The organism is Paraburkholderia sp. BL23I1N1, from assembly GCF_003610295.1.
In the GTDB taxonomy this organism is placed as follows: domain Bacteria; phylum Pseudomonadota; class Gammaproteobacteria; order Burkholderiales; family Burkholderiaceae; genus Paraburkholderia.
Genome location: NZ_RAPV01000001.1, coordinates 6,664,849 through 6,720,171, shown reverse-complemented (window position 1 = coordinate 6,720,171; position 55,323 = coordinate 6,664,849). Strand labels below are relative to the sequence as shown.

The 55,323-nt window shown below is 60.4% G+C and carries 58 protein-coding genes and 1 pseudogene (2 of these 59 cut by a window edge); 27 read left to right on the top strand and 32 right to left on the bottom strand.

All coding sequences use genetic code 11. The features are described 5' to 3' along the window. From B0G76_RS31390 to B0G76_RS31375, 4 genes are all read right to left on the bottom strand, one after another. Positions 1 to 50, bottom strand: partial view of an SRPBCC family protein gene (locus tag B0G76_RS31390; RefSeq protein WP_120296939.1) — the 5' portion only. 397 nt of this gene lie to the left of the window's left edge; the window shows 50 of its 447 coding nt (coding positions 1-50); its start codon is at positions 48 to 50; its stop codon lies off the left edge, out of view. A 125-nt stretch (positions 51 to 175) separates the two neighbouring features. Continuing rightward, positions 176 to 1,579 carry a GGDEF domain-containing protein gene (locus B0G76_RS31385; protein ID WP_120295918.1) on the bottom strand — a complete coding sequence of 468 codons (1,404 nt, stop codon included), beginning with the start codon at positions 1,577 to 1,579 and terminating at the stop codon, positions 176 to 178. A 219-nt stretch (positions 1,580 to 1,798) separates the two neighbouring features. Beyond that, positions 1,799 to 2,368, bottom strand: coding sequence for a GNAT family N-acetyltransferase (locus B0G76_RS31380; protein ID WP_120295917.1), 570 nt, complete (start codon positions 2,366 to 2,368; stop codon positions 1,799 to 1,801). A 520-nt stretch (positions 2,369 to 2,888) separates the two neighbouring features. Continuing rightward, on the bottom strand, positions 2,889 to 3,455 hold the full coding sequence (locus B0G76_RS31375; protein WP_259460781.1) for a carbonic anhydrase: 567 nt from the start codon (positions 3,453 to 3,455) through the stop codon (positions 2,889 to 2,891). Positions 3,456 to 4,004: 549 nt separating this feature from the next. Here B0G76_RS31375 and B0G76_RS31370 point away from each other — a divergent pair. Next, positions 4,005 to 4,823 carry an SDR family oxidoreductase gene (locus B0G76_RS31370; RefSeq protein WP_183082182.1) on the top strand — a complete coding sequence of 273 codons (819 nt, stop codon included), beginning with the start codon at positions 4,005 to 4,007 and terminating at the stop codon, positions 4,821 to 4,823. Further along, the gene (locus B0G76_RS31365; protein WP_183082181.1) at positions 4,813 to 5,391 is read left to right on the top strand and encodes a TetR/AcrR family transcriptional regulator; all 579 of its coding nucleotides are present in this window, start codon (positions 4,813 to 4,815) and stop codon (positions 5,389 to 5,391) included. The genes B0G76_RS31370 and B0G76_RS31365 overlap by 11 nt, the downstream gene beginning before the upstream one ends. Here the strand turns inward: B0G76_RS31365 and B0G76_RS43080 are convergent. The 3 genes from B0G76_RS43080 to B0G76_RS31355 all read right to left on the bottom strand — a co-directional run bounded on the left by B0G76_RS43080 (position 5,381) and on the right by B0G76_RS31355 (position 9,092). Further along, a complete protein-coding gene (locus tag B0G76_RS43080; protein WP_183082180.1) occupies positions 5,381 to 5,536 on the bottom strand; it encodes a hypothetical protein in 156 nt (51 codons plus the stop codon). The genes B0G76_RS31365 and B0G76_RS43080 overlap by 11 nt on opposite strands. Further along, positions 5,523 to 6,662 (bottom strand): FAD-dependent monooxygenase, encoded by a 1,140-nt coding sequence (locus B0G76_RS31360; RefSeq protein ID WP_120295913.1) that lies wholly within the window; start codon positions 6,660 to 6,662, stop codon positions 5,523 to 5,525. The genes B0G76_RS43080 and B0G76_RS31360 overlap by 14 nt, the downstream gene beginning before the upstream one ends. 873 nt (positions 6,663 to 7,535) lie before the next feature. Next, on the bottom strand, positions 7,536 to 9,092 hold the full coding sequence (locus tag B0G76_RS31355; protein ID WP_183082179.1) for a winged helix-turn-helix domain-containing protein: 1,557 nt from the start codon (positions 9,090 to 9,092) through the stop codon (positions 7,536 to 7,538). A gap of 444 nt (positions 9,093 to 9,536) precedes the next feature. Here B0G76_RS31355 and B0G76_RS31350 point away from each other — a divergent pair, with 444 nt between their 5' ends. Continuing rightward, the gene (locus B0G76_RS31350; RefSeq protein WP_120295911.1) at positions 9,537 to 10,625 is read left to right on the top strand and encodes a hypothetical protein; all 1,089 of its coding nucleotides are present in this window, start codon (positions 9,537 to 9,539) and stop codon (positions 10,623 to 10,625) included. A gap of 108 nt (positions 10,626 to 10,733) precedes the next feature. Here B0G76_RS31350 and B0G76_RS31345 read toward each other — a convergent pair whose 3' ends face one another. Next, positions 10,734 to 11,204 carry a MarR family winged helix-turn-helix transcriptional regulator gene (locus tag B0G76_RS31345; protein ID WP_120295910.1) on the bottom strand — a complete coding sequence of 157 codons (471 nt, stop codon included), beginning with the start codon at positions 11,202 to 11,204 and terminating at the stop codon, positions 10,734 to 10,736. Between the two features lie 102 nt (positions 11,205 to 11,306). Between B0G76_RS31345 and B0G76_RS31340 the strand changes: the two genes are divergently transcribed. The 3 genes from B0G76_RS31340 (at position 11,307) to B0G76_RS31325 (ending at position 15,388) form a co-directional block, all read left to right on the top strand. Further along, positions 11,307 to 11,675 carry an antibiotic biosynthesis monooxygenase gene (locus B0G76_RS31340; RefSeq protein WP_120295909.1) on the top strand — a complete coding sequence of 123 codons (369 nt, stop codon included), beginning with the start codon at positions 11,307 to 11,309 and terminating at the stop codon, positions 11,673 to 11,675. Between the two features lie 633 nt (positions 11,676 to 12,308). Then, positions 12,309 to 13,634, top strand: coding sequence for an MFS transporter (locus B0G76_RS31330; RefSeq protein ID WP_120295907.1), 1,326 nt, complete (start codon positions 12,309 to 12,311; stop codon positions 13,632 to 13,634). Next, complete coding sequence (locus B0G76_RS31325) at positions 13,631 to 15,388, top strand: winged helix-turn-helix domain-containing protein (protein WP_120295906.1); 1,758 nt, start codon at positions 13,631 to 13,633, stop codon at positions 15,386 to 15,388. The genes B0G76_RS31330 and B0G76_RS31325 overlap by 4 nt, the downstream gene beginning before the upstream one ends. 60 nt (positions 15,389 to 15,448) lie before the next feature. Here the strand turns inward: B0G76_RS31325 and B0G76_RS31320 are convergent, their stop codons facing one another. Then, complete coding sequence (locus tag B0G76_RS31320) at positions 15,449 to 15,700, bottom strand: hypothetical protein (protein ID WP_120295905.1); 252 nt, start codon at positions 15,698 to 15,700, stop codon at positions 15,449 to 15,451. Positions 15,701 to 16,212: 512 nt separating this feature from the next. Between B0G76_RS31320 and B0G76_RS31315 the strand changes: the two genes are divergently transcribed. Continuing rightward, a complete protein-coding gene (locus B0G76_RS31315) occupies positions 16,213 to 16,749 on the top strand; it encodes a hypothetical protein (RefSeq protein WP_147394106.1) in 537 nt (178 codons plus the stop codon). A gap of 58 nt (positions 16,750 to 16,807) precedes the next feature. Here the strand turns inward: B0G76_RS31315 and B0G76_RS43075 are convergent, their stop codons facing one another. Next, positions 16,808 to 16,948 (bottom strand): hypothetical protein, encoded by a 141-nt coding sequence (locus tag B0G76_RS43075; protein WP_183082178.1) that lies wholly within the window; start codon positions 16,946 to 16,948, stop codon positions 16,808 to 16,810. Between the two features lie 100 nt (positions 16,949 to 17,048). Between B0G76_RS43075 and B0G76_RS31310 the strand changes: the two genes are divergently transcribed. The 5 genes from B0G76_RS31310 (at position 17,049) to B0G76_RS31295 (ending at position 19,301) form a co-directional block, all read left to right on the top strand. Next, positions 17,049 to 17,201, top strand: a complete 153-nt coding sequence (locus tag B0G76_RS31310; RefSeq protein ID WP_120295903.1) for a LysR family transcriptional regulator — start codon at positions 17,049 to 17,051, stop codon at positions 17,199 to 17,201. A gap of 58 nt (positions 17,202 to 17,259) precedes the next feature. Then, entirely contained in the window at positions 17,260 to 17,490 is a 231-nt protein-coding gene (locus B0G76_RS42600) for a hypothetical protein (RefSeq protein ID WP_147394105.1), read from the top strand. A gap of 188 nt (positions 17,491 to 17,678) precedes the next feature. Beyond that, positions 17,679 to 18,344: a bifunctional 2-polyprenyl-6-hydroxyphenol methylase/3-demethylubiquinol 3-O-methyltransferase UbiG gene (locus tag B0G76_RS31305; RefSeq protein ID WP_120295902.1), complete on the top strand. Its 666-nt coding sequence runs from the start codon at positions 17,679 to 17,681 to the stop codon at positions 18,342 to 18,344. A gap of 205 nt (positions 18,345 to 18,549) precedes the next feature. Then, positions 18,550 to 18,684 (top strand): entericidin A/B family lipoprotein, encoded by a 135-nt coding sequence (locus B0G76_RS31300; RefSeq protein WP_120296938.1) that lies wholly within the window; start codon positions 18,550 to 18,552, stop codon positions 18,682 to 18,684. 128 nt (positions 18,685 to 18,812) lie between these two features. Next, entirely contained in the window at positions 18,813 to 19,301 is a 489-nt protein-coding gene (locus B0G76_RS31295) for an SRPBCC family protein (protein ID WP_120295901.1), read from the top strand. 82 nt (positions 19,302 to 19,383) lie between these two features. Here the strand turns inward: B0G76_RS31295 and B0G76_RS31290 are convergent, their stop codons facing one another. The 4 genes from B0G76_RS31290 to B0G76_RS31275 form a co-directional block, all read right to left on the bottom strand. Then, positions 19,384 to 20,385: an NADP-dependent oxidoreductase gene (locus tag B0G76_RS31290; RefSeq protein WP_120296937.1), complete on the bottom strand. Its 1,002-nt coding sequence runs from the start codon at positions 20,383 to 20,385 to the stop codon at positions 19,384 to 19,386. A gap of 49 nt (positions 20,386 to 20,434) precedes the next feature. After that, positions 20,435 to 21,244 (bottom strand): oxidoreductase, encoded by an 810-nt coding sequence (locus tag B0G76_RS31285; protein ID WP_120296936.1) that lies wholly within the window; start codon positions 21,242 to 21,244, stop codon positions 20,435 to 20,437. Positions 21,245 to 21,363: 119 nt separating this feature from the next. Further along, a complete protein-coding gene (locus B0G76_RS31280) occupies positions 21,364 to 21,972 on the bottom strand; it encodes a TetR/AcrR family transcriptional regulator (RefSeq protein WP_120295900.1) in 609 nt (202 codons plus the stop codon). 195 nt (positions 21,973 to 22,167) lie between these two features. Continuing rightward, the gene (locus tag B0G76_RS31275; protein ID WP_120295899.1) at positions 22,168 to 23,379 is read right to left on the bottom strand and encodes an ROK family transcriptional regulator; all 1,212 of its coding nucleotides are present in this window, start codon (positions 23,377 to 23,379) and stop codon (positions 22,168 to 22,170) included. 203 nt (positions 23,380 to 23,582) lie between these two features. Between B0G76_RS31275 and B0G76_RS31270 the strand changes: the two genes are divergently transcribed. Together B0G76_RS31270 and B0G76_RS31265 are read left to right on the top strand one after the other, a co-directional pair. Beyond that, positions 23,583 to 25,055 (top strand): APC family permease, encoded by a 1,473-nt coding sequence (locus B0G76_RS31270; RefSeq protein ID WP_120295898.1) that lies wholly within the window; start codon positions 23,583 to 23,585, stop codon positions 25,053 to 25,055. Continuing rightward, entirely contained in the window at positions 25,045 to 26,067 is a 1,023-nt protein-coding gene (locus B0G76_RS31265) for an ROK family protein (protein ID WP_120295897.1), read from the top strand. Before B0G76_RS31270 ends, B0G76_RS31265 begins: the two co-directional genes overlap by 11 nt. Here B0G76_RS31265 and B0G76_RS31260 read toward each other — a convergent pair. Continuing rightward, positions 26,060 to 26,341, bottom strand: a complete 282-nt coding sequence (locus B0G76_RS31260) for a hypothetical protein (protein WP_120295896.1) — start codon at positions 26,339 to 26,341, stop codon at positions 26,060 to 26,062. The genes B0G76_RS31265 and B0G76_RS31260 overlap by 8 nt on opposite strands. A 13-nt stretch (positions 26,342 to 26,354) precedes the next feature. Further along, positions 26,355 to 27,260 (bottom strand): transcriptional regulator GcvA, encoded by a 906-nt coding sequence (locus B0G76_RS31255; protein ID WP_120295895.1) that lies wholly within the window; start codon positions 27,258 to 27,260, stop codon positions 26,355 to 26,357. A 98-nt stretch (positions 27,261 to 27,358) separates the two neighbouring features. On the opposite strand from B0G76_RS31255, the gene B0G76_RS31250 reads away from it, so the two are divergent. From B0G76_RS31250 to B0G76_RS31230, 5 genes are all read left to right on the top strand, one after another. Beyond that, entirely contained in the window at positions 27,359 to 27,967 is a 609-nt protein-coding gene (locus B0G76_RS31250) for a LysE family translocator (protein ID WP_120295894.1), read from the top strand. A gap of 385 nt (positions 27,968 to 28,352) precedes the next feature. After that, the gene (locus B0G76_RS31245; protein WP_120295893.1) at positions 28,353 to 29,126 is read left to right on the top strand and encodes an ABC transporter substrate-binding protein; all 774 of its coding nucleotides are present in this window, start codon (positions 28,353 to 28,355) and stop codon (positions 29,124 to 29,126) included. A gap of 65 nt (positions 29,127 to 29,191) precedes the next feature. Then, positions 29,192 to 29,881, top strand: a complete 690-nt coding sequence (locus B0G76_RS31240) for an ABC transporter permease (RefSeq protein ID WP_120295892.1) — start codon at positions 29,192 to 29,194, stop codon at positions 29,879 to 29,881. After that, entirely contained in the window at positions 29,878 to 30,591 is a 714-nt protein-coding gene (locus tag B0G76_RS31235) for an ABC transporter permease (protein WP_120295891.1), read from the top strand. The genes B0G76_RS31240 and B0G76_RS31235 overlap by 4 nt, the downstream gene beginning before the upstream one ends. A gap of 37 nt (positions 30,592 to 30,628) precedes the next feature. Continuing rightward, positions 30,629 to 31,396 carry an ABC transporter ATP-binding protein gene (locus tag B0G76_RS31230; RefSeq protein WP_120295890.1) on the top strand — a complete coding sequence of 256 codons (768 nt, stop codon included), beginning with the start codon at positions 30,629 to 30,631 and terminating at the stop codon, positions 31,394 to 31,396. Positions 31,397 to 31,532: 136 nt separating this feature from the next. Here the strand turns inward: B0G76_RS31230 and B0G76_RS31225 are convergent, their stop codons facing one another. From B0G76_RS31225 to B0G76_RS31205, 5 genes are all read right to left on the bottom strand, one after another. Then, positions 31,533 to 32,564, bottom strand: a complete 1,032-nt coding sequence (locus B0G76_RS31225) for an SGNH/GDSL hydrolase family protein (protein ID WP_120295889.1) — start codon at positions 32,562 to 32,564, stop codon at positions 31,533 to 31,535. Positions 32,565 to 32,731: 167 nt separating this feature from the next. Further along, a complete protein-coding gene (locus B0G76_RS31220; RefSeq protein WP_120295888.1) occupies positions 32,732 to 34,312 on the bottom strand; it encodes a TolC family protein in 1,581 nt (526 codons plus the stop codon). Continuing rightward, positions 34,299 to 36,344 carry an FUSC family protein gene (locus tag B0G76_RS31215; protein WP_120295887.1) on the bottom strand — a complete coding sequence of 682 codons (2,046 nt, stop codon included), beginning with the start codon at positions 36,342 to 36,344 and terminating at the stop codon, positions 34,299 to 34,301. The genes B0G76_RS31220 and B0G76_RS31215 overlap by 14 nt, the downstream gene beginning before the upstream one ends. Further along, a complete protein-coding gene (mdtN, locus tag B0G76_RS31210; protein WP_120295886.1) occupies positions 36,325 to 37,374 on the bottom strand; it encodes a multidrug transporter subunit MdtN in 1,050 nt (349 codons plus the stop codon). Before mdtN ends, B0G76_RS31215 begins: the two co-directional genes overlap by 20 nt. Continuing rightward, positions 37,371 to 37,649, bottom strand: coding sequence for a hypothetical protein (locus tag B0G76_RS31205; RefSeq protein ID WP_120296935.1), 279 nt, complete (start codon positions 37,647 to 37,649; stop codon positions 37,371 to 37,373). Before B0G76_RS31205 ends, mdtN begins: the two co-directional genes overlap by 4 nt. Before the next feature lie 433 nt (positions 37,650 to 38,082). Here B0G76_RS31205 and B0G76_RS31200 point away from each other — a divergent pair, with 433 nt between their 5' ends. After that, a complete protein-coding gene (locus tag B0G76_RS31200) occupies positions 38,083 to 38,976 on the top strand; it encodes a hypothetical protein (RefSeq protein ID WP_310793957.1) in 894 nt (297 codons plus the stop codon). Between the two features lie 57 nt (positions 38,977 to 39,033). Here B0G76_RS31200 and B0G76_RS31195 read toward each other — a convergent pair whose 3' ends face one another. From B0G76_RS31195 to B0G76_RS44290, 5 genes are all read right to left on the bottom strand, one after another. Continuing rightward, on the bottom strand, positions 39,034 to 40,494 hold the full coding sequence (locus tag B0G76_RS31195; protein WP_120295884.1) for an efflux transporter outer membrane subunit: 1,461 nt from the start codon (positions 40,492 to 40,494) through the stop codon (positions 39,034 to 39,036). A 12-nt stretch (positions 40,495 to 40,506) separates the two neighbouring features. Beyond that, entirely contained in the window at positions 40,507 to 41,649 is a 1,143-nt protein-coding gene (locus B0G76_RS31190; protein WP_120295883.1) for an ABC transporter permease, read from the bottom strand. Continuing rightward, the gene (locus tag B0G76_RS31185) at positions 41,646 to 42,590 is read right to left on the bottom strand and encodes an ABC transporter ATP-binding protein (RefSeq protein ID WP_120295882.1); all 945 of its coding nucleotides are present in this window, start codon (positions 42,588 to 42,590) and stop codon (positions 41,646 to 41,648) included. The genes B0G76_RS31190 and B0G76_RS31185 overlap by 4 nt, the downstream gene beginning before the upstream one ends. After that, on the bottom strand, positions 42,587 to 43,543 hold the full coding sequence (locus B0G76_RS31180; RefSeq protein WP_120295881.1) for an HlyD family secretion protein: 957 nt from the start codon (positions 43,541 to 43,543) through the stop codon (positions 42,587 to 42,589). The genes B0G76_RS31185 and B0G76_RS31180 overlap by 4 nt, the downstream gene beginning before the upstream one ends. Before the next feature lie 209 nt (positions 43,544 to 43,752). After that, positions 43,753 to 44,097 (bottom strand): hypothetical protein, encoded by a 345-nt coding sequence (locus tag B0G76_RS44290; protein ID WP_259460894.1) that lies wholly within the window; start codon positions 44,095 to 44,097, stop codon positions 43,753 to 43,755. Between B0G76_RS44290 and B0G76_RS31175 the strand changes: the two genes are divergently transcribed. From B0G76_RS31175 to B0G76_RS31155, 5 genes are all read left to right on the top strand, one after another. After that, positions 44,018 to 44,599 (top strand): TetR/AcrR family transcriptional regulator, encoded by a 582-nt coding sequence (locus B0G76_RS31175; RefSeq protein ID WP_259460883.1) that lies wholly within the window; start codon positions 44,018 to 44,020, stop codon positions 44,597 to 44,599. The two genes, B0G76_RS44290 and B0G76_RS31175, sit on opposite strands and share 80 nt — an antisense overlap. 107 nt (positions 44,600 to 44,706) lie before the next feature. Further along, on the top strand, positions 44,707 to 45,399 hold the full coding sequence (locus B0G76_RS31170; RefSeq protein WP_259460780.1) for a Crp/Fnr family transcriptional regulator: 693 nt from the start codon (positions 44,707 to 44,709) through the stop codon (positions 45,397 to 45,399). 271 nt (positions 45,400 to 45,670) lie between these two features. Then, the gene (locus B0G76_RS31165; RefSeq protein WP_120296933.1) at positions 45,671 to 47,320 is read left to right on the top strand and encodes a fatty acid--CoA ligase; all 1,650 of its coding nucleotides are present in this window, start codon (positions 45,671 to 45,673) and stop codon (positions 47,318 to 47,320) included. A gap of 160 nt (positions 47,321 to 47,480) precedes the next feature. Further along, positions 47,481 to 48,299 (top strand): SDR family oxidoreductase, encoded by an 819-nt coding sequence (locus B0G76_RS31160; RefSeq protein ID WP_120295879.1) that lies wholly within the window; start codon positions 47,481 to 47,483, stop codon positions 48,297 to 48,299. 6 nt (positions 48,300 to 48,305) lie between these two features. After that, entirely contained in the window at positions 48,306 to 49,118 is an 813-nt protein-coding gene (locus tag B0G76_RS31155; protein WP_120295878.1) for a crotonase/enoyl-CoA hydratase family protein, read from the top strand. Here the strand turns inward: B0G76_RS31155 and B0G76_RS31150 are convergent. Further along, entirely contained in the window at positions 49,115 to 50,158 is a 1,044-nt protein-coding gene (locus B0G76_RS31150; protein WP_120295877.1) for a 2-dehydropantoate 2-reductase, read from the bottom strand. The two genes, B0G76_RS31155 and B0G76_RS31150, sit on opposite strands and share 4 nt — an antisense overlap. Positions 50,159 to 50,273: 115 nt before the next feature. After that, entirely contained in the window at positions 50,274 to 51,041 is a 768-nt protein-coding gene (locus B0G76_RS31145) for a class II aldolase/adducin family protein (protein ID WP_120295876.1), read from the bottom strand. A gap of 98 nt (positions 51,042 to 51,139) precedes the next feature. Between B0G76_RS31145 and B0G76_RS31140 the strand changes: the two genes are divergently transcribed. Continuing rightward, a complete protein-coding gene (locus B0G76_RS31140) occupies positions 51,140 to 51,844 on the top strand; it encodes a Crp/Fnr family transcriptional regulator (RefSeq protein ID WP_120295875.1) in 705 nt (234 codons plus the stop codon). Between the two features lie 45 nt (positions 51,845 to 51,889). Here B0G76_RS31140 and B0G76_RS44285 read toward each other — a convergent pair whose 3' ends face one another. Continuing rightward, positions 51,890 to 52,438, bottom strand: a complete 549-nt coding sequence (locus tag B0G76_RS44285) for a hypothetical protein (protein ID WP_259460893.1) — start codon at positions 52,436 to 52,438, stop codon at positions 51,890 to 51,892. Here B0G76_RS44285 and B0G76_RS31130 point away from each other — a divergent pair. Next, a pseudogene (locus B0G76_RS31130) lies at positions 52,338 to 54,105 on the top strand (ABC transporter transmembrane domain-containing protein). The gene B0G76_RS44285 and the pseudogene B0G76_RS31130 overlap by 101 nt on opposite strands. A 15-nt stretch (positions 54,106 to 54,120) precedes the next feature. Here B0G76_RS31130 and B0G76_RS31125 read toward each other — a convergent pair. The 3 genes from B0G76_RS31125 to B0G76_RS31115 all read right to left on the bottom strand — a co-directional run. Beyond that, positions 54,121 to 54,564, bottom strand: coding sequence for a cupin domain-containing protein (locus B0G76_RS31125; protein WP_120295874.1), 444 nt, complete (start codon positions 54,562 to 54,564; stop codon positions 54,121 to 54,123). A gap of 70 nt (positions 54,565 to 54,634) precedes the next feature. Next, positions 54,635 to 55,033 (bottom strand): DUF305 domain-containing protein, encoded by a 399-nt coding sequence (locus tag B0G76_RS31120; RefSeq protein ID WP_120295873.1) that lies wholly within the window; start codon positions 55,031 to 55,033, stop codon positions 54,635 to 54,637. Between the two features lie 99 nt (positions 55,034 to 55,132). Then, positions 55,133 to 55,323, bottom strand: the 3' portion of a protein-coding gene (locus tag B0G76_RS31115; RefSeq protein ID WP_120295872.1) for a heavy-metal-associated domain-containing protein. Its footprint extends 7 nt past the window's final position; only the last 191 of its 198 coding nucleotides appear in the window; its start codon lies beyond the right edge, outside the window; it ends in the stop codon at positions 55,133 to 55,135.

The following is a 55,323-nucleotide window of genomic DNA, read 5'->3' as shown; positions in this document are numbered from 1 at the left end:
TCGGGAGTCGCGCGCAAGACGCGATGGAGACGAATTGTTCCGGTAGTCATGGTGTGCTCGCCTTTCACTGGAGAAGTTGAACATACCCCTACGACGATTTGGCGATGCCGGATTCGACATAGGTCGGGATCGGGGAAAACCCGTAGGCGCCGATGCGTTTCAAAGTTAACCGCTTTTATCCGGCCACCACGCGGTTGCGGCCATTGTGTTTGGCCTTGTAAAGCCGCTCATCGGCGACGCGTAAGAGGGTGTCGATCGTGTCGCCGTCCCGTCCGAACTCCGAGATGCCAACACTGACGGTAACGGCGACGGCCCGCCCGGTTCCGGTATAGAACTCCTCGGTGGCCACGGCGCCGCGGACGCGCTCCGCGATCGACCGTGCGGCTTCCAGCGCGGCTTTAGGTAACAGCACCATAAACTCTTCGCCACCAACCCGCGCCACGCCGTCATAGGGGCGAATGGCATCAAGGCATTTCTGCACGAATCGCTGCAACACCTCGTCACCCACCTGATGGCCGTAGTTGTCGTTGATTAATTTGAAGTTGTCGAGATCCAGTGCCAGCAGCGAGAACGGCGCCCCCTCACGCCTCGCGCGTGCGATTTCCGTCTCCACGAGTTGGATAAACTCGCGCCGGTTTGCAGCGCCCGTCAGCGGATCGGTCGCGGCGAGGTGCTCGAGCTTGTGATTGGTGCGTTGGAGTTCCTGCAGCGCGCTTTCCGTGCGTGCCATCGCCTCGGCGAGGCGTGCCATCAGTTCTTCCTGGCTGTAGATCGTCGAAAAGGAGCGCGTTGTGCGAAACGCCTGGACGACGCCATAACTCAGCAGGAAAAAGCCGGCGGCGAAGATCGCGTGCGCCAGCCACCACATGTGATTCCAGGGCTTGCCGAGAATGAACGCGAGAGACGAAAACGCGAAGGCAGTGATCGAGATGCCGTAGATCACCATCAGCGGCGAGCGAATGCGACGCAGCATCAGCGCCATGACGTTCAGCGTCGAGAAGATGAGCGCCCCGCCTTCCATGGAGAGTCGCACCGCGAGGTCGCCCGCAATGGGCGAGTTCGCAATGAGTCCGACGACCAGGTCGATCAGGACGAACACGACGACCCACATCAGCCACGGGCCCGCCTTCGAGCGCCGCTCGATCGCGTCCGGCGCGCGGTGATACGAGAGGAGTCCGACAAACAGCAGCACCGACATCACCAGACGCGATGCCGGGCCGTAGAGCAGGAATAGCCAGATATTATGGTGAGCCATGCCGGTGAACGCGCCGTGCAGCGCATAGACCAGTACAAAGCCCAGAAAGCCCAAAGTCAGCCAGCGCAACAGCGGTTCGCCCGACGACAGATAGCAGCGCCATGTCACATAGGTGACAAACAGCCCCTCGAGCGTCGCCGCTGCGATTGCGATTTCGTGGAACGCGTGGTTTTCGAACTTCAGGCTTGGGTCTTGAAAGAAAGCCAGATAGGCAATCAGGTAGGCGGGAATGAGCGCAAAACCAATGATCAACAAACTTGAGTAGACCTTGGTAACGATCCCGATGATGCGAGGCGGTTCTTCGATTGAGATGGTCGTGCTCATGTGCCCCTCTCCGACAATATGACTGTGGTTATTCGCATCGCCGAGCGATTGACGCGTGAATCCACCGACTCGGACTCGGCACCATACCGTGTGCAGAGCCAAGCATACCGTGCAACGGGCGCCTGAGCGACAGTGTGCGATAAAAAACGGACTGCGATGCACGTTGGCGACACATTGGTGGGGCGATCTGCTGCCAACGCAACGCGTCTTAGGCGCTTTCTATGCGCTGCGCATCGCGTTCGCACGACGATCCCTTTCGAGCAGCCCATACAACGCGCTGTCCGATACCTCGTCGCCAACTATCCAGCGCTCGCGCAGCAACCCTTCGCGCGCAAATCCGAGCCGTTCGAGAAGCCGCGCCGATGCGGCATTGCGTGGGTCGATATCCGCCTCGATCCGCCGCAGACTCAACGTGTCGAACGCGTGCTCAATCAGTGCGGAAGCCGCCTCGGTCATATACCCACTTCCCCAATGATTGCGTTGCAGACTAAAGCCTATCTCCGCTCGACGGCATTGTTCGTTCACGTTGAAGAGATCGCAATGTCCGAGAACGGCGCCAGTTGCCCGCAACTCGACTACACAGACGAGGGCCTCGCCTTCCGTTGACGTCTTCAATAAACGCGTGACACGCTCAGTGGCCTGATCTAAGCCGGTCATTGCCGGAAACGAGAAATAGCGCATCGCATCCGGGTCCGACCAGATCGCGAACAACGCCTGCACATCCTCATGACGAGGCGGCCGCAGAATGAGACGCGGGGTATTCAGCGTGACGGACTTGAAAAAAGACATGAAGGGTTGGAGGCGTGGAGGTGGACCGGGTATTTAATCACGCGAGCCACGTATCAACAATCGCGTGTTTCGAAGACTGGCAAGCAGGACTGACATAAATCCTGAGTCCCCAATGCAAGAACTCCGAACGATCACCGCCTCAACCTGCGTCTGACTCGTCCCTCGACGAATCCTTGAAAGTGAAGATCACCTATCGCGCTCGCCCAGGCGTTTACCCAGCAAGTCGCGAGCGCCCTTTCAACAGACGAATCCGCGCGCATAAGACGGGCCGTCGCGACACGCAGGCGAGCGAACGCATATTCCCTGCGCGCGCATTCCCGAAGCCGGACAGATGTGCCTTCACGCATCGCTGACAAGTGAAAGGAAGCGAAAGAAACCTGGGGAGGTAGAACGCGGTTCTCGCACCGCGGTGTCGCAAGGATAGGCCCGTGGCCGATCACGCGTCCAGGTAGGGCTTGCGCGAGGGTGGTGACGGCCGGACTTCGGTCATTCGGTCTCGCGCACGCCGCAGTCCCCCCGTTTAGACGAGTGCGACCTTGCCGGTGGCGAGGTCATACATGCCGCCAACAATGTCGATCTTCTTGTCCGCGTAGAGTTTCTGGACGATCGACGGTGTGCGCTTCAGTCGAGCCACCTGCCGTCGCACGTTCTCGGTGGCCGCGTTGTCCACCAGGTTGCCGGTCTGCGTCTCCTCGGCGGCGATGACGGCCGGTTTGATCGCGGTGATGAGTTCCGGTAAATGGCCCGGAACGACAGCCTTGGACTTTAGCACCTTGATTGCGGCGTCGACCGCACCGCATCCGGTATGGCCTAGCACCATGACGAGCGGCACGCCGAGGAACTCGGAGCCGTATTCGAGGGATGCAAGCATATCCGGGTTCACGACGTTGCCCGCGACGCGTAAAACGAAGAGATCGCCCGGCCCCTGATCGAACGCGAACTCGGGCGCCACGCGCGAATCGGCGCAGCTCAGGATCGAGGCGACCGGATACTGCCCCTGCACACGGGCGGCGCGACCCGATGAGAAGTCGCGCTCGTTCGGCGTGTTGGCGGCGTAGCGCGCGTTGCCCTCCATCAGCCGCTTCAACGCATCCGCAGGCGCGATCGAGTTTTGCGGTGGCGATACGCCTGGCGCTGGCGGGCTGGCCGCGATAGCGGCGCTCACGCTCCATGGTAGGAGCGCCGCGAGTGCGCCGGTCTTCAGGAAACATCTGCGCGATACCTGAGGCTCGTGCTGCGCGTCACCACACACATCACACATTTGAATACCTCCGACATTGCCCGGCGCATTTGGCCGCAAACAGACGTCTTGACGCATCGCAACGCAACTGGCCCACCGAACACCTGCCAGGTGCTCCTCATGATCAATTCACCTGCCTGGTTTTGAGTCTATACCGTCGTCAGGCGCACTGCCCAGAAAACCCCGCGATTGCCAGGAGCAGACCGTGGCGGCGTATGGCGGGTTGGCGCGACTGGGTCTACTGGTTACGTGCGGCTTCCCGATCAAATCTGCAGCGTCCGTTGCCGCGGCACGCGACTGTCCGGTCCAACCGCCCCCCAACGCAAGCTCGAAGAATCAGTTTGACCAAATGACCAGATTGGAATAATGTTCATTTCAGACAACGTGGAGCATCCGATGGACACCCTTCTGGGCAAAACAGCGGTCATTACAGGCGCGTCTTCCGGCATCGGTAAGGCGATTGCGCGTCGCCTCGCAGGCGAGGGCAGTCACGTCTTCATCGCCGGGCGCAGTTCAGAGCGGCTGCAGGAAGTTGCCCGGTCAATCGAAACCGCCGGCGGCAAAGCAAGTATCGGTGCTTTCGATCTGCACGATTACGACGCATTGCACGCTTTCGTCGCCGAGGCGGCCAGCCGAACCGGGCGCCTCGACATCATGGTCAATGCGGCTGGCGTTCACCATCCGGGCACCATTGCAGACGGCAAGACGTCGGACTGGCAGGCCATGTTCGAGGCGAACGTGATCGCCGTACTCGCCGGTAGTCGGTCCGCAATCCGTGTTATGCGTGAGACCGCGAGCAACGGGCATATCGTGACCATTTCTTCGTACGCGGGTGAAGGCAACGCCTATCACGTCTACGGCGCGACGAAGGCGGCGGCCAATTCGGTCTGCCGGGCATTGCGCCACGAACTCGCGGACGAACCGATACGCGTGGTAACCATCATGCCAGGCGCGGTGGCCACCAATTTCGGGCGGCACTATCCGCCTGAATTCGTCAATGGCATGTTCAAATCGTTCGGTATCGCGGCCGAGTTCAAGACCGGTGGCGTACTATCGGACGCGATGCTCGAGAAACTTCACACTCACGCTTCGTCCATCTTTGCGTCGCCCGATGACATTGCCAGCGCGGTTCTATACGCGGTTACCCAGCCTCATGATCTCAGTGTCTCCGAAATCCTCGTCGGACCTCGCAAGTCTTTCCCAAATGCAGCCTGACGCGACCCTGCCCGGTGGCGACAAGCGTGATCGGATTCTCGATTCGGCTTTAATGCTGTTCCTGCGCTATGGCGTCAAGCGAACCTCTATTGACGATATCGCGCGCGAGGTCGGTATCGCCAAAGGCACGATTTATCTTTCTTTCGATTCAAAGGCTGCGCTATTCGCTGCGATCGCCGACCGGCTTTGCGCGACCACGCTTTCGAACGCCGAGCAGATCGCGAGCGGCGTCACGCCGCCGACCGAACGGATCGTCGATGTACTCGACTGCTATATCGGCGAAACGCATCGGCTTGTTTCCCAGTCGCCGCATATTGCCGAATTGACCGCGTCACGCGAAGCGCTGGCGACGCAAGCGTTCCAGACCCTGGACAGGCAAATACGCGCGTTGCTGAACACGCTTCTCAGCGAGGCCGGCATCGATCGGGACGGGGCGGATGCGATGTTCATTGCGGCTGGGCTCGGAACGCTACAGACGGGCGACAACGCCGCGCAGCCATACCGGGCTCGACTGCGCGCAATGGTGGACACGTTGATGGCGGGGCTCGCCTGCCTCGCTAAAGTATGATGCGTTGACGCGGATGCGCCTTTAGCCAGGTGATCTTGTTTTTCCGGAACAGAAATTCGACACCACCGGTAATTTTCTCGACGATATCGTTCTTGCGGGCAATCATTATGGCCATGTCGAGAGTAACGTTTTCAACGCCGATCATCGGTGTTTCCCAACCCGAAGGACGCAGCGAGTTCCGGCCCTTTCGCAAGTAAGCGGCCGACTTCGTCGCGTCGACGCGCTGCCCATAATGCGAGTACCTGTTCGACGTGCAATTCGGAATTGCTCGATAGGGCTTCGGCCAATGCTACGGCATCATCGGCTGCTTTCGAGGTGCCAGAAGCGGTATGGGGGCGGACTGTGCAGGCGGCATCCCCAATCAACGCAACCCGTCCGACAGAGAAGCCAGGACTTAATGCGTCGAAAATTGATTGGAAGAATGGTGCCTGCGTTTCGCGTACCAGTTGCTGGAATGTAACGGGGAGATACCGGGTTGCCAGTTCGCACAACTCCGCGAAGGACTCAGTTGATAGATGGCCGGGACTAATAGATGCGTGATGCCGATGTCCATGTTTGTCCGTTAGATGTCGGTGCATCGCCGCCTCATCCGTTTCGTTTCGATACCAAAGCCAGTTGAAGCGTCGGCCGCCGGGCTCCAGTGATCCGTCGAGGCCGGGAATCAGGAATGCCATAAACATATGTCCCGGCTCACGGAACATGGTGAAGTTATTTACGAGCGCTTCAATTTCCACCGGTGAGAAGGCCGATTCGTCGACAATGCCACGCCAGGCGACGTATCCTGCGAATCTTGATTCGTAGTCTGGGAAAAGCTTCGCCCGCGCGCGAGAGCCGATTCCATCCGCGGCGACGAGAATGTCCGCGCTAACACTTTCCCCGCGGTCAAAGTCAATCTCAATCACTTCGTCATGCTCAGTAAAGTTGATTACTTCCTGTCCGTACGAGATTCTGTCTTTCGACAGCATGGCGCAGAGCGATGGATATACGGTGTCCCAGGAGGAGAACGGCAGTTTCTCAGGCTCCTCGGACAGCACATTTCCATTGATGTCGATACGCCGTCGCATGATCGTCGGCACGCTGATCATTTGCTGGGTGTAGTGGCCATGCTGTTCAAGGAATTTCATCATATGACGCAGCACGGCGACACCGCCACCTCGTCCTCGCAACGGGACCTCCGAGCGCTCGTACACGTGCACGTCGTGTCCGATACAACTGAGCGTGAGCGCACTCGAAAGTCCCGCAATTGATCCACCGGAGATGACGATTTTCATAGGTTAAAGGAGGTGAATTATGCGGCTCTCCGTCCACGGAACACCGCAGGGACGCCTACCTGTGGCATCGAACAAGATCGTCTATTCGACCAGTTCAGATTTAACCATCGGCGCAGCGCGCGTTTTTTCAAAAACGCACGGTATCAATCAAAGTCTACCGGTGCGCACGATTCCGGCTTCATCAGTGAGCAATATACGAAGGTGGTAGTGATGCATTCCTTTTCGTGCGGTGCCGATCCCCACGCATAACTATTCCGGAGACGCTATTCAGCCTATTCTGCTTGAAACACGGAACCGATGCGAAGCGGCGCGATTTATCGGAAGAGTACGCTGGAATGCGGACTCATGCGTTCGATCGCAACGTTAAGGTTACGTTAAGGTGGATTCGTTCAGAATCGGTGCAACATTCTGGTGTCAATTTCGACCATAGAGGAACTCCATGCCTGGAATTTTTCGCATCGCTGCTATTTTTGCTTTGGTGGGCGCTTCAATGGGTGCCGCGTCGGCAGCGGCGCCGCAGCCTAGTTACGTAACAACCGTCCAACTGCACGACGGCAAGCGCGTGACATGCTCTGTCAATGAGCCGGCTTCAACGTTATTGTCTTCACACGATCGGCAGGCGTTGACCGCCAGCGAACGAAACGAGGCCGAAATCGATGCTACGGCTGCCCTCCGGAGAATCCCCAGAAATCGGGGCGACGCTGACACGTCGGACGTGCAATGTTCATAAGTAGGGAGTCCGGAGCGATATCGGGTCTTGCAGTCTCAGGTGATTTGCGAGTACCGGTGGCCGATCGTTCGGGTTTCATTGCTTCAGCGCCGCCACATAAGCTGAAACAGACGCAATCTCGTCGTCGCTCAACAGAGGAATGATCAGGCTCGATGCCGCCTCCCGTTGCCCGGTGACGCGAAATGCGTGCTGGCGCGCGCCGTACTCCGGCCTTCAGCGGAACGGTCTCTATGGCGTGTCCTTTCCAATGGACCTTCGCCAATTTTTGGAGGCCGGTCGAGCTTCCGCAATGCGTATTCGCGGGTTGTTCCAAGCAGGTAGTAGTCGTCTTTCTCGCCACCGGGCGTCCTGATGACCAGGCACTTCGATACCAGGCCTGCTATGGCTTCCGTAACGTCTCCTTTCGACACCCTGTCGACGGCAGCGACAGTTTGCGCATGGTCAAGGTGGAAGTGCCCTGAAATCTTCGCGAGTTTGTGCAGCACGACTCTCTCGAGTTCGCCGAGTAGCTGGTAGCTCCAGTCGAGCATGCCCAGAAGCGTCCGCTGACGCGCGGGTGCGGTCCGACGTCCTCCTATGAGTGTCCGGAAAGGGTCATCCGCCACTTCACACGCCAGTTGTCGCATGCCAAAAACCCTCGCTCTAGACGCCGCCAATTCGAGGGCCAGGGGAAGGCCATCGAGTTGGCGGCAGACCGATCCGATCATATCGACATTCTCCGGCTCTTTCGTCAGGTCGCTGGTCCACGACGCGGCAAATGCGAGAAACGTTTCGACCGACGGGCAAGCCAGAATCTCTCTGTGAGTGGCATCGACACCGGGAGTAGCGAGTGGCGCGACCCAATGTAACGTCTCGTTGCGACTCCGGAGCGCTTCGCGGCTGGTGGCCAAAACCCGGAGATTTGCGCTTGCCTGAACCAGTCGTTCAGTCAGCCTCGCCGCCTCTTCGAGCATGTGTTCACAGTTGTCCAATACCAAAAGTATCCGGCGATCGGCAACGGCGCCGAGCAGCTTCGGCAGCAGGAGCAGTTCGTCGAAAGGTTCGATGCCGAACGCTTCCGCAGCGGCATTTAGCACCTGCTCACGGCGAAGTACGGGGGCAAGAGACAGGAAACAGACGTCGACGCGACCGTTTGCCCTCATTGATTGAGCCGCCTCGATCGCAAGGTGCGTCTTTCCTGCGCCGCCAGGTCCGAGTAGCGTCACGACCGGCGTGTCCTGCAACGCACTTGTAATCTCGCCGATTTCATTTTCGCGGCCGATTAACGGCGTATAACAAATGGGGAGTGGCTCAAACTCGATTGACGGCGACGTAGAGGGTATTGCTGAGTTCTTGCTCTGATGCACGCTAGTGTCGTCGTCCAGCGGGACTAGACGATAACCTCGCCGCGGAACGGTCTGGATTGCACGGCCGTCGGCGCCGAGTTGTTTTCTGAGCGCGGACAAATGGACGTGAATGTTGCCTTCCTCAACGACGAGGTCTGGCCACACATGCGACATTATTTGGTTTTTGGTAACGATTTTGCCTCGCGCCTGAATCAGCACCTCGAGCATGTCGAATGCACGTGCGCCGATCCGAAGGCGGTGGCCATTCTGAAAGGCCTCCCGTGTTTCAAGTGAGACGCTGGTACGGCCGATCTTTTCCATACTGAAGACACCCCAGGCAACCTGATCGAGGAACGCAACTTGCAGGAGGCTCATTAGCATTATCCGTTTCCGGGTTGCACAACGGAGTCAGGAGAACGACCGCGACACCCCCACGGTATCGCACGCACGGAATTCGCACCAGACCTACAAACAGGTGTTCGTCTTTGCCACCCGTATGGTCGGGTTATATCCAGGTATCAAAGAGAGCAAGCGCCTGGCGTTCTAGTATTGGAGTGGTCGACGGGCAGGGCGAACCGGCCAATACTCGATCGCGGTTTCCCGCACCCCGCGCAACCGGCTGGCCACCGGGAACGTTCATATCACCTCTGGCGACGAGCTTGACAGACGCCTGATGACATATCGGTCGGCGTGGTTTCATGCGCCGTCACCATTCGGTCACGCGCGCATGTTCCCATGTATTACGTTCCATTACCGGCTACCTCGCAAATGCCGGTGCCCCTGCCTTCCCGTCCCGCATATACGTTTCAGGAGACGAACATGTCAAGCATTCGACCTGCTTACGCAGTAAGCCGCATTTTCACGCGCACGGCGCTAGCGCTCACCGCACTCTGTTTCGCGACCGGGGGTGCCTACGCGCAAACCTCGGCGAAGCCAGTAGTCACGCCGGGTTTTAGCCTGAGCGTGTTCGCGGTGGGTTCCGGTGGGTTGATGAGCGCACCGGACTCACTGGCCGTGCTTGATGGTCACGTTTGGGTCGGCTACGCAAACAACGGCGCGCCGGACGGCTCGAATGGCGCGATGAGCGTGCTTGTTGAATACGCGCAAGACGGCAGTGTCATGAAAACTTTCCAGGTCGCGGGACACAACGATGGCCTGAAGGTCAATCCGTACACGCGTGAGATCTGGGCGATGCAGAATGAGGATGCGAGTCCAAACCTCGTCATCATCAATCCCGCGACCGGCCAGGCATCCAAACCGTATTCGTTCGGCAAGACGCTGCATGGCGGCGGTTACGATGACATCGTATTCAAGGACGGCCAGGCCTATTTCAGTGCGTCCAATCCCACTCTAAATGCTAGTGGCAAGAATACGGGGCCTGCGATTGTCCGCGTTCTGCACCTTGATGCGAACACATACACGGTCGACGTCACGCCGGTAATGCGCGGCTCATTGGACGCCAGCGACATTCCGTTTGGCACGGTGGCAACCCTCAGTCTGACCGATCCGGATTCGATGACGCTGACGCCGTCGGGCGATGTACTGCTCGATGATCAGGGCGATGGTCAGCTCGTTCTGTTGCGCTCCTCGGGCGATGAACCGCGAGTGCAATATCTGCCGCTTCTCGGCAACGTGCAGGTTGACGACACGGTATTTGCCACTGCACGACGGGGCTACCTGCTGGTGTCCGATACGAAGGCGAATACGGTGTACAAGATCAGTGCCAATGTCTGGCAGCGTGATGCTGCGTTCTCCGCGTCAACGGGCGTAGCCGCTTCGGGTAGCACGCCGGCGGTGCCGGGTTACGTCGGCCAACTTGATTTGCGTAGCGGAGCACTCCTTCCGTTGGTAACCAATCTGGCCAGTCCGCACGGTATGGTCTTCGTGCCGACAGACGACCAGCAGTAACGATCGTGCGTTGATTGCTGAATGATGTGGTCGCAGTAAGTACACGCTCGCGCCGACCGACTGGCCGCCGCGAGCGTGCTTACATTCAAGGCGTCCTGGTGTTCAAATCTACTCGTCAGCATTCTCCAGGCCTTCAAGTCTCCTCCGTAGTTCGGTTATGACGTTGAGGGCCGTTTGAATATCTTCAATGGGTATTCCATCTGAAAGCTTGTTGACCTGCGGGACGTACAGACGGATCGCGGCGTCGAACGTCTGCGATCCCTTGTCCGTCAACACGACGAGTTGCGCACGGCGGTGATACGGGTTGGGCTGGAATATGACGAGCCCTTCCTTCTCCAGATCGTTGACGATGCGCTGCACGTTCTGGCGGTTGGCTCCCAGGTCGCGCGCAAGCCAGGCAACCGGCTGCGGACGGTCTGCCGCCGCAATGGCCCCCAGAATCTGCCAGCGAGCGCTGGTTATCCCAAGCGGCGCGACGAGCCGGTCGCCCCACGCCAAAGTCAGGTTGTTGGCCCGAAACATGCCGAGGATAAGGTCGGTTAGCGCGACCCCGGTCGGGGTTTGCCTGGTTTTCCGCATTTTGACACCATATTTTCAATCTGAATCAATATAGCATAATTGACATCGTGATGTCAATGAGTCAAGCTTCATGCCGTCACCCACTAACGACAGGAGCCCATCATGTCACTAATGCGTCCCCTCGATCCAGCCTTCCCGATCGAACGTCAAATCGCACTCGAAGCCTCGCCCGTCGTCCTCGTGAATGTATTCACGCTAGACAAGGCTGACGAGCAGGTTTTCCTTCAGGCGTGGCAAGACGATGCCGCCATCATGAAGCAGCAGCCGGGGTTCATCTCGACCCAGTTGCATCGTGCGCTCGGCGAGAGCCCAACGTATCTCAACTACGCCGTCTGGGAATCGAACGCGCATTTCCGGGCCGCGTTTGCGCATCCGGAGTTCAGGGCAAGACTCTCGGCCTATCCATCCTCGGCGGTTGCCAGTCCGCATCTGTTTCAGAAGGTCGCAGTGCCAGGCATTTGCGTGGCGTAGTTGTGAGGTCGGCGAGCGCTTGAAGTCGTCAAGTTCCGAATCAAGCGAAAAGAGGATGCGAGCGGACCCATAAGCACCAGTGCTTTCAGGCGCGGCTCGATTGGCGGACGCCAACCCGCTGGCATCCTGGACCGTGGACTCGACACTGCAGCATGAAACGGTTGTGACTCTGCGAGAGCAGACAACGTGACGCAAGCCAGAATCACCGCAAGGATGGTGTGGCGCATCGGATCGCTGCTCCGGTCGCGGTACGGTCAGCGGAAAACGGAGCTTATCAATCTGTGCAGCGGCGGTGGCAGTGTGATCACCTAGGCCAGAATTGCCTTTACCGGATGATCCTTGAGCCGACAGAGAAACAGTGACACGGCACCCACGTCGTAGATGTCCGGGCATCTCCCTCCGATTGCCGCACCGTGTCGTTGCATAAGTCCATCAGCAGTCGGCCATCGACCTTGGCGAGCCTGAAAATGTGTTCATCGAGCTTGCGCCAATTGTTGTCCGGAATATTATGAGGAATTGCGAGCATCATCACCACAGCTTTATGTTTTGCGTAGGTTTTGACAATCGAAGACACTGTTCCAGTACGACTGTCAAACGCCGGTAATCGCGACGCTTACCGGCATCAGAGGTCGCATGATCGACGATTCGCTTACAGTCCGTAATGTGCGGTTGAGCGCCCGCCAGCGCTGGATGATTTTTGTCGCGAGCACCGGGGGCGCGCTTGAGGTATTCGATTTCGCCGTCTACGGCTTTTTCGCACAGAGCATCGGCCGCGAATTTTTCCCGGCGCGAATGGGCGTGCCGCCAGAGACATTGTCGTTCGCGGTCCTGGCCGTCGGTTACACGTCGAGGCTCGTGGGCGGCACGTTCCTCGGCCGGTTGGGTGACAAGTACGGCCGGCGCGTTGTTTTCACCTCGTCGGCAATGATCGCGGCGGTGTCGACCTTGCTCATCGGAATACTTCCATCATACGAATCGCTGGGCATTGCGGCGCCGGCGCTCCTGGTTTTGCTGCGACTCACACAGGGTTTGTGCCTGGGCGGTGAATTACCCGGAGCTGTCATCTATGCCGTTGAAACAGCGCACGCGAAACCCGGGGTCTTATGTGGCGTTGTATTTCTCGCTGTCAATATCGCGCTGATACTTGCCACTAGCATCAATCTCGGTGTGCAGGTGTTTTTCACACCAGAGCACGTTCGCGCATTCGGCTGGCGGATCGGGTTTCTGGTCGGCGGTCTGCTTGGCCTGCTGAGTTTCGCAGTGCGGCGCACGTTAGTGGAAACCGACGAATATGCCACGACAATTGGGATCCGGCATCAGGAGCCACTTACTATTCTGTTTCGCAATCATGTTGCGGCCGTTCTGACAGGCATCGCTGCGGCGTCACTGGTGGGCGCATCAAGTGGCCTCTTCGTGGCGCACATGCCAGTCTATCTTCAGACGCTTCACTATGACCCACAGAAGATTGCCCACGCCCAGACGGTGTATGTGGCCACCATCTCGGCCTGCATCCTCACCACTGCATATTTGGGCGATCTGTTGTCGCGGCGTTTCGTCTTCATGTTGGGGACCGTACTGTCAGTGCTGTTCGCCCCTTTCTTTTACGTTGCGGTGACCCGTCATCAGGCCAACTTGCCCCTGCTGTTTCTGATGGCCGGTGTCGTCGCTTCGTTTGCAAATGGCACTTACGCATGTGCGATTGCGGAAATGTTTCCCGTCGACGTGCGATTCAGCGGCCTCGCCACCGCCATGAATATCGGTCTGGCCGTGCCGATGGCAATGGCGCCGCTCGCCGCAAGCATTCTTGCATCCAGAACGCACTGGACATTTGCACCCGCGCTTGTCATGGTGCTTTGCGCGACGTTTGCGTTCGTTGCGTCATTTCAGATGAAGCGTCGCCGCCGGGAGGCCGTGGACTTCAAAATGGGCAATGAGTCGCTGTTGCAGGAGCGCAAATGAACCCTCAGGGATTCGTCAGGATTGGAGATATCGAACTCGATATCCAACGCTACGAATTGCGTCGGGCTGGACAGCAGATCCGTCTCGAGCGCCTGCCGATGGAGTTGCTGATCCTGATGGCGTCCCGCGACGGACAACTCGTGACGCGAGCAGACATCGTCAGGGCGTTATGGGGTGGCAACGCTTTTCGCGAAACGGACAACAGCATTAATACAGCAATTAGAAAAATCCGGATTGCGCTAGATGAAAATCCCGACCACCCGTTGTATCTGACTACAGTCAAGGGGAAGGGTTATCGCCTGAACGGTACGCGGACGTCCTCCGAGGAGCCTCTGCATATTCCCGCAGAAGCGGTTCGCGTGCTGGTCCTGCCTTTCGAAAACAAGACCGGCGATTCAAGCGAAGACAGTCTCTGCGACGCGCTTGCAGATGAGACCTCCGCCAACATCGGGGTGCTTAATCCCGAGCGGATCCTGGTCATTGCGAGGACAACAGCCGCCGGGTATCGGCGGGTGAATAAGAGCATCGCGGAGATCGCGCTAGAGCTGTCCGTCGACTATGTGCTGGAAGGTTCGTTGACGCAGGACGCGGGAAGGGTTCGTATCCTGGCGCACCTGATCCGCTGTGTCGATCAGGTGCAGATATGGAGCCGCGCGCACGAACCGATGACACGAGGCGCACTGGATATCCAGAAAGAGGTCGGAACCGCCCTTGCTCAGGAAGTATCGCCGGCGCTCGCGCAACAGCAGCACATGCTCGCAAGGCGTCTGCCGGTCGATCCGCTGGCGCACGATGCCTACCTGCGTGGCCGGTACTATTGGACTCGACGCGTTCATTTCGATGCGGGGTTCGCTGCACATCATGCCTTAAATGACGAGGACTTCATTCGCGCGCGGAGCTATTTCGAGCGTGCTGTCGATCGGGACCCGACCTACGCGCTCGGCTATGTCGGCTTGTCGAATATCTTCGGCTCGACCGCAACGCATGGGTTCTACGCGCCCTCGCAGGGCTACCCTAAAGCACGCGAGTCGGCACTTCGCGCTCTGGAACTCGACGCTAATCTTCCGGAGGCTCACCAGGCGCTTGCAGGCGTGCACTACTTCTACGACTGGGACTGGCGCCGTGCGGAAGCCGAGTTTCTGAAGGCATTGCGGCTCAACCCGAGCCATGCGGAAACCAGCCGCCTGTACGGACGACTTCTGCTGGTGCTCGGGCGAGAAGCGGAGGGGCGGGCGCAGTTCGAGCTCGCCGAGAGTGTGGATCCGCTGGGATTCGAAGGTTCGCGCGTATTTGGTCTCATACAGTCGGGGAGGTACGAAGAGGTGATCCGCGAGTTTCACGATACCGGGCACGGGAATAGATCGCCGCTGATTTACCAGTTGCTGGCTACTGCATTCGAAGTGCGGGGGCGGTATGAAGAGGCAATCGAAGCGACCGTCGATGCGTTGACCCGGTGCAGCGAATTTGCTCGAGCGGCGTCGATTCGAGCGATCTGGGACTCTGGTGGCTATCAGAGGGTTCTACAGTGGTATCTGCAGGATTTACACGCAAGGAGCCGAAAGCGCTATACATCACCGCTCCTGTTTGCGGAATTGCACGCACGTCTCGCGCAACCGGACGAAATGTTTCACTGGCTCGAGGCGGCGGTTGCCGAGCGCTCGCCTCGATTATGTGAACTGCGCACTAACCCGTGGTTCCAGCACTATCGGTCGATGGGACGGTTCCGAAAAGTCGAAAAGCGTATTGGTTACTGACCGGGAGGTCTTGGCAAAGCCAGAAAGTAACCAGTGTATGCGGCTCGTCGACCTGGTTCTTCATTGGCCGTGGTAGAGGTCGCTCCACATGCGGCTTTGTTCTCCGCTTTGCTGTGAGCGAACGAGGTCCTGGTAAACCTGTTGTCGCGAGAGTTTTGCTGCGGATCCCGCTTCGCCTGTCGACGAGCTGATTGTGCCGCCGACGTCTTGAGCGGCAGTTGGGGTTGCAGACTGCACCGGGTTGTCTTGCGCCCAGGCTTGTCCAAGAAAGAGGGCGACGGCGCACGTCGCCACGAGTCGAAGTGTTTTCATGTTGACTGACTCCAGCAAAGTAATGCGGACACGGTCAACAGACGGTTGGCCGCAATGGCGGTTTCGAACGACTTCGCCCGCGGCGTCCCGTTCGTAGCGCTTGCCTGATGTTGCGATCGGACCGCAGAAATCACTATCGACGCAATATGAAGAAATCGTTAACTTGCGAGCCCGCGCACACGCGAGGCGGTAAGTTCGCGGCGCACTTGCGCAGCAAATCCAGAGCACTCATGGCTGGTGGGCGAGCCCGACACGATAGTGTGGAAACAAGGTCGCGCGCCCACTGGCTGGGCGTGTCGCCGATCGCCGCCTCCCGCGGAGATCGGGCGCTGTACGGATTGAAGACTCGCGCCGCCCGAAAAAGCGCTCACATTACGCCGCAAAAAAGCCTCGCGGTGTCGCCTGGAATCTTTGTCGACCCCAACCTATAACGGATTACGCAACGCAATCGTCGAGCGTGCGTGCGAGTTCGCCTCGCCATATCGAATCGACCCGCTAACCAGGAGATGGGCATGGCCAGCAATCGTGTAACAGTGTTGTCGGCAGTATTGGTGTTGCTCTGCAGTGGCGGCACAGCCTATGCCGAGAGCGAGTGCTCAAACGCAACCTTAAGGGGAACTTACGGGTTTAGCGTGCATGGCGAGCTTCTTGGGTTGCTGGATACCCAGGGTCTACATCGCTATACGACTGCGAGCATCATCGATGGCGTCGCCCTGCAGAAATTTGATGGCGCGGGCCACTTTGCGCGTACCGATTTTCTTACCGTCAACGGCGCCCCGCGAGCGGCACAGACCGAGTTCAACCCCAATCAAACCGGCACCTACACGGTGAGCGCGGATTGCACCGGTTCAATGCACATGGTCTACGACAGCGGCGCTGTGCTCGACGCACGAATTGTCGTCGCTGACGAGGGAAAAGTTGTCAAAGGCATTCTGGATGCTGAGACCGTCCCTTCGTCTGACCCGGCCGCTGACGGCACCCAGTGTTCTGCAAATTGTGTTCTGGGTGTGCAAGTAAGCCTCGATGGCAGAAAGGTCGAAGGGCGATGACTGCCAACGTCAACCGTTCAACATCGCCACCTTCATCCTCAACAACTTCGCGCTCTGCTCAAGACTGCCGGCTGCTGCCGATGATACGCAATGTCTTCAGATTGATTGGCAACACCGGGATCGTGAGATCCATCCCGCTGACAAAGCCCACTACAAAGATCGTTCCGGCGGCGGCTGCATTGAGCTGAAATGCCCGCATAGAAAACCTCCGAAATTCCAATCGCGAGGAGGACATCCTAACAAGGCGTGGACGCTATAATTCACCGCAGAAACATAACATTGCTGCGCATGGTGCATTAATGAACAGTATCGAAGCCGACCAGACTGAAGCCTTCCTCGCGATGCTTGAAACCGGCAGTTTCTCCGCGGCCGGACGTCGCCTTGGTAGAGATGGTTCAGTTGTATCGAGACGCGTCGCTGCACTGGAAATGCACCTTGGCATTCGCCTTTAGCCCGCAAAGACGGGTGCGTTAAGCGTATCGTTATGTGTCCACCACAGGAGTGTACGAAATGCTTGTCCATATTTTTCGGGGACCCGGTCGCGTGTTCGGCTTTACGGCAGACGAAACGGCGGCGAACCTGCCGGCAAAGTTCGCTCCTTGGGTTTCATTTAGGTCAGTGGAGTTGAGCCGCGACAAACCGACCCCAGGTGTTGACCCGGGATCGTGTCTGGACGACATCGAGAATTATGGGTTTCATATCACCGATGCTCACGTTCGCATTGCTGACAAGTTGGTTTGATGTCGTCTTGTGCGTGCGAGGTACCCTCGTTTCGATCTGGATGGGACACTCAACAAACCGCAAATGAGTGTCTTCTCCTGGCAATATCGAAGGGCAGGTCAAGGTCCGGAAACGAGCCTCGGACTCCCCCCGCCAGATCGACGACAATCCGGCAGACTCCGCGAGTAGCGAAACTTCAGGCGTAATCGATGTGCATTGAGGTCAGCGGAACAGAAGGCTACGCCGAGCATGCGCAGTCGCTTGTCAAGCGATGGCAGAACATCTCGTTTGCCGACCAACACAAACCGGTCCTGCATCTGATACCCGAGGTTCCGTCGAGAATTCTCGACGTTGGTTCGGGAGTGGGGGTGGACGCGGCCGCGTTCGCGGCAATGGGGCACACCGTCGTCGCGGTTGAACCCGTCGACCCACTGCGCGCTGCCGGAATCGAGTTGCATCCGTCGTCGCGGGTTGAATGGGTCGATGACAGCCTCCCCGATCTTGCCGTCCTGCTTTCAAGGAAGGAAACATTTGACGTAGTTATGCTCACCGCCGTGTGGATGCATCTTGACGAGGAACAGCGCCGTCGGGCGATGCCGAACGTAACTTCTCTTGTGAGCGAAGGGGGCGTGGTGATCATGTCCCTTCGACATGGGCCCGTGCCACCAGGCCGGCGCATGTTTGACGTTTCGGCGGAAGAAACCATTGAGCTCGCGCGCATCGAAGGCTTGCAGCCTGTGCTCATTCTCGGCACCGATTCCATTCAGCAAGTGAACCGCAACATGGGCGTGACCTGGACGCGATTAGCTTTTCGACCGGAATCAAATCCTGGGTCCGGATTCGACGTAGTAAATAAATCGCTAATGCGAACATAGTCCGCTCTTTTTGGTGCTATAGGGCGTCGCGATTCGAACCGCAGGTCTCAGCGTAAGCCTGTTGCCACCGCTGGCCCGCATCTCGCTTACAATAATATTCATGCGAGCATGCTTGTACGCGGCGGTCCCCGATGAATCCGCGACATTCATGCCCATCTGGTATCGGCACTGCTGCCGACGTCAAGAACTCCTCGGAGAAGGCAACATGACACGACTCATTGCTTTGCTTCTAGTTGCGGGTACCACTCTTCTCGCAGGCTGTAACACGATTGCTGGAGCCGGCGAGGACATATCGAAAGGTGGCCAGGCCATCCATAACTCGGCCGAACAAGCCAAATAGATGACACCAGCGCCGCGCGCCAGCTAAGGTCTGCTGCGCCAGGCGATGCTATCCCGTTCAACTTTCATATCGCCCAAGTAATTACGACGACATCGACCATCAGGGCACTGTCAGGTAATGGAGGCCGCTTGCGGACGGTCGAATACCGCTTTTGCACCATTTGGCGCATCGATGCGCCAGTGCAGGAAGTTTGGGCGGCAATCCATGATTCGGCGCGCTGGCCCGAGTGGTGGATTAACGTCGAGCGCGTGGACCAGCTGGAGGCGGGGTCCGAGCGGGGCGTGGGCGTCGTACAACGCTATACGTGGAAAGGCTGGTTGCCCTATCGACTCGTGTTCGATATGCGGGTGACGCGCGTCGATCCGTTGGTCGCGTTGGAGGGAGAAGCCAGTGGCGACGTCGAAGGCGCCGGCCGTTGGAGTTTTTCAACCGACGGGGGCAGCCTGACCGTGGTCCGCTATGACTGGTGCGTGCATACGAACCGCACGTGGATGAATGCATTGGCGCCGTTGTTGCGACCGGTTTTCCGATGGAACCACGATGCAGTGATGCGCGAAGGTGGCGCGGCGCTGGCGCGGCGGCTGGACGCGCGGCTCCGCGCTGACAACGGAAGCTGACGTTCCACGTTGCAAGAACTTCACGTCGGGCAAGCACCAGGCGCCGTTGTCTCTGCCAGGAAACAAACAGAGATCCCTCCGTCTATCGAATCTTGATGACGACCTTACCCTTTGCACGTCCTGTTTCGATGTAAGTCATAGCCTCTCGCGTTGATTCGAACGGGAAGATCCGATCGATCACAGGCCTTATCGCAGCTGCGTCGACGAGCTTGGCGATCTGCGCAAGTTGGTCTCCATCGGCACGCATGAAGAGGAATGAATAGCCGACGTCACGACGTCTCGCCGCCTTTCGGATGCGATAGCTTAGAAACCGTACCGCTGTTTTCAGGAACCAGGAGGCACCTATCTGCCTGGCAAAATCAGGATCGGGCGGACCGGCGATCCCGATGAGCTTGCCACCTGGCTTGAGCACGCGCAGCGATTTTTCGAGCGTATTTCCGCCCTGCGTATCCAGCACCACGTCGTAGTCTTTCAATACGGCGGCAAAGTCGTCTTTCTTGTAATCGATAACGATATCCGCACCGAGCTGCTTCATCAATCCGGCATTCGCGGCGCTTGCTGTCGTAGCGACGGTCGCGCCGAGGTGCTTCGCCAGTTGAATGGCAAAGGTGCCAACCCCGCCGGAGCCGGCGTGTATGAGCACCTTTTGCCCTTTCTTCAGTTGCGCTCGTTCGACCAGTGCCTGCCACGCAGTCAAGCCCACCAACGGAATTGAAGCCGCTTCTTCCATGCTGAGCGCTTTGGGCTTCAGGGCCACTGCGTCTTCCTTGATCGCGATAAATTCCGCGAAAGTGCCGATCCGATCTTTGGGCGGTCGCGCGTACACCTCGTCGCCCGGCTTGAAGCGCCGCACATGGGATCCGACGCGGACAATGACCCCAGCCAGGTCATTACCCAAAATCAGTGGCAAACGATAGGGCAAAATAAGCTTGAACTCTCCATCCCTGATCTTTGAATCGAGCGGGTTCACGCCAGCGGCGTGAATCTGGATCAATACGTCATCCTCACGAAGTTCCGGAACCGGCATATCGCCGGCTCGTGCGCCATGCTTGCGTCCATATCGATCGACGACGAATGCCTTCATCATGATGCGTTGTTCCTTGTCTGTTTCTCGTTGTGTGAAGTAGTACCGTCTACGTTGTGAGGCGCAGATCTTTGCGAATGCCGGCGTCCACGAGGCCCACAGGCGCAAATCTGCGTAGCAATCGCAGGCGGCCGGCGAGTCCTCCCGCGGCATAGCGGAGTTTCGGGCGAGCCGCGAGAGCGGCCTGCAGCACGGTCTCGGCCACGACCTCGGGACCGTCAGCGCCCTCGACCACGTCCTTGACTCGCTTATCTACGGCCGCGCGGACCTCGCGGTACGCGTCGAGGAGGGCATCGGGTGCCATGAAGTTCGCGTCGAACGGCGTCTTGATGTAGGCAGGCTCAATGACCGATACCCGGATGCCCAGCGTACGCAACTCGTGATCGAGCGACTCCGAGTAGCCCGCAACCGCGTGCTTGGTGGCGGAATACAGCGCCATATAGGGCATGGGCAGGAAACCCAGGACAGAGCCGATGTTGATGATGCGGCCACTGCCTTGTTGCCGCATATGAGGCAGCACGGCACGCGTCATGCGGACAATCCCAAAGAAATTCGTATCGAAGATCGCACGGGCCTGTTCAAGCGAACTTTCTTCGGCAGCGGCGGGGGCAACGCCGAAGCCAGCGTTGTTCACCAGCAGGTCGATGCGGCCGTTCAGGCGCAGTACTTCCTTCACGGCTGCTTCGACTGATGCATCGCTAGTCACGTCCAGCGGCAGCATCTTGAACGTCCGCTGACCGGCTTTTGCACCGCGCCGGCTGGTGCCGTAGACCTTGTACCCGGCCTGGGTAAGGCTGTTTGCCGTGGCTTCGCCGATACCCGACGAGGCGCCCGTCACGAGGGCTATGCCGCTTTTCATCATGTTCTTCCGGTAGTGAGGAATGTCTTAACGTGGTTAGTCGCGTGTTCATTTTTGCCAAAAAATATGATGCTCGTCATATTTTAGATCCAGCAAAAACGCACACCTGGCAAGCGGATTTACTCGTCAGTGGGGGCGAGTTTTTTCAATGCGGCTTCAAGAAAACTGTCCGACAGCGTGGGGTCGTCGACGGCGCGCGCCAGCACCATGGTGCCGACCATGGTCGCAACGGTCATCAGTGCCTGTTCATGCGCGCCCGGCTGGCCCCAATCGGGCAATTGGCGCGTAACGACATCGATCATCTCCTTGATGCGGCGGGTGGCCGCGCGCCGAACGACCGGCGCCTGGCGCGGCATCTCCGAACCCAGGGCGGAGACCGGGCAGCCGGTCTCTATGGCTTCACGGTGCTCCTTCGACAAATAGGCACGCACCATCGACGGCAATGCCTGCTCCGGCGGTACCGAGGCGGCGATTTGCGCCGACAGGGCCACGGCCTGGGCACCGGCGCGGTCAGCCGCTTCGGCAAGCAACACCTCCCGCGACGGAAAGTGCGCGTAGAAGCCGCCATGTGTCAGGCCGGCCTCTTTCATGATGTCGGCCACGCCCGTTCCGTCGTAGCCGCTGCGCCGAATTGCGCGCGCGGCAACCTCGACGATGCGCTCGTGCGTGATTTCCTTACGGCTGGCGGGTTTCCGAGTGAGTGGTGACTTTTGCATGATGGTCATCATATACTACTTCGGCACAGTTTGCTGAACGGAGCGATCTCGAGTTCGACGACGGGCCGCATAGGCCTCACTCGACCCATCGCTGCGGCTGAACTTGGGTCTTCCTGATAGAGGCCGCTAACCGCGCGCCAAGGCATAGCAAAAGTTCAGGCAACCGCCAACGTCAAGCGATTCATCCACGAACGCCACGAGGCCGCATTACGAAGTCGCATACCCCAGCCGCTCAAACGCCCTAAGCCGCCCCCGTTCGACGCCTAAAACAATCGCCCCAAGCAGCACAGCATCGGTGCCGGTCGCCGAGACCGCAAATTCCGGCACAGGGATAGGCAGCCAGTCAGCGAGATGATCGCGAATTGTCGGTAGCAGCAGGGCGCCGCTTCGCCCGATACCTCCGCCGAGCACAACCAGTTTCGGATCGAGAATCGGAATAATCGACGCGAGTCCCCACGAGAGCTGTCGCGCTTCTTCCGCGACGCAGTCGAGTGCGCGCGGATCGCCTGCGTGGGCCGCCACGAACACCGCTTCTGCATTGGCCACGTCAAGACCCCGCCGCTGTGCGTGCGCGACAATCCCTTTCGCCGCGGCGGACACCTCGAACATAGGGCGATAGATTCCATCGGACTTCGAACCGACTGCCGGAGCCGCGGGCAGAACGGCAATCTCGCCGGCGAAACCATGTGCGCCGCGATGCAGCCTTCCATCGGCGATGATCCCCAGTCCGATACCCGTGCCGACCGACATAAAAACGAAGTTATCGACGCCACGCCCTAGGCCGTGCTGCTGTTCGCCTAGCGTGGCCAGATTGATATCGTTCTCAACCAGCAGGTCGGCATCGAGCGCTTCTCGCAGTGACGGAATCAAGCCTGCACGCTCCAGATCCGGCAGGTTCGGCGCGAGGCGAAGCCGGTCGTTTTCCGTATCCAGTACACCAGGCGAGCCGAACACGGTCGCAAGGACCTCGCTGCGCGAGACGCGCTGTTCTTCCAGCATTGCGCCGACGAGTTCGACGATTCGGGCAACCAGCCGTTCCACGCGGGCAGGGGTGCGCTTTTCGAGCCGCGCCACCACCGTGCCGGTCAGATCGGCGACCGCGCCACGTATCCATTCAGCGCCGACGTCGATCGCGACCACGAAACCGGCTCGCGCCCGGGGTGCGTAAAGACGCGGGGAGCGTCCCGCGCTGCCCCCGCGCACACCGGTCTGCTCGACGAGCCCGAGCCGCTCGAGATTGCCGAGTGCGGCCGAGACCGTCACCTTGGACAGCCCGGTGCTCTCCGCAAGCTGCGGGCTCGAGGCAGGCGCCAGCGACAACAGATGCTGATAGATAGCCCATTCGTTGCCCTGGCGGACGAACGCGGGACCTCGGGTGACGGTGACTGTCGGCCGGCTGTTCTTTCTATGCGCGTGCATGGGGCGTCTGGTTTCGGGATGGCCGATCCTATCAACGACTGTCCGGCTGGGCAAGCCGCGGCCGTCGATTGGGACTGAAAAGGGATCTGAAACATTTTTGGTTGGATTGCATTAGTAAAGAAAGTTTCCTATCATTCGCAAAAAAATGGATAAACCCCGGAGCACCTGGCTATCAACGCGGCGAGCGCCGCAAGGAGACACACATGAGCGATTCCGCCTGGCAGGAGCCGTCCTCGAACGCACTGGCTGACGCGGCCGAGCGTCCGGCGGTCGACGCGCCGCATTTCCGTCGTTCCGTCGGCCTGTTCTCGGCAACTGCGGTGAACATGATTCAGATCTGCGGGATCGGCCCCTTCCTGACCATCCCGGCTATCGTGGCCGTGCTGAATGGGCCACTTGCCGTCGTCGGCTGGATTCTCGGCGCGGTGCTGGCCATGGCGGACGGCCTCGTCTGGGCGGAGCTCGGCGCCGCGATGCCCGGCGCGGGCGGCACGTATCTCTACGTGCGCGAAGCCTTCCAGTACCGCACCGGCAAGCTGATGCCGTTTCTCTTCGTCTGGACCGCGATGTTGTCCATTCCGCTCATCATGAGCACGGGCATCATCGGCTTTGTTCAGTACCTGGGGTTCTTCCTGCCGAGTCTTTCGGCCTGGCAAACCCGCGCGATCAGTGTCGGGGTGACCGCACTGGTCGTGCTCGCGCTTTATCGGCGGATCGAATCGATCCGCGCGTTGAGCACGGTGCTGTGGATCATCATGATGCTGGCGGTCGGGCTGACCATTGCCGCCGCGTACTCGAACTTCCATCTGAGCCTCGCAACGACGCTGCCGCCCGACGCGGGCGATATCGGCAAGTTCTTCACGGGCCTCGGCGCGGGCCTGATCATCGCCATCTACGACTACGCCGGCTACAACACGACGGCGTACATGGGCGACGAACTGAAGAATCCCGGACGCGTCATGCCTCGCTCGATCATCGTGTCGATCATCGCCATGATGGTTCTTTACCTCGCGTTGAACGTCGGTGTGATCGGCACGGTGCCCTGGCAGGACGTGGCCAAATCGACTTCGGTTGCATCGCTGGTCGTGTCGCGCAATTGGGGGCATACAGCGGCGGCGTTCGTCACCGTGTTGATCCTGGTGGCGGCGTTTGCGTCGGTCTTTGCAGGATTGCTCGGTGGGTCACGCGTGCCTTTCTATGCGGCGCGCGACGGCGTGTTTCTCGCCGCGTTCGGCAAGCTGCATCCGAAGCACAATTTTCCGCACGTCGCGTTGCTGGTCATGGGCGTGGTCACCGCGGCCGGAACGTTTTTCGATCTGACCGCCGTGATCAATATGCTGGTCGCCGTCGCGGTGTTGCTGCAGTCGGTGGCGCAGATCGCGGCATTGACGGTGCTGCGTCGCCGTCAGCCGACATTGCATCGTCCGTATCGCCAGTGGCTCTATCCGGTGCCGAGTCTTGTTGCGCTGATTGGCTGGCTCTATGTTTTCTATGCGACCGACCGTCAGTCGCAAGTGATGTCGACGGCCTGGCTTGTTCTGGGATTGATCGCGTTCCTGATCTGGGCGCGTGTTGCCCGGCAATGGCCGTTTGGCCCCAAGCCCATTCGTGAAGTGTTTCTCGAACGCCAGGCGGACAGTATTGCAACCGAGAATACCAACGCGCATGCACGTTAAAGACAGTGTTGAAATCCAGCGCGCCGGCGCTGATGCAAATGGATTCCTGCTGGCTATCGATTTCGGCGGCACCAAGATCGCCATGGCGACCACGACGCCAGCGGGAGAGCGCCTGCATGAAGCTGAAATTCCGACTTTGGCGGAGCAGGGTGCGCAGACCGTCATGCGGCGCATGTTCGAAGCGGCGCGGGCCCTGATCTCGAAGACGCTTGCCGGCATGGAGCGGCGGTTGCTGGCGGTGGCCGCGGTCACCCCCGGCATCATCGAACCCGACGGTATCCGGCTCGCGCCGAACAATCCCGGTTGGGATCAGCTCGCTCTGTACGATGAGTTGCGCGCAGGCTTCGCGACCCACTGCGTCACGGTCGAGACCGACGTCAAAGCCGCGGCGTTAGCAGAAGCGCGCTGCGGCGCGCTTGCCGGAATCGATTGTGGCCTGTACCTGAACCTGGGGACCGGTCTGGCGGCGGCCGCGGTGATCGATGGACGGGTGCTGCGCGGCGCGAACGGCGCGGCCGGCGAGATCGGCTACCAGTTGCGTGGCGTCCCGGACGACGTGCTGTTCGCCGATGGCGGCGCGTCGCTGGAAAACTTCGTTTCCGGTCGCGCGATTGGCGTTCGCGTAAGCGGGCTACTGGGGCGGGATGTCAGTGCGCGCGAAGCGTTTGCGTTGCAAGATTCCGTGCCACAGGTGGCGGCGCTGATCAAAGACGCGTTCGAAGCTCTCGCGAGGCACGTCGCCAATCTGACGCTGATGCTGGACCCGTCGCGAATCGTGATCGGCGGCGGTATGGCGCGTATCCCAGGCATTACTGACGGTATTCGTTCGCTGCTGGCACGAGCCGTGCCTTATCCGCCTGAGGTGGCAATCGCAGCTTTCGGTCATGGTGCCGCCTTGCAGGGCGCGATTGTGGCCGCGAGCGATGCGTGGGCGTTGCGCCGGTCAGAGGTCGCTTACGGGACTGTCTCCGTCGATGCACCGGCAGCGCGCGTGACAGCCGCTTTCACGTAGGGGGCAAAAGCGAGCGCGCCTGCTGAAGAAGCGCGTGCGACGCGGCAAACTCATTGCGTCCAGCCATAGTGAGCGCGGCGTGACCCGTGCGCGCGATCAGCGCGTCGTCGGACGTTGCGAACGCGTTCAAACCAGGGCCTGGACTGTCGTATTGGCGAAAGAACGCGAGCATTTGCTGCGCATCGGACCGCCGGTCCTTGGGGCCGGACCTGGCTAGAATCTCGGCGGCTGCCGCCAACTGCCGGGTGGCGGCGAGAAAATCGGCGCGTTCCATAACATCTGTCTCCTCATGCTTCCGACAACAGCCATCTGCGGAAAGCGGCGGCGTTAGGTCGGTTCAGTGCTGCGGACGGATAGACAAGCCAGTAACTGTAGTCGTTGGGCAACGCAATGTCGAAAGGCCGTACCAGACGGCCACTCCGAAGCTCATCCTGAGCGAGCGTGAGCCGGCCTAGCGCTACCCCCTGTCCGTCCACTGCGGCTTGCAAGGCGAGGCTGGCGTCGTTAAACGAAGCGCCTGCATCCATATCGAGCCCATCCACCCCAGCCTCGTCACACCAGCGCTGCCACCCCTGCCTCGGCGTGTCGTGCAGCAAGCGCACGTGGCGCAAGTCAGCCGGAACCCGAATGGCGGGTGGCCCATCGATAAGCTTCGGACTACAGACCGGACTCAAGGTCTCCCGGGCGATCAGATCGGCCTTCAGGCCTGTCCATTTCCCGAGTCCTGAGCGAATGGCGAGATCGAAGCGTTCGGTGGCAAACGTCCAGACATCGGCCGAACTATCGAGGCGGACGTCGACTTCCGGATGCAAGGCGCGAAACGCTTCAAGACGCGGCACCAGCCAACGCGAAGCGAACGACGGCAGAACAGTAATGCGCAACGGCTGCTCGTCAGGTTCCATTAAGCGCACGGTTGCCGCCGCGATGCGATCGAAGGCGCCGCTCAGTTCCGGAAGATAGGTTTCGCCCTTTGCGGTGAGCTTCAGCGCATGTCCCCGGCGCTCGAAAAGGCGCGTGCCCAGCCAATCCTCGAGCTGACGGATTTGATGACTGATGGCGGCTTGCGTCACACAAAGTTCAGCCGCGGCACGGGTAAAGCTCAGGTGCTTCGCCGCAGCCTCAAAGGCACGCAGTGCACCGAGCGGGGCAGGCGTCGCATGGATCGGTCGATTACTTTGTTTTATCGAGAGCATGAAGATAACCCGTTTGTGACCCGGGAGGAAGTCGCTTCTAATCACAGTCCCTGGACGGACGCGCTGTCCCCCACTTATTGCCGACGTGAGGTTTATTCATGATTTCATGGAACATCTGGATCCTGTTTTTTGGCTACACCGTACCCATGGTCGTGAGTCCCGGTCCCGGCAATACGGTTCTCGCGACCGCCGGTGGTCGATTCGGCGTGGCCGGTTCGATTCCATTCTGGGCCGGCTTCGAGACGGCGAACGTGGCGCTGTGTCTTATCTATGGAATGGGCTTGGGGAAGGCACTGCATGGCCACCCTGAATTCCAGATGGTGCTCAAGTGGGCGGGCACCGCTTATCTGCTCTATCTAGCCTGGGGATTCTTCCGTTCGTCGGCCGAATCGGCAAACAGCAGCGAAGAGGGCAGTGTGCGGCTTCGTGCCGGAGACGGATTTCTTTCCGTGATCCTCAATCCCAAGATTCACTCGATGATCCTGGTGATGTTCTCCCAGTTTCTCGATCCGGCTCAGGCGCTCCCGGCACAGGTCTTCCAACTCGCGGTTGCGTTTCTTGTCGTGTGTGTGGCTTGCCACTTGCCGTGGATAGTTGGCGGTCGGTTGATTCTTCGCCGGTTTCGATCGGCGCGGGCAATGCGGATTCAGGGATGGGTCTTCGGCCTCTGCATGATCCTCGTGGCGGCTTATGTCGCGTTCGGCTGAAACCGGAGACTGCGGATACCCATGCGGCGGCCGTTCAAATCTTCGCCGATGAGGTGCCTGTCTATACAGCAATACGATAGCCAGTAAGCCTTTTATGTATATACAACTTAGCTAACTTGCATAGCAACCGCGATCGACAAACTTGTTGAATGTGTTTGTAAAATCCCATTAATTCGAGCGTAAATCGCGCATCATACGCGCAAACCCTAGTTGCATGGTTCAAAGTCGACTCCTACCATGATGTCTAGACAACATCGGGTGATGCAAGCGCGGACGAAAAAGAAAATCACCATGTCTATACAACATCGATGGGCAGAATTCACGGCTTGGAGGCGGTTCACCTCCTGCACCGTTCAGCGCCTCGAAGATCGCCTCTGGAGAGTTTATGAAGAAGTTAGTCCTGTGCGTCGCGCTTGCGGCCATTGCAACCGGTGCGTATGCAAAAGATTGGTCGACTGTCCGGTTCGGCGTGGATGCCAGCTATCCGCCGTTTGAATCAAAGGCTACGGACGGCAAGCTCGTCGGCTTCGACGTCGATCTCGGCAACGAAATCTGCGCGCGTCTGAAGGCCAAATGCGTGTGGGTCGAAAACGACTTCGACGGCATGATCCCGGCGCTGAAAGCGAAGAAGTTCGACGGCGTGCTGTCGTCGATGTCCATGACGCCGCAGCGCGCGGAACAGGTTGCCTTCTCGGCGAAGCTGTTCAACACACCGACGCGCCTCGTCGCAAAGGCGGGTTCGTCATTGCTGCCAACGCCGCAGGCGATGGCCGGCAAGACCATCGGTGTCGAGCAGGGCACGATCCAGGAAACGTACGCGAAGACCTATTGGGAGCCGAAGGGCGCCAAGATCGTGCCGTACCAGAACCAGGACCAGGTCTATACCGACCTGCTTTCGGGGCGCCTCGACGCTTCGCTGCAAGACGCGGTGGAGGCTGAAATCGGCTTCCTGAAGACGCCGCGCGGCACGGGCTTCGCATTCGCGGGCAAGGATATCGTCGACGAGAAGGTGCTCGGCAATGGTGCGGGCATCGGCATGCGCAAGGAAGACGCCGATCTGAAGGTGAAGGTCGACAAGGCCATCGTCGACATGATCAAGGACGGCACCTACAAGAAGATCGAGAAGAAGTATTTCGACTTCGACGTCTATGGCAGCTGAGCGGTAGCCCAGGCACTTTTCTCCGCCGCCGCGATCAAACGCCTCGCCATCAAGGATATCTAGGCATGTTATTTCACGGGTTTGGCCCGCTACTTCTTGCGGGCATGTGGGAAACGATCAAGCTGGCGATGTTGTCGCTAGGCGCTTCGTTTCTGCTGGGTCTTGGCGGTGCGGCGGCGAAACTGTCGCCCAACCGCGTGCTGTCCCGCATCGGCACGATTTACACGACGCTGATTCGCGCGGTTCCCGACCTCGTTCTGATGCTGCTGCTGTTCTACGGCATTCAGATCCTGCTCAATGATCTGACCGACTCGCTGGGTGTCGATCAGATCGACATCGACCCGTTTATTGCCGGCGTCATCACGCTGGGTTTTATCTACGGGGCCTACTTTACCGAGACATTTCGCGGCGCTTTTCTCGCTGTGCCTCGCGGGCAACTCGAGGCAGGCTTCGCCTACGGCATGAGTTCATGGCGCGTATTTAGCCGGATCATGTTCCCGCAAATGATGCGCTTCGCACTGCCCGGTATCGGCAACAACTGGCAGGTGCTGGTCAAGGCCACCGCGCTGGTCTCGATCATCGGCCTCTCCGACGTGGTCAAGGCGTCGCAGGATGCGGGCAAGAGTACGTTGCAGTTTTTCTTCTTCACGTTGACCGCCGGTGCGATCTATCTGGTGATCACCACCGTATCGAACCTGGTATTGATCTGGCTGGAAAAGCGTTACTCGATGGGCGTCCGGAGGGCAGCGCTGTGATTGAACTCGTCAGGCAATACTGGCAAAACTATCTGTACACCGACGGCTATCACTACACCGGTCTTGTCATTACCCTGTGGCTGCTCGTCGCATCGATCGGACTGGGTTTCGGTCTCGCCGTTCCCCTGGCCGTGGCGCGCTCCTCGCGTAACCGCTTCATCTCCGGACCGGTTTGGCTCTATACGTATGTCTTTCGCGGCACGCCGCTCTATGTTCAGCTGCTGCTCTGCTATACCGGTCTCTACAGCCTCCAGGTCGTGCATTCGCACGCACTGCTCGACGCCTTCTTCCGGAGTGCGATGAATTGCACGCTTCTCGCGTTTGCGCTGAACGAGTGCGCATACGCCACGGAGATCTTTGCCGGCGCGATCAAGGCGACCTCTTATGGCGAGATCGAGGCCGGCCAGGCCTTCGGCATGTCGAAATTCAAGCTCTACACCCGCATTATCCTGCCGTCCGCGTTGCGGCGAGCGCTGCCCAACTACAGCAACGAAGTCATTCTGATGCTGCACGCAACAACGCTCGCTTTCACCGCCACCGTACCCGACATTCTGAAAGTGACGCGCGACGTCAACTCCGCAACCTACGCTTCCTTCCAGGCATACGGCATTGCCGCCCTGCTGTATGCCGCCATCGTCTTTACGCTGGTCTGGGCGTTTCGCCGGATGGAAACACGCTTGCTGGCCTTTCTGAAGCCGCAAGGGCATTGAACCCGGCTACCCGCAGCCAAGATGGAGTGTATTGAGAATGTATAAGCTGACTGTCGACGACCTGCACAAGAAGTTTGGTGACAACGAGGTTCTGAAGGGCGTCTCGCTCAAGGCAAAGGCCGGCGATGTCATCAGCATCATCGGTTCGAGCGGCTCGGGGAAAAGCACGTTTTTGCGTTGCATAAACTTTCTTGAGCAGCCTTGTTCCGGGCGTATCACCGTCGACGCGGAAGAGATCCAGACGAAGCGGGACAGAAAAGGCGCATTGCAAGTGAGCGATCGCAAGCAACTGCAGAAAATGCGCGCCAAGCTATCGATGGTGTTTCAGCACTTCAACTTGTGGGCACACATGACCGTGCTCGAAAATATCATCGAAGCGCCCGTGAGCGTGTTGGGTTTGAGCCGGGCCGAAGCGGAGACGCGGGCTCGCAAATACCTGGCCAAGGTCGGACTCGTGGCCGGCACGGAAAGCAAATATCCGGCTCATCTGTCCGGCGGCCAGCAACAGCGGGTGGCGATTGCGCGCGCACTGGCAATGGAGCCCGAAGTCATGCTGTTCGACGAACCCACTTCGGCGCTTGACCCGGAACTGGTCGGCGAAGTGTTGAAAGTCATGCAGGCGTTGGCTGAAGAAGGGCGCACGATGATCGTGGTCACGCACGAAATGGGATTCGCTCGCAACGTGTCGAATCACGTGGTCTTTCTGCACAAAGGCAAAATCGAAGAAGAAGGGAACCCGCGAGAGATCCTGGTCAATCCGAAAAGCGAACGGCTGGGGCAGTTTCTTGCCGGCAGCCTGAAATGACGCCAGCGTCACGGTCGACGCGCGAAACGCATGCTTGCAGATGCTTTGCAGGACGGATCGAGAGCGGCAATGGCCTCATCGGAGATCCGTCCGTGGCGAAAGTAACGGATACGCTAAGTTCTACTGTGATTCCCGCTCAGTGACCCAGTCCACTCAGGGCGATCTGCTGCTCCACATACTTGGCGAATAGCGCATGCAGATGTGTCGTCGGATGAAGGTCATCGGCGAACATATAGGTCTGGTCGGCATTGGCCGTCACATAGGTTGCCGGTGAGCACAGGAGCGATGTGTCATCCGGCGTTTTCGTGGGGTCGCACGCCTGGCCGGTGTTCGTCACCGCGAAGCCGTTGGCCTGAGCGTTCGCGATGATCTGGTCAACCCATGTATAAGAATCGATCTGGATCACTTTGCCTTGCAGGCCATCGGCTTGCAAGGCAGCGTTCAGGTCCTGGTTGAAGAGTTGCGATAGCTGGGTCAGATTGGCCCCGCCGTCGGACGCGGCGATGCCTTTGGGCGAGAGGCCGACATTCGGCACATTGACCACCACAACATGCGTGGCGCCGTTCTGAACGATCTGCCCAACAACCTGAGCAAGGGTGGTTGCCGCCGTTTGCATGGTGGGCGCCGCGGCCGGCAGCGAACCGGCGCGAAGCACGTCGTTTGCGCCGGCCCAGACCAGCACCAGTTGACTGGAATTGAAGCTCCCGTGCGTGTTCAGATAGCTCGACACCTGCTGGTTGACCGGCATTTCGATATTGCCGATTACGTCGGTAAGAAAGTCGTACAGGTTGGCAGGCGTTGCCACCGTGGCGCCGCCCTCGGCATAGCCGAGACCGTTTTGCGCAGTCAATTTATGCGTGATGTCGATCGTAAACGCAGCGCTTAGCGTGCCGCCGTAGTACTGCGCCACGTTCTGGGTCCACACCTGTCCCGGATTGGTCGTGAAACGCCCGCCGCCAACCGCGCTGGCGATCGGCGCAAAGGTCCCGACGTCCGAGAGGCTGTCGCCGAACGAGACCACTTGCAGATTGACGCCGCCCGGGGGAGGGGCTGTGCCACTGCCGCCACTCGAATCGCCTCCATGTCCGCCGCATGCGGTAAGCAGTGAAATCACCCCGGCAAGAATTGCAATACGTACCGTGCATACCGTGTCATGGATTGCTCGCATAGGTCCTCCATCGCGGGTCGGCCTGGGCGGTGGCCCTGATGTGCGGCGGCATGTCGTCATGCCTGCCTGTTACGATTGCCGCAGGTAGCTTCCGCATGTACCGTCATCAAGCAAAAAACATGCACTGCCGTGGCCCGGCTATCTATGCCACTGTGTGCGCGCTCCGGTCACCAATTGTCCCGCATCGGAATCGACTCGACCGACCCGGTCGCCAGCGCCAGCGCCGCCGCAGCCGACAAACCGCTGCTGTAACTATCCGCGTCCGCGTTTTTCGCTGCGAGCAATTGATTCTGCGCGAGCAGCGCGTCGGTCACCGAACCGACCCCTTGCCGATAGGCGTCGAACGCGGCGCTGTACGTGGTTTGCGCCGCAGCAAGCAGTTCTTTGGCCGCGGCTTGCGCGGCAAGACTCGTCTGCAACGTATTCTGCGCCGCAACGATTTGCCGGACCGCTTCCTCGCGGCTTCGCGTGAGGCGGGTCGAGGCGCTATCGGCGTCGTTGCGCGCCTGCGCGAGCACCGCCGAGCGCAAGCCACCGTCATACAGCGGAATCGCTACCCCAACGATCACGCTGCCGCCATAACGGCCGCCGCTCAGGTTCACTGTCGGCAATTGCTGGCCGATGGCCGGGACTGCCGAAATCGACGAACTGCCGGTGTTGTACGCGCCGTTTGCCGAGACGAATACCTTCGGCATGAAGTCCGACTCGGCCGCCTTCACTTTCGCCAGATTGACCCGTTCGGCGGCATAGGCGCTCAACACGTCCGGGCGTCGGGCGATGGCGGACGACACGATCTGCTCGATCGAATCGTTCGTCATGGCTGGGAGCGTGTGCGCTGGCATTTCGGCGATCCTGGGTTTCGATAGAGGCGATATCCCCATCGCGGCAATCAGCGCGAGATAGCTGTTGCTTTCCGCGCCCTGGGCCTGAACGAGCGCGAGCCTGGCTTGCGCGCGATTCTGATTGGCCTGCGCTACTTCGATGACGGTGCCGACGCCATGCTTGTAGCGCGACTGCGCCGCGGCGAGGATCGCTTCGGCGTTGTCGAGTCCTTGCTGCGTCGTGACGATGCGGGCACGCGCGGCCTGGTACGCGTAGAACGCGACGCTGACGTCGAAGATCACCTGCTGATGGACCGCGGTGAAGCCGATGTTCGCCATCACCGATGCCTGCGATGCGGCCTCGACGCGCGCGGCGCGTCCGCCGAAATCGAACAGCAGCCATTGCAGCGCGACCACCGAGGTCATGCCGTGCCCCGTTGCGGTGGCCGACGAATCGCCGAACACGGATGTGTTCGATCCGTGGAGGTCGGCGTATTGGCCCATCGCCGCGACCGACAATTGCGGCAGATAGGCGCTCTTCGCGATGCCGGCGGCGAGCGCTACGTTGCGTGCGTCGTTCCAGGCGATACGGGTTAGTGGGTTCGCCGATTCGGCCAGATCGATGAGTTCGGGCAGGTTGTAGGCGTGCGATTGCTCCAGTGCAGGCGGAGGCGGCACGGCGGCGAGCGCGGGGTTTGCGGGAAGTTGGTAGTTGTGTGTGGTAGTGGACGAGTTAGCCGATGGAGTTGATGCAGCCGAGCTAGCGGATGCCGCCGGCCCAGGCACGATGGCGCCCGTCGAGTCCGTTTGCGGTTGCCACGGACGATCGGGACTGTCCGGCGCCATGTCCAGCGACGACGTGGCGCATCCGGTCAAACCCGCTGCGGCCAGGATCGCCAGTGCGAATGAAGGGTTAAGCCGGCGCATGGGTCGCGAGTTCCTTCGCTGCGTCGTTCGACGCAACGTGTTCAAGTTGAGTGAGGCGTGCGTAGCCGAGATTTAGCAAAGCAGTGCGTGTGTCGTCGCTGGTTGTTGCTTCCGGTAAGGCCGCATCTGCCGACACCACGACTTCACCCACCGCCCGCTCAAGCCAGCCTGCAACCGCCGCATCGCCCGGCCGTTGCTCGGCGAGCAGAAACATCGGTCCTTCCAGCGCGTCGAGCTTGGCCAGCGCGTTGCGGCGTTCTGCGATCCACTGCGCTTCGGGTCGAACCCACGACGGCTCGTAATGCATCAGCGCGAGGTCCTGTTCCAGCGCGCCGCATTGCGCCATGGCGCTCGCGGCCTGTGCCCGGCGCGTGACGGCATCAGGCAGCGCCGCGAGTCGTTGCCACTGTTGCCGCAGCGCGGCGAGCCCGGTGTCGATGCGCGCGGCCACGGTGACCGGCCAGACGCGCGTGAACACCAGATAGACGACCACATTACCGATCAGGATCCCGATCGTGCGATCCCGCGCGAGCGTCAGATCGTAGCCAGGCGCCGCGCCCTGCAATACGCACATGAAAAACACCAAGGCGATCTGGAAGCCGGCATAGGCAATTCGTGGCGAGCCAAAAGCGATCCACGCCGACAGCCACGCACCGAGCGACACCAGCACCATCAACCCGGCGACGGACATCAGCACCGGCGTCACAAACACGATTGCCGCCGTACCGAGGAGCGCGCCCACGAGACAGCCGGTAATCCGCAATGTCATCTTCTCGACGGTCTCGGCGGTGGTGCCGAGCGACACCATATAGACCGTGATGAAGCAGGTGTGGATACCAGGCCAGTTGATCTGCGAATAAAGCAGATAGCAGAACATTGCCGCCACGGTGGTTTTTAGCGCGTAGCGGACGTGGTCGGGATTGGTGAATGCATCGGGTAGGAAGAACCCACCGCCCTTGGCTGCAGGCGGCGTGGTGCTGGCTTCGACTTGAGCCTGGGTGCGTGCATCCGTTCGCGGGCCGGTTTTAACTTCGCCTTGGCCTTCAACTACTGCTTGCGTTTCAACCATCGCAAAACGGACGATCGCATCCCGCAGATTTTCGACAACGAGTCGCGCGAGCGGCATCAGTTCGGCCACATCAGGCAGCTTGAGTTCGATGTCGATCGGATAGCCGCCCGCCTCGAGCATCCCGGCCATGTTCTTCAGCGTCTCCGCAATCGGCGCGGCGAACGATGCCGGCAGCCGCCCCGACGGTTCGCTGGCTGCCAGATCGGCCGAGACCAGAATCGCGAGTGTCGATGACACGGCCTGCCGCAGCGGCCCGACATCGTCACGCACCGACGACCCTTCGGCCACCGAGAGCTTGAGCCATGTGCCGATTTCCGCGTCGCCCTCGCGCAGGCATTCGCCGAGGGCGTCGGCCGTCGCCTCGGGTTCGGCGAGGCTCCGGGCTGCGATCCGCAGACGCTTCGCCAGCGCGCGGCTCGCGAGCTTGCGCGGCGACGGCGCGATCAACAGGTTGACCGCGATCGAGACACTGACCGGAATCGCGACCATCAGCCAGACGTAGAGCAGGGCGCGCGTCGCCGCTTCGCCGAACGGTACGCTGCCGAGTTCGTCAAGCGCAAAGCCGACGATCATCGCGAGGATCGCGCCCACCGGCCGCAGCTTGCTCGCCGAAGTTACAAACAGCAGTCCGAACGATAATCCCGTGATGCACGCAACCCGCCACATGGGGTCGTCGAGCGAGAACATGGCCACCACCGTGACCAGTCCGAGGATCACCGTGACCAGCACCAGCAATGCTGTGCTGAGCACGACGCTCAGTGCCCGGTCGGCCCGGCTCAAAAAGAACACGACATAGGCGGAGATCGCGGCTTCCGGCGTGCCGTTTGCGCTCGTCACGAGCGCCGTCAACGCGCAGATCAGCGCGATGCGGGTCGCCATGGCCGCGCGCCCCGGGTACGGCGCGAGCAGCTTCAGAATATCCGCGACGCCCGGGCGGGCCAGTTCACCGGCAGGCTGCGCCATGCCGAACCTCGACGATCGCACTTGCACCGATTCGCACCAGCCGGGCGGCCGGCTCGTCGAGCCGCACCCGCACGGGGAAGCGCTGGGCGACCCGCACCCAGTTCACAGACTGCTGGACGATCGGCAAGGTGCGCGGCAGATTGATCCGGTCCGTATCGGCCACACCGGCGCTGATGCCGACCACTTTGCCGCGAATCGCCTGGCTTCGGTCGATCATGGAATAGACCGTCGCGCAATCGCCCGGCTGGATCCGCGCGAGTGCCCCTTCGCGGAAGTTGGCGACGGCGAACCATTCGTCCGCGTGAACGAGCGTGAAAATCGACTGATTTGGCGCGATCGTCTCGCCGGCCAGCACCGATAAGCCCGTGACGAAGCCATTCTGCGGCGCGCGCACGATCGTGTCGTCGAGGCCGCGCTTCGCGAGCGCGAGGGCGGCCTCGCGCGCATGCACCGTGGCGACGGCGTCCGCTTCGTCGCCAATTGTCTGTGCGGTGGCCTGCTTCTGCTCCTGCGCCTGTTTCAGCGACAACGCCGCGTCGTGCTGTGCGACCTGCGCCTGATCCAGTTGCTGGACCGGCACGTAGCCCTTCGCCACGAGTGGCGTGAGCCGCTGCACGGTGCGCGAGGCCAGTTCGTAGTTGTGCGCCGCCTTGCCGGTCTGGTCGCCGACGATGACTGCATTGGCGCGCTCGCCGACAATCGACTTGCGCCGCGTTTCGAGCGACGCGCGAGCCAGTTCGAGGTCGGCCTGGGCTTGCGCGACCGCCAGCCGATAAGGCACAGGATCGATCTCGAAGAGCACGTCGCCCTTTGCGACCCGCTGATTCTCCTGCACGGGCAGACGGATGATTCGCCCGCCGACGGGTGACGCTACGTGCACGACGTCGGCGTCGATCGTTGCGTCGTCTGTTGAGGGAAACCGGGTGGTCCGATCATAGCCGTACCAGGCCGTCGCGACGCCAAGAATGACGATGACGCCCGCGATCACGCGGCCTTTGACAGAGGCTTTACGCAAGCCGGCGATTTTCATAAGAGCTGTCCTGTTCCCGAAAGCCAGAAGAGCACCGCGACCGTCAGACCGATGGCGAGGCACACCGAGAGTTGAAACGGGACGATCCGCGCCCACCCCGTGGAAACGAAGATCCGATGGGCGATGAGCGCGCCGACGAACCCGGTTACCGCGCTCAGCAGCCAGAGCGGAAAGTAGGCGCCGAAGATTTCATACGACGGCGCACCGCGCAGCGTACACCCTTGCAAGGACAGGCTGAGGGTAACGACGGCCGCGACGGCCGGAAGACACGGCATGCGCGGCACGGTCGAGGCGCGGGCGCCTGCGGGATTTGTCTTGAGCGGCATTGTGGCGTCGCGAGGTGAGTGAATGCGTTAGGGGAGCAACGAAATCACGGGCACTTTACCAGCGCGCCCGTTTCGTTTCGACTTTTTCCGGTGTGCCGGCTGATTATCTGTTCCAAATCATTGATATTCATATGGATATTCGTATTTGGGGCGAGCGCGTGATATGCGTTACGAATATTAGGCATCTTACCAGTGCCGGCGTGAATCAAAAAAAGTGCCGTCCGTCAAGCCTGTATTGCTGAAAAGCGGTTCTTCAATAATTGCTAAAGACTTTTCTATTACTGCCGTTTACAGGAATGCGCGATTTTGCGCGGGGTATATCGAGATCCAACTAATCATATTGCGGCCTTGAGAGTCCGCATCTCAAACTAATAAAATGAAAATGAAAGAAAAATCAAAATCACTTCTACTCGTTTCCATTCTGGGTTCATTGACGCTTGCCGCGTGCGGTGGTGGCGGAGGCGGCGATAACGGCACGGCGACGGCCCAGTCGGCCAGCACGCCGGCTGCCGCGAGCTCGCCGGCCGCCGCCAGCGCACCCGCGGCCGCGTCGTCGCCGGCGCCGGCCTTGACGGGTGAGGCACTGCCGAGTCTGACGTCCCCGCAGGCCGGTTCGACGGCTACCGCGGGCAACGGCTCCGAAGGCATCTGGACGCAATCGGGCACGACCAATATGACTGCCTTCGTGGACCCGGCCAGCAACCTCTCTTACATCAACGGCCTGTTCACCATCGTCACGTCGACATTCTTCGGGGCGATCTCCACCGCCACGCCGAACTGGACCTTGGTCAGCGGCTTCGAGACGATCGGTGGATTCCGCTACACGGCGACACCGGGCAGCGGGACGTATGCCGCGAACCAGACGCTGGCGGGCAGTTACGTGGCTAACAGCAGCACCGTGAATCTCTCGCTGAAGTACGATCCGGCCAATGCGCTCGCGGTCACCCAGTCGAGTGTCGCGGGTACGTGGGCACAAACTTCGACGTCGATCACGGTCGACAATGCCGGCGGCGTTACTGGCTCGATTCTCGGTTGCGGTGTGACGGGCACGCTGGCGCTGACCACGCCGGGTTCGAACAAGAACCTTTACACGATGACCTTGACCGGCACGACGAGCACCTGCGGATTGCATTCGGGCGTGACCTATTCGGGCAGCTCGGCGATCACGTTCCTGCCCGTTACCGGCAGCACGACGTTGTATCGCCGGACGATCATCTATCTGATCAAGGCAGCCGATAACTCGGAGATCGCCTACGGTCAACTGTCGAAGCAGTAAGACGGTTCAGGGCCACGGCGCGCGTCAGCTTGCCGTGGCCTGCGTTTTGCCGCGCTATCACGGGGCGCTTCCCACCATCACTCCATCCTCGCTGCTACCCAACGACTGGAACAGCGCCGCTGTGTCACTCAAGCGGGCAGCCTGCGCGCGCGTCTGGTCCAAGGCGGTCTGCAGCGCCTGACGTTGCGTATCGAGCAGGCTCGACCGGCTGATGCCTCCTGCTGAATACTGCGCATGCGCGATATCGAGGTTGGCCTGTGCCTGCACGGCGGCCTCGTTACGGGCACGGAGTTCGCTGGCGTCGTTGCGTAGCGCCGCAAGTGCATCCGCGACCTGTTGCAGTGCCTGCAGGACGGTTTGCTGATAGCCGGCGAACGCCGCTTCGTAAGCGGCTTGCGCTGCACGCTTCTTCGCGTGCAGTTCGCCACCGTGGAAAATCGGCTGCGTGAGGTTCAGACCGACATTCCAGATATTCAGTCCGCTCACGATGTCCTGAATACTGGTGCGCTCAGAACCTATTCCCGCCGATAAAGAAAACTTCGGATACAGATTTGCCGTTGCCACGCCCACATTCGCACTAGCCTGATGCAATAACGCTTCAGACGCGCGAATATCAGGCCGCTGCCGCGCGAGCGTGGAGGGCAGCGTGACCGGTATGTCATTGGGCAGATTAAGAGAAGCGAGCGTGATTTCGCTGAAATCTATTTTCGACGGCGCGACGCCAACCAGGATCGCGAGTTGATGATTCGCCTGGGCGAGCTGGGTCGCGAGGGGCGGCAGCGATGCGCGTGCCTGCGCAAGCAGCGTGCGCTGGCTGTTCACGTCGAGCTGCGAGACGCCGCCGGCGGCAAACCGCGCTTCGATAATCGACAACAGCTGCGCCTGCGCATCGGCGAGACGTTGGGTCAGCAGGATCTGCTGCTGCAACGAAGCGCGCAGCACGGCTGTCGATACCACGTTGCCGGCAATGGAAAGTCGCGCCGCATCGAGTTGGAATGCCGCGTAGTCGACCTGCGCCAACGCTGCTTCGAGCGCGCGACGATTGCCACCAAAGATATCGAACGTATAAGACACGCTCACAGAGGCGTTGAATAACGAAAACGGCCCCGGATTCTCGACATGCGGAATACCGAAAGCAGCTAGATCGACTTGTTGCCGGGTCCCGGAAATACTGGCGTCGACACTCGGAAATTGTGTCGCGCCGGCCTGAGCGTTGTAGTTCTCGCGCGCTTCAATCAGCTTGCCGCGCGCTTGCGCGAGTGTCGGGCTCCGATCCAGCGCCTGCTTGACAAGCCGGTCGAGTGGTTCCGAGCGGAACTGCTGCCACCACATCGGCATGGCGGAATCCGCGGTGGTGAAGGTTTGCGCCGATCCGGGCGTGGCGTCGGAAGACACCGTGCCTGATGCCTCTGCGTGATGCGTATACGTTTGCGTGTCCGGCGCGGCGGGCGCCTGGAAGTCCGGTCCCACCGCGCAGCCGCACAGCACGAGCGAACACAGTAAAGCGAGTTGTTTCATGATCGTGTTCTCCTAATCCAGCGTGCGACGATAGAAGCGCAACGCGATGGCCATGACGATGGCCGTGAAGAGCGCCATGGGCCACACGGATGGCCAGAGATCCGCCCAGCCATTGCCCTTGAGCAAAATGCCGCGAATCAGCCGGTTGAAGTAGGTCAGGGGCAACAGGTTGCCGATAAACTGCGCCCATTGCGGCATGCCCGCGAACGGGAACATGAAGCCGGAAAGAAGGATGTTCGGCAAAAAGTAAAAGACCGCGAGTTGCATGGCCTGCAACTGGTTTTGCGCAAGCGAGGACAGCGTGATGCCCACCGTCAGATTCGCTGCAATGAAAAGCAAAGCAGACAGGTAAATGGCGACCGCGCTGCCGATAAACGGCACGTGAAAAACAAAACGCGTGGCGATAAGAATGATCGACGCCTGGACCAGTCCGATGAAGACATAGGGCACGATCTTGCCGGTCATGACTTCGATCGGCAGGACCGGCGTGGCGAGCAGGTTTTCCATCGTGCCGCGCTCGCGTTCACGCGTCACCGCGAGACCGGTCATCATGACGAGCGTCATGGTCAGGATCACGCCCATCAGTCCCGGCACCACGTTGTATTGCGTAATGCCTTCAGGGTTGTACAGGTTATGAACCTGCACGCCGAAAGCGTTTTGAATGCCGTTCAGATGCGCGAGCGTGCCTTTGAGGTCTTTGTCCGCGACCGGTTGAACAAGGCCTGGAAGCGCGCCAACGGCGGTGTTTGTCGCGGTCGGATCGGTGGCGTCGGCCTCCACCAGCAACGACGGATGTTCGCCGCGCAACAGTTTGCGCGAGAAATCGACCGGTACGTTAAGCACGAATTGCACTTTTCCCTGGGCGAGTGCGCGGCGGCCCGCTTCCTCGTCGGGCAAGGTTTCGACGATGTCGAAATAGGCCGAGTTCGTCATTGCCGCCACAAAACTGCGGGAAAACTCGCTCTGGTCGTGAATGATGAGCGCGGTCGGCAGGTGCTTTGGATCGGTGTTGATCGCGAAGCCGAACAGGGCAAGCTGGATGATCGGCAACCCGATAATCATGGCGAAAGTGACGCGGTCGCGTCGCAACTGGAGAAACTCCTTGAGGACGATCGCCCACCACCGCGTCAGCGAAAACGGAATGTGCTTCTTCACGATGGCGCTCCGAAGTTGTCTTCCGAATGGCTCATCAGGTAGATGAACACATCTTCCAGGCCGGTGCTGATGGGTTCGATGCGCAGCGTGGTGCCCGCGGTCGCCTGCCTGATCGCCGCTTCGAGCGCGGCATGATCGCGCCCGCTGACATGCAGCGAAGAACCGAATACGACAGTCTGGTCGACGCCGGGTGTCGCACGGAGTTGTTCGGACAGCTTGCTAAGGTGCTCCCCATAGATCGACCACGTCGCGAGGCCTTGCGATTCGATGATCTCGCTCGACGTGCCGTTGGCGAGCATCTTCCCGTAGGCGATATACGCGAGCTTGTGGCAGCGCTCCGCTTCGTCCATGTAGTGCGTGCTGACGAGCACCGAAATGCCGCGCGCGGCGAGCCGGTGCAATTCCTCCCAGAAGTCGCGCCGCGCGGTCGGATCGACGCCCGCGGTGGGTTCGTCCAGCAGCAAGAGCTTGGGTTCGTGCAGCATGCACGCGGCGAGTGCGAGCCGCTGCTTCCAGCCGCCCGAGAGCGAACCCGTCAGCTGGTTGGCGCGAGTTTGCAGTCCTAGCGATTCCAGTGCGCGGTCCACGGCCTCGCGCCGGTTGCGCATCTGATAGATGCGTGCGACGAAGTCGAGATTCTCGCGGATGCTCAGGTCTTCCCAATAGGAAAAGCGTTGCGTCATGTATCCGACATTGTGCTTGATCTGTTCGCTCTCACGCTGGATGTCGTAACCGAGACAGGTGCCGGTTCCCGAATCGGGGGTGAGCAAACCGCACATAAGCCGGATCGACGTGGTCTTGCCGCTGCCGTTCGGTCCCAGAAAGCCGAAGATTTCCCCGTGCCCGACCTGCAGCGAGACGTTGTTGACAACGTGCTTATCGCCGAAGCGCTTGTTCAGATCATGGACGTCGATGACGTATTGCTGTGCGTCGGCGCTCATTGCAGCACCACCGAGACAGGTTGGCCCGGATGAAGCTTCGTTGCATCCGCACTCGACGGGTGGGCTTCCGCCATGAAAACAAGCTTGGCGCGGCTTTCGTTGCTGTAGATGACCGGCGGCGTGTATTCCGCCTCGCTCGACACGTAGGTGATCCTGGCAGGGATGTCGGCGGCGCACCCGTCGCAGTGGATTGCCACGCGGCGATCGGGCGTCAACTGGCCGACGATCGTCTCCGGAACGAAGAAACGCACCTTGATATTTTGCGGCGGCAAAAGCTGCACGATCGGGCTGCCCGCCGGCACCCATTCGCCCCGGCGATAAAGCGTGTCGTAGACAAGACCTGGTGCCGGAGCGGCGACGCGCTTCTGATCCAGCTTCCATTGCGCCTGCGCAACCGCCGCGACGGCCGCTGCCACCTGGGCCTGCTGTTGGACGATTTGCTGCGAACGGGCGGGCAGGCGAGCCACGTCGACCTGGCTGGTGAGTTCGCGGACTTGCGCCGCCGTGGAATCGGCATTGGCTCGCGAATCGTCGAGCTGTGCCTTTGCAATGCCGCCCGCGCTGTACTGGGCCTGATCTCGCGTGAGTTGCAACGATGCCTTACGGGCATTGGCGATGGCCTCGGCGAGTTGGGCGCGGTTGACGTCGACCTCGGGTACGCGTTTGCCGGTCTGGATATCCGCAAGTTGCGCGCGGGCCGCCGCGAGTTGCTGCTGGGCCTGCGCAAGCGCGTGGGTTTCGTCGTCCGATTCGAGCGAAAACAGCGGGGCGTTCGCGCCGACCGTTTGTCCGCGTGCGACTGACAATTGGTTCAGCTTGCCCGCTTGCGACGAGCCGAGATAGACGAACTCGCCCTCGACATAGCCCTGGTAGGTGCCGGCGTCGTTGTGCGAGCAGCCCGGCAACAGGGCGGGCAGCAGCACAAAAAGTACGGCGCTGGGAAATCGGTTCATGATGGGCTCCGCAGCGATTGGCGACCATCGGACCGGCCACGCAACCGCGCTTGCGCGGAGCCAGACAGATTCATGGCGGCAAGAAATGGTTTTAGTGAGTATTCCATAGTTTATAGCGTGTAATAGGGCGTTCAGGACACGTATCAGCTTTGCTCAACTCGGTCGAAAGGGTTGGCCGGCCGGAATCCGTGCTGTTCCGCGCGGGCGATTCAGGTTCTTCCGCAGCGCAATAGTTCGCAGTGGAACCGTTCGCGGACCGCGCCAGATGAAGTAAAATGGATATTATGTGAATTTGAATTCAAATTCAAACTATTTCCGCGAGCCTGCTTTTCAACCATGCCCACCCCCCCGAAAAAGACAGCCACGGCGCAGCCGAAGCCGCCCAGGCAGCCGGCACAGCCCAAGCCGTCAAAACGGGCCTCGCGCCCCGACGGCGCGGCGACACGCCAGCTGCTGCTCGAAACAGCGGGGCAGTTGTTCGCCGAACGTGGTTTCGCGGATGCCACCAGCAAGGAAATTTGTGAACGCGCCGGCACGCCGATGGCGTCGGTCAACTATCACTTCGGCAGCCGGGAAGCACTGTATGAAGCCGCACTGATCGAAGCGCACCGGCAGGTCGTGGGCCTCGACGAACTGGCCGCGCTCGTGGCCAGCTTCGCCGATCCGAGGGAACGGCTTCGCGCGCTGCTCGGCCGTTTCGTCGGATTCTCAACGGACGCCGGCACGCCTTGGGGCTTCATGCTGATGCTGCGCGAAGTGCTCTCGCCATCGAATGCTATTCCGGCGCTCATCGAGAAAGCCATACGGCCTAAAGCTGCATTTTTGCTGAAGACAATTGGCGAGGTGCTGGAATTGAACCCATCAACCCCGGTGGTGCAGCGGGCTTTGATGTTTAGCGTGCTGCCCTGCATCGTCATGATGGTCGCGCCCATGCGGATGCAGGCGGCACTGCTGCCCGCGGTGGCGAAGGACAGGGAGGCGCTGGCGGAAGATTTTGTGCGCTTTGTCATGGCCGGGCTCGATGCGATCGCTTTGGCTCACCGCACAGACTCGTAGTCGTATAACAGACGCGGCGAGGCGTATCTTGACCACGTGGCGCGAAGGCGCTTATCGTAATGCCGCGAATCGACGATTCAGCGCATTTTTCAACACCATGGTGTCGAATGGCTTCCATCAAAGACACATCCGAAGAAATGCGTGCCAACACGTGGTTCGGTTCGTTGCCAGCGGCCGAGCAGGATGCGCTGCTGAGCAGCAGCGAACTGATCACGCTGCAACCGGGCAATTATGTGTTCCGGCAAGGGGACGTGCCTAATGGTTTCTACGGAGTCAATCAGGGGCGCGTGAAGGCGTTCACCGTGCGCGAAGATGGCAAGGAAGCGATTCTTGCCGTCTTGCAGGCAGGCAATTGGTTCGGCCAGACATCGTTGTTCCAACGTACGCCGCGTATGCGCGATGTAGCCGCCATTGAGGAGACCACGATCTTCGTCGTCAAGCCGCCGGCGTTTGAAGAGTTGATGAAAAGCACCGGCTTCGTCCGCGCCATTGCGGATCTCCAGTCGATCCATATGAACTGGCTGTATCGAATGGTCGAGGATGCCACGCTGCATTCCACGCGCGCAAAAATCGCCCGGAGACTGATGTTCCTTGCATACGGTGACGTGGCAATGGCGCCCCAGATGAGCCAGGAGATCAGCGTATCGCAGGACACGCTCGCCATGATGCTAGGTATCACCCGTCAGACACTGGGCCTGGAGTTGAAGGCCATGGCGGCGAAAGGCGCTATCTCTTTGCGTTATGGGCGCATCGAGATCCTGTCGAAAGAGATCCTCCAGAAATTTACCGAGTACCTCTGAGCGGAAGCACGGCAGTGTGCGCGCCGCTCGAGGCTGACCGTGCGTATTCCCGGTCGTCGACGCGGTCCCTCCCGCGTTGGCGCGGCGTGATTGGGATAAACCCGGGGATTGCAAAGTTTCTGACAGTCCCGTGTCCTTCTGCCCCGTAGTATTTCAGCATTGACTACATAACACGGTGCGAGTGCATCAGGCCGATGCCGCCGCACACGGACGCCCCAGACGCAATGCGTTCGCGCACCGGATATCGATCATTAGAAACAAGGAGATGTCGATGCACGACGAGATATTGAACGAGACGCCCTCCGCTTATGCTTACCCATTGCTGATCAAGCATCTGCTGCACACGCCCCTCGCTCACTCGGCCGACCAGGAGATCGTCTACCGAGGTCAGAGACGCATGACTTACCGCACGCTGGGAGAACGCATCGGGCGGCTCGCCAACGGGCTGAAGCGACTCGGGGCACAGCACGGCACGACGATCGCGGTCATGGACTGGGACAGCCACCGCTATCTCGAGTGCTACTTCGCGGTGCCCATGATGGGGGCCGTGCTTCAGACAGTCAACGTGCGGCTCTCGCCGGCGGAAATCGCCTACACGATCAACCATGCCGGTGCCGGGATACTGCTCGTTCACACCGATTTCCTGCCCGTGGTCGAATCGATCAGGGACAAGCTCGAAACGGTGCGCACGTTCATCTGGATTGACGACGAAGGCAGCGAAGCCGGCGCGCATACGATCCCGTTCTCCGACGAATACGAGAGCATGCTGGCCGCCAGCGAGACCCGCTACGATTTCCCGGATTTCGACGAGAACACGCGCGCCACGGCCTTCTATACGACAGGCACCACGGGCCTGCCCAAGGGCGTGTACTTCTCCCATCGTCAACTGGTGTTGCACACCATCACGGGCATGGCCGCGCTTGCGAGCCCCGAGTCGGGGCAGCGCTTTCATCGGGGCGACGTCTACATGCCGCTCACGCCGATGTTCCATGTGCACGCGTGGGGCATGCCCTATATCGCTACCACGCTCGGCGTGAAGCAGGTCTACCCGGGGCGCTATGTGCCGGACAGGCTCGTGCAACTCGTGCGCGATGAAGCCGTCACGTTCTCGCATTGCGTCGGCACGATCCTGCACATGCTGCTGAATTGCCCGGCGGCAAAGGACGCCGATCTGAGTCGCTGGAAGATGATCATTGGCGGCGGCGCGTTGACGCAAGGTTTGGCGCGCGCCGCGCTCGAGCGCGGCATCGATATCTTCGCCGGTTACGGCATGTCGGAGACCGGCCCCCTGTTGACCCTTGCACAGATAAAGCCGGGCAGCAAATCGCTCGACCTCGACGAGGAGGTGCGCCAGCGCTGCAAGACCGGTTTTCCCGTGCCGCTCGTCGACCTGCGCATCGTCAATGAGGCGATGGAAGATGTTCCGCATGACGGCAAGGCATACGGCGAGATCGTTGTGCGTGCGCCGTGGCTGACCCAGGGCTACCTGAATAATCCCGATGCCTCCGTGCAGCTTTGGGAAGGCGGCTATCTGCATACTCAGGACATCGCCAACATCGATGCCACCGGTTCTGTGCAGATTACCGATCGCATCAAGGACGTGATCAAGTCGGGCGGCGAGTGGGTTTCATCGCTCGAAATCGAGAGCCTGATTTCGCAGCACCCAGGCGTTGCCGAGGTTGCGGTGATCGGCATCAAAGACGAGAAATGGGGTGAGCGGCCCGTGGCGCTGGTGGTGCTCAAGACAGAGACCGCGACGCCGCCCACCGAGGACGACATCAAACGGCATGTGCTCGCGTTCAGCGAAATAGGGCAGATCTCGAAGTACGCCGTGCCGCAAATCGTCAAGTTCGTCGAAGCACTCGAGAAGACGAGCGTCGGCAAGATGAACAAGAAGTGGCTGCGCGAACAGTTCGCGTGATCGATTCTGTGGAGACGAAAGGATGAGTATCTCCGGATAGCCGTCGCTACGCTTTTCGACGAGGGAACGTCCCCCTGCACAGCGCTTCGCTAATCCTCGCGGCGATGCGTTTAGTATTGACGAAGCAAGACCTGATTCAGACTTTTGGGGAGACACCACCATGCTCGTGACTCAGTATTTCGCGAAAGACCTGTTCAAAGGCAAAACCGTTTTCGTCACCGGGGGCGGCAGTGGCATCAATCTTGGTGTGGCCAGGAACTTCGCCGCACTGGGCGCCAACGTCGCCATTTGTGGACGCACGCAGGAAAAGCTCGATGCGGCAGCCGCCGAGTTGCGGGTGTTCGGCACGAAGATCTGTGCCGTCAGCGCGGACGTGCGCGACAGTGCGGCACTCGAAGCGGCGTTCGAGAAATCCGGAGCGGAACTGGGCGCTATGCACGTTCTGGTTTGCGGTGCCGCGGGCAACTTTCTCGCGCGTGCCGAAAAACTCTCCGCCAACGGATTCAAGGCCGTGGTCGACATCGATCTGATTGGATCCTTCAATGCCACGCGTGCTGCATTCGAGCAACTCAAGGAAACGAGAGGAGCGATCCTGTACGTGTCGGCCGGCATGGCCTACATGCCGCATGCTTTTCAGGTCCATGTGGGCGCCGCCAAGGCGGGCATCGACATGATGATGAAGAACATCGCTCTGGAATGGGGGCGATACGGCATCCGGGCCAATAGCATCGTGCCGGGCCCCATCGAGGGCACCGAGGGCATGAAGCGGCTGCCGAAGCAGGACGAGTTCGTCAAGGCCATTCCGCTGCAACGCATGGGTTCGGTGGACGATATCGGCCAGGTCGCGGCGTTTCTCGCTTCGCCGCTCGCGGCTTATATCTCCGGCTGCGTGGTGGTGTGCGACGGTGGCCAGAACCTGCTAGGTTCGGCGCTGTTCAATATGGGCGCCGAGCAGATGTTGCGCGGCCAGGAAGGGTGACCGGTCATGAACTTCAAAACGATCGACGTCGACGTCGCCGATGGCATCGCCACGCTCAAATTGAATCAGCCGGAGCAGGCCAACGCTATGGGCGAGCAGATGTGGCTGGACATCCGGGATGCGTTCCACTGGGTGGACGAGACACCGGAGATTCGGGTGGCCATCATCAGCGGTCGAGGCAAACACTTTTCGTCCGGCATCGATCTTGCCATGCTCGTCGGCCTCAAGAATGAGATCAAGGATGAATGCGACGGTCGTGCGCGAGAGAAGCTGCGTCGCCGGATTCTCGATCTGCAGGACACGCTGACCAGCATCGAGCGTTGCCGCAAGCCGGTGCTCGCGGCTATCCACGGCGCCTGTATCGGCGGGGCCGTCGACCTGATTACCTGCTGCGACATGCGCTACGCGTCGGCCGATGCCTACTTCTCGATCAGGGAGATCGATGTGGGCATGACCGCCGACGTGGGCACGCTGCAGCGCCTCCCCAAGCTGGTGCCGGACGGCATGGTTCGCGAACTCGCTTATACCGGCCGCCGGCTCGACGCTGCCGAGGCGAAGCAGATCGGTCTCGTGAATCGCGTTTACGATTCGCCCGACGATCTGCAAAAGGGGGTGACAGAGATTGCCGCGGCCATTGCTGCCAAGTCGCCGCTGTCGATTCGCGGCGTCAAGGAAATGGTGCTTTACTCGCGCGATCATTGCGTGGCCGATGGCCTGAACTACATCGCCACCTGGAACGCGGCCATGCTCCTGTCGCAAGATCTGACCGAGGCCATGACCGCGGCGCGAGAGAAGCGGCTGGGCAAGTTCAAGGATTAGAGAGAGCGCGCAAGCTGTCCCGACGGAGACGCTGCGGCCCGAATCTGAGCCAGCAATGCGTCTCCCGGCCATGATGGCCGCACGTCGCTCTGCTCGGCTGCCCGCACGAGTTCGCACAGCCGTTCGTTCACCGGCGCGGTTCGCCCAAGGCGTTGGGCGAGGCGCACGGCTTCGCCATTGATCCAGTCGATTTCCGTCGTGCGTCCCGCGGCGAGATCGTCGGACATCGACGAGCGCGCGAGCGGATCGATCGTCAGCATGGCGCGGCCCAGCCGCTCGAATAATGCATCAGGCACGCTGAGAACACGCGGTATCCAGGTGGCCGGAAGCGGCGTCACTCTGGCCGGCTGGATGTTGGCCTGCTTCAAAAGCCCGAGCGTTTCTTTCTGCGCCATGGCGAGGCAGATCCGGTAGGCACGTTGCGAGAGTTCCTCCTTCAAAGGGCGGTTGGAAAGGGCGTTGATTGCGTTGTTGAGGTTGAGCAGCAGCTTGGCCCACTGCACCGGCACCATGTCGTCGTGCTGGATCAACGGCAGACCCGCTTTCCTGAATGCGTCGACGAACGGCTGCAAGGCGGGCGATTGCCGGATTTCCAGTTCGCCCGCCGAACCCTGATGAAATGCGCCGGGGCCGCGTTCGACAACATTGAACGGCACCATGCCCTCCAGCACCGTGTTGTTCGGCAGCGCGGCGCGCAGCACATCCGCATTGCCAATGCCGTTCTGGAAACTGACGACGACCGCGCCGGGGCGCAGTACGTTCGCCAGCTCCGCCGCGGCCGTGGGCGTCGCGGCAGACTTGACGGTCACCAGAACGAGATCGGCTGCGGCGGCCTTCGCCGCATCCGTCGACACGTCGGTCCGCTCCGGCGGCACATACCAGCGGCTATCGTCGTGCTTCGACAGCGTGATGCCCTGACTGCGCAACTGGTCGGCCACGCGCGCACGTCCGATGAAGCTGACCTCGCTGCCCCCTGCAAGAAGCCGTCCGCCGACATAGCAGCCAATGGAGCCCGCGCCGTAGATACAGATTTTTGCCATACCGTTTCTCAAGTAACCTAATCAATTACAGCTGCGATGCGTTGAACCGGCGAACGCGGTCGATGACGCTTAAGCCGCACACGCATCGCATCGCGCACCATGCGAACGAACAGCGCTATTCGGCATAGCCAGGATTACGGCGATCAAGTCGCCGAAGCAGCCCGGGCCACACCAACGCCCCCGGCGTGACACCCCGCGTCGCGATCCGGATCTGATCCTTGATGCCGTCGAGAATCGGCTGCGCAATGGGAATCAGCTTTCCGCCGCCTGCCTGCGCACGCACCTGAATCATGCAAGCCACTTCAAAGAAGTACATGGCGACGAAGGCGTCCGCGGGCGCCGCGCCGACCGTCAGCAGACCGTGGTTGCGCAGCATCAGGTACGTGTTGCTGCCAAGGTCCTGAACGAGGCGAGGTTTCTCGGCCTCATTTAACGCAATGCCCTCGTAATCGTGATAGCCGAGCGAGGCCAGCACACCGAGCGACTGCTGGGAGAGCGGCAGCAACCCGGCCTCCTGCGCCGAAACGGCAACACCATTGACCGAGTGAGTGTGCATCACACAATGGGCGTCTTCGCGTGCCGTATGCACGGCGCTATGGATCGTGAAACCGGCCGGATTGACGTCATACGGCGAGTCGGAAACCTTGCGGCCGTCGAGATCGATCTTGACCAGCGACGACGCGCTGATCTCGTCGAACATCATGCCGTATGGGTTGATCAGGAAATGGTGCTCCGGGCCGGGCACGCGCGCCGAGATGTGGGTAAACACCAGGTCGTCCCACCCAAACAGCGCGGTGAGGCGGTACGCCGCTGCGAGATTGACTCGCGCTTCCCATTCGGCAGGCGATACGTCGTTCTTCAGACTGACATGAGATGAGGCCACGTCGACACTCCTTGTTGGATGACTGATTCGATGCGAGTCCACATGATGTTCGCAAAGCCACCTAAAATCTGTCCGATACCCGACAGGTCGACGCGCTAATGGAATCCAGTTTGCACCGCTACCAGTCACAACTCGAAACGACGCCGTGGTTTCGAGGCCTGCCCGTCGAGTTACGCGACTATCTGATCAGCCACGCCAATCTGCTCACGCTGGAAAAGGGCCAACTCCTGTATCGGCGTGGCGATCGGTCTTATGGACTGTATGCCGTGCTGGGTGGCGCACTGGCGATCGGCACAGTCGGCGTGGATGGCAAAGAGGCCTTGCTCGCGGTGCTCGGACCGACCGCATGGGTGGGAGAAATCTCGATGTTCGACGGGCTGCCGCGTCCGCATGACGCCACAGCGGTCAGCAAGACGCTTTTGCTGCACGTCCCTGAGCCTGCGCTGCAAAGCCTGCTTGAGTCCACGCCCCGCTATTGGCGCGATTTTGCGTTGTTGATGGCGCAAAGACTTCGGGTTTCGTTCGAGACCACCGAAGCGATGACGCTGTTGCCCGCGGCGCAGCGCGTGGCGAGCCGCCTGTTGCTGATCGCAGGCGGGTATGGCGGGCTCAACGCCACGCAGAGCAGGATCAGGCTCTCGCAAGACAGTCTCGCTTCAATGGTGTCCCTGTCGCGGCAGACCACGAATCAGTTGCTGAAGAACCTCGAAAGCCAATGCATCGTAAGCCTGAGCTTTGGCGAGATCGTCATTCTGGATTTTGACCGGTTGCGGGCGGCGAGTCTTGGCGACTCGAATCCATAATCTCCAGGTTATCGTGCACGGTGCGAATGTGCATCTGTGCGCCGTCTAGCGACGCCCGCTGCGGCCCCACACGTAGCGCACCCAACGCTGCCACCGGCTGCGCTGCGGAGCAATAGCGTTGCGCGAGGCCTGCTCTTCGCGGTCGCGCTCGACGCTCTTTTGCACCTGTTCGTGGATCTGACGCAACGTCAAGCCGCCGGGGCCTTTCAGTTTGTCGGGATCGGAGTTGTCTGTCATGGGAATGACCTCGTCCGGATAAGTCGACTCGATCTTGAACCAGATGAACGGTCGCGGCAAGCATGTGGAAACGGTTTGCCGCTCAACTTCGAATCCGCAGGACTGGCCCAATCTGGGTGACCTTCGATTTCGCTTGGGAATCTTCATGCCAGACGCTGTCCCGCCTTCATCGCCTTCATCGCCTTCATCGCCTTCATCGCCTTCATCGCCTTCGACACCGGCGTCGCCTTCACGACGTATCGGCCCCCTGTTTGCCTTGTTTCCCTTCCTGCGGCCGTATGCCGGCCGCTGGGCGCTCGCGTTCCTCGCGCTGGTGACGTCGGCGGGCGCCACGCTGGTGTTGCCGGTGGCGTTCAAATACCTGATCGATCGTGGCTTTGCGGGGGGGGGGGGTGACCGGGCGCATATCGATCGCTATTTCTTTGCGCTGTTCGTCGTTTCGCTGGTGCTGGCCGGCGCCACGGCGCTGCGTTTCTACCTCGTGTCATGGCTGGGCGAGCGGGTCACCGCCGACTTACGGCGCGCGGTCTACGACCACGTGCTGCGGATGAGTCCGCAGTTCTTCGAGACCACGCAGACCGGCGAGGTGTTGTCACGACTCACCGCCGACACTACCTTGATCCAGGCGGTGGTGGGCACCAGTCTGTCGCTCGGCTTGCGCAACTTCTTTCTGCTGACGGGCGGCGTCACGATGCTGGCGGTGACGAGCCCCGTGTTGTCCGGCTATATCATCGCGACACTGGTCGTGGTGGTCGCGCCGATCGTGATCTTCGGGCGGCGCGTGCGGCGGCTCTCGCGCGCGAGCCAGGACAAGATCGCGAACACGAGTGCATTGGCGGGCGAGGTGCTCAATGCCATGCCGACCGTCCAGTCGTATACGCAGGAGCCCTTTGAGGCGCGGCGCTTTGCCGGCGCGGTGGAGGCGGCCTTTGAGACTGCGCTCACGCGCATTCGCGCGCGCCTGGTTGACCGCCGTGGTGATCGTGCTGGTGTTCACCGCGATCGTGTTCGTGCTGTGGCTCGGGGCGCAGGCCGTGCTGGCCGGGCGGATGACGGCGGGACAACTGTCCCAGTTCATTCTCTACGCGGTGTTCACGGCCGGCGCCGTGGGTGCCGTTGCCGAAGTGTGGGGCGATCTGCAGCGCGCGGCCGGCGCCACCGAACGCTTGCTGCAATTGCTGGCGGCGCGCTCGCTGGTGGTGCAGGCCGAAACCACGGTTGCGCTGCCTGCGCGAGGCGAGGGCATTCGCTTTGACAACGTCAGCTTCTCGTATCCATCGCGCCCAGGCATTGCCGCGCTTTCCGCACTTTCGCTCGATGTCCGTCCGGGTGAGCACGTTGCCCCGGTCGGGCCGTCCGGCGCAGGCAAGACGACGCTGTTTCAACTGCTGCTGCGCTTTTACGATCCGCCGTCCGGCAGCATTCTGATCAACGGCGTCCCGACGCGTGACGTGCCGCTTGTCGAATTGCGCAAGGAAATCTGCGTGGTGCTGCAGGAATCGGTGATTTTTTCAGGGAGCGTGCTGGACAACATCCGCTACGGCGCGCCGGACGCCACGCTCGCGCAAGTACAACAGGCTGCCGAGATGGCCGCTGCGGCCGGTTTCATCGAAGAACTGCCGCAAGGCTACGACACCTTTCTCGGCGAGCGTGGTGTGCGACTGTCTGGCGGACAGCGCCAACGCATTGCGATTGCTCGCGCGATCCTGAAGAATCCGCCGATCCTGCTGCTGGATGAAGCCACCATCGCGCTCGATGCCGCCAGCGAACGGCTGGTACAAAAGGCGCTGGATAATGCCGCGCAGAACCGCACCACCCTGGTTATCGCGCACCGGCTCGCGACCGTACAACAGGCCGATCGCATTGTCGTGCTGGAACAAGGCCGCATCGTCGCGCAGGGCCGTCAGGCCGAACTCCTGCTGAGCTCGCCGCTCTATGCCCAGCTCGCTGCCTTGCAGTTCGGCGAGCAGGTGGGGCAGACCGCGCAGCGAGGCGCTGTGAGCGACCCTGTCGGGTTGGCGTGAAGCGGATTGCTTGGTTCATTGCGGCGGCGCCGGCACCAGCCCATACCGGGTCATGACACCGATCAGCTTCTCGCGGTCGGGCGGGCCGCCCGCATTGACGATTGCGCCAACGTCACGAAAATATTGAGCGCCAATATCGGGCGTTAGGACAATCAACGCGCGGGCTGTGTCAGTGTGCGGATTGCTGAACTGATGAACCGATCCGCGCGGGGTGAACATCCATTCTCCTGATGTCAGGTCCCGGACGTCCCCATTCACTGCGTATCGAAGCATGCCCTCCAGCACATAAACGCATTCTTCGTTATTGGTGTGGCTATGCGGCGGTGGAACTTGCGAGCCAGGCGGCACGGTCAATTCGAAAACGCCCATGCCGCCCGTTGCCGTTCCATCGATCAGATACTGAATGTTCAATCGACCAACGTTGATGGGTTCGCCTTGCGCCGCGTGGTTCAGAGTCATTTTCAAACTCCTTCAGGTGAATAGTTCTTTTCAGTCCTGCGACGACGGGAACCCAATATAGCGCCAGTGGTCACTTTACACCGTGCTTCGCCTGCCAGCGCTGCATGAACGCGATCTCATCGTGTTGCGCCTTGATGATGTTTCGGGCCAGGCGTTTCAACTCGGGATCTTTGCCGTATTTCAGTTCCACCTGCGCCATCTCGACCGCGCCTTGATGATGCGGAATCATGTGGGCCACAAAGTCTTTGTCGGCGTCGCCCGTGTAGGCAGGCGCGTCCATAGCCTGCATCATTTTCTCGTCGGCGTCCTTGAATGCCTGTGTCGATGCGCTCGACCCGGCGTTCGCCGAACCGGACATGTCCATGCCGGGCATTGAAGCACTTTGCTGCGCGTAGACGGGTGTTGCCGCGACGGCAAACGCAACGCTGCTGAAAAGGCAAAGGGCATGGAATGCGCGAAGATTATTCATGTTGGATTTTCCGTTGGTGGAACAAGTTATAACGAGCGACCATGATGCTGCGAACAGGCCGCTGCGATAAATTGGCAAACACAGCCTGATGCGACCTGTTTAGCCCTTGAGCGAGGGGTGAAAGCCCGCCGCTTCGATTGCCTCGATGACGCGTTCCGGCGGCAATGCCGATGCGACCTTCACGATTTTAACGGGGATATCGACGTCGAGCTTCGCCGCGGGGTCGAGGCCGGTTACCGCACGAGCAATGGCATTGGCGCATCCGCCGCATGACATATCCGGGATTTCAA

Bases quoted from the DNA above. Each gene is read 5' to 3' on its own strand.
- B0G76_RS31215 (WP_120295887.1), bottom strand. From the start codon at position 36,344: ATGGCGCAGCCTGCCGGTGAACTGGCCCGCCCGGGCGTCGCGGATATT.
- B0G76_RS31165 (WP_120296933.1), top strand. From the start codon at position 45,671: ATGCACGACGAGATATTGAACGAGACGCCCTCCGCTTATGCTTACCCA.
- B0G76_RS31365 (WP_183082181.1), top strand. From the start codon at position 4,813: ATGCAGCCTGACGCGACCCTGCCCGGTGGCGACAAGCGTGATCGGATT.
- B0G76_RS31220 (WP_120295888.1), bottom strand. From the start codon at position 34,312: ATGCGCCGGCTTAACCCTTCATTCGCACTGGCGATCCTGGCCGCAGCG.
- B0G76_RS31265 (WP_120295897.1), top strand. From the start codon at position 25,045: ATGCACGTTAAAGACAGTGTTGAAATCCAGCGCGCCGGCGCTGATGCA.
- B0G76_RS31330 (WP_120295907.1), top strand. From the start codon at position 12,309: ATGATCGACGATTCGCTTACAGTCCGTAATGTGCGGTTGAGCGCCCGC.
- B0G76_RS31345 (WP_120295910.1), bottom strand. From the start codon at position 11,204: ATGCGGAAAACCAGGCAAACCCCGACCGGGGTCGCGCTAACCGACCTT.
- B0G76_RS31310 (WP_120295903.1), top strand. From the start codon at position 17,049: ATGAACAGTATCGAAGCCGACCAGACTGAAGCCTTCCTCGCGATGCTT.
- B0G76_RS31230 (WP_120295890.1), top strand. From the start codon at position 30,629: ATGTATAAGCTGACTGTCGACGACCTGCACAAGAAGTTTGGTGACAAC.
- B0G76_RS43080 (WP_183082180.1), bottom strand. From the start codon at position 5,536: ATGATCGGCGTTGAAAACGTTACTCTCGACATGGCCATAATGATTGCC.
- B0G76_RS31305 (WP_120295902.1), top strand. From the start codon at position 17,679: ATGTGCATTGAGGTCAGCGGAACAGAAGGCTACGCCGAGCATGCGCAG.
- B0G76_RS31315 (WP_147394106.1), top strand. From the start codon at position 16,213: ATGGCCAGCAATCGTGTAACAGTGTTGTCGGCAGTATTGGTGTTGCTC.
- B0G76_RS31140 (WP_120295875.1), top strand. From the start codon at position 51,140: ATGGAATCCAGTTTGCACCGCTACCAGTCACAACTCGAAACGACGCCG.
- B0G76_RS31285 (WP_120296936.1), bottom strand. From the start codon at position 21,244: ATGAAAAGCGGCATAGCCCTCGTGACGGGCGCCTCGTCGGGTATCGGC.
- B0G76_RS31180 (WP_120295881.1), bottom strand. From the start codon at position 43,543: ATGAACCGATTTCCCAGCGCCGTACTTTTTGTGCTGCTGCCCGCCCTG.
- B0G76_RS31250 (WP_120295894.1), top strand. From the start codon at position 27,359: ATGATTTCATGGAACATCTGGATCCTGTTTTTTGGCTACACCGTACCC.
- B0G76_RS31385 (WP_120295918.1), bottom strand. From the start codon at position 1,579: ATGAGCACGACCATCTCAATCGAAGAACCGCCTCGCATCATCGGGATC.
- B0G76_RS31170 (WP_259460780.1), top strand. From the start codon at position 44,707: ATGGCTTCCATCAAAGACACATCCGAAGAAATGCGTGCCAACACGTGG.
- B0G76_RS42600 (WP_147394105.1), top strand. From the start codon at position 17,260: ATGCTTGTCCATATTTTTCGGGGACCCGGTCGCGTGTTCGGCTTTACG.
- B0G76_RS31255 (WP_120295895.1), bottom strand. From the start codon at position 27,260: ATGCTCTCGATAAAACAAAGTAATCGACCGATCCATGCGACGCCTGCC.
- B0G76_RS31370 (WP_183082182.1), top strand. From the start codon at position 4,005: ATGGACACCCTTCTGGGCAAAACAGCGGTCATTACAGGCGCGTCTTCC.
- B0G76_RS43075 (WP_183082178.1), bottom strand. From the start codon at position 16,948: ATGCGGGCATTTCAGCTCAATGCAGCCGCCGCCGGAACGATCTTTGTA.
- B0G76_RS31185 (WP_120295882.1), bottom strand. From the start codon at position 42,590: ATGAGCGCCGACGCACAGCAATACGTCATCGACGTCCATGATCTGAAC.
- B0G76_RS31350 (WP_120295911.1), top strand. From the start codon at position 9,537: ATGTCAAGCATTCGACCTGCTTACGCAGTAAGCCGCATTTTCACGCGC.
- B0G76_RS31245 (WP_120295893.1), top strand. From the start codon at position 28,353: ATGAAGAAGTTAGTCCTGTGCGTCGCGCTTGCGGCCATTGCAACCGGT.
- B0G76_RS31380 (WP_120295917.1), bottom strand. From the start codon at position 2,368: ATGTCTTTTTTCAAGTCCGTCACGCTGAATACCCCGCGTCTCATTCTG.
- B0G76_RS31340 (WP_120295909.1), top strand. From the start codon at position 11,307: ATGTCACTAATGCGTCCCCTCGATCCAGCCTTCCCGATCGAACGTCAA.
- B0G76_RS31360 (WP_120295913.1), bottom strand. From the start codon at position 6,662: ATGAAAATCGTCATCTCCGGTGGATCAATTGCGGGACTTTCGAGTGCG.
- B0G76_RS31155 (WP_120295878.1), top strand. From the start codon at position 48,306: ATGAACTTCAAAACGATCGACGTCGACGTCGCCGATGGCATCGCCACG.
- B0G76_RS31355 (WP_183082179.1), bottom strand. From the start codon at position 9,092: ATGAGCCTCCTGCAAGTTGCGTTCCTCGATCAGGTTGCCTGGGGTGTC.
- B0G76_RS31125 (WP_120295874.1), bottom strand. From the start codon at position 54,564: ATGACTCTGAACCACGCGGCGCAAGGCGAACCCATCAACGTTGGTCGA.
- B0G76_RS31260 (WP_120295896.1), bottom strand. From the start codon at position 26,341: ATGGAACGCGCCGATTTTCTCGCCGCCACCCGGCAGTTGGCGGCAGCC.
- B0G76_RS31240 (WP_120295892.1), top strand. From the start codon at position 29,192: ATGTTATTTCACGGGTTTGGCCCGCTACTTCTTGCGGGCATGTGGGAA.
- B0G76_RS31300 (WP_120296938.1), top strand. From the start codon at position 18,550: ATGACACGACTCATTGCTTTGCTTCTAGTTGCGGGTACCACTCTTCTC.
- B0G76_RS31280 (WP_120295900.1), bottom strand. From the start codon at position 21,972: ATGATGACCATCATGCAAAAGTCACCACTCACTCGGAAACCCGCCAGC.
- B0G76_RS31195 (WP_120295884.1), bottom strand. From the start codon at position 40,494: ATGAAACAACTCGCTTTACTGTGTTCGCTCGTGCTGTGCGGCTGCGCG.
- B0G76_RS31160 (WP_120295879.1), top strand. From the start codon at position 47,481: ATGCTCGTGACTCAGTATTTCGCGAAAGACCTGTTCAAAGGCAAAACC.
- B0G76_RS31205 (WP_120296935.1), bottom strand. From the start codon at position 37,649: ATGCCGTGTCTTCCGGCCGTCGCGGCCGTCGTTACCCTCAGCCTGTCC.
- B0G76_RS31270 (WP_120295898.1), top strand. From the start codon at position 23,583: ATGAGCGATTCCGCCTGGCAGGAGCCGTCCTCGAACGCACTGGCTGAC.
- mdtN (WP_120295886.1), bottom strand. From the start codon at position 37,374: ATGAAAATCGCCGGCTTGCGTAAAGCCTCTGTCAAAGGCCGCGTGATC.
- B0G76_RS31120 (WP_120295873.1), bottom strand. From the start codon at position 55,033: ATGAATAATCTTCGCGCATTCCATGCCCTTTGCCTTTTCAGCAGCGTT.
- B0G76_RS31150 (WP_120295877.1), bottom strand. From the start codon at position 50,158: ATGGCAAAAATCTGTATCTACGGCGCGGGCTCCATTGGCTGCTATGTC.
- B0G76_RS31275 (WP_120295899.1), bottom strand. From the start codon at position 23,379: ATGCACGCGCATAGAAAGAACAGCCGGCCGACAGTCACCGTCACCCGA.
- B0G76_RS31225 (WP_120295889.1), bottom strand. From the start codon at position 32,564: ATGCGAGCAATCCATGACACGGTATGCACGGTACGTATTGCAATTCTT.
- B0G76_RS31200 (WP_310793957.1), top strand. From the start codon at position 38,083: ATGAAAGAAAAATCAAAATCACTTCTACTCGTTTCCATTCTGGGTTCA.
- B0G76_RS31325 (WP_120295906.1), top strand. From the start codon at position 13,631: ATGAACCCTCAGGGATTCGTCAGGATTGGAGATATCGAACTCGATATC.
- B0G76_RS31290 (WP_120296937.1), bottom strand. From the start codon at position 20,385: ATGAAGGCATTCGTCGTCGATCGATATGGACGCAAGCATGGCGCACGA.
- B0G76_RS31320 (WP_120295905.1), bottom strand. From the start codon at position 15,700: ATGAAAACACTTCGACTCGTGGCGACGTGCGCCGTCGCCCTCTTTCTT.